Below are 44,273 nucleotides of genomic sequence, written 5' to 3' on the forward strand. Positions count from 1 at the left end.
CTCTATTTTTTTTTTTGAAACTGAGACCGACGAGATTTTTTATTTCGTCTTTGATTCACTTTCTGAAGTTGAATCTGAGTTAGATTCTTATTGTGACGCTGACGTTGATTCACTTTCTGAAGTAGAAACTGAGTTTGACTCTGATTGTGATGCTGACTTTGATTCACTTTCTGAAGTAGAAACTGAGTTTGATTCTGATTGTGATGCTGATTTTGATTCACTTTCTGAAGTAGAAACTGAGTTTGACTCTGATTGTGATGCTGATGTTGATTCACTTTCTGAAGTAGAAACTGAGTTTGACTCGGATTGTGATGTGCTTACTGATTCACTTTCTGAAGTAGAAACTGAGTTTGACTCGGATTGTGATGTCGATGTTGATTCACTTTCTGAAGTAGAAACTGAGTTTGACTCGGATTGTGATGTCGATGTTGATTCACTCTCTGAAGTTGAAACTGAGTTTGATTCGGATTGTGAAGCTGAAATTGATTCACTTTCTGAAGTAGAAACTGAGTTTGACTCGGATTGTGATGTTGACGTTGATTCACTTTCTGAAGTTGAAACTGAGTTTGATTCGGATTGTGATGTCGATGTTGATTCACTTTCTGAAGTAGAAACTGAGTTCGATTCGGATTGTGACGCTGACGTTGATTCACTTTCTGAAGTAGAAACTGAGTTTGACTCGGATTGTGATGATGATGTCGATTCACTCTCTGAAGTTGAAACTGAGTTCGACTCGGATTGTGACGCTGACGTTGATTCACTTTCTGAAGTAGAAACTGAGTTCGATTCGGATTGTGACGCTGACGTTGACTCACTCTCTGAGGTTGAAACTGAATTTGATTCTGATTGTGACGCTGACGTTGATTCACTCACTAAAGTAGAAACTGAGTTTGATTCTGATTGTGAAGCTGATGTTGATTCACTCTCTGAGGCTGACTCTGAGTTTGAGACTGACTGCGATTCAGATACTGACTCACTCTCTGAAGCTGACTCGTAATTTGAGATTGATTGAGAAATCGATGTTGATGCACTTTCAGATGCTGAAGTTGAGTTCGATTCAGACTGTGATGTTGACGTTGACGCACTTTCTGAGGCTGAAGTTGAGTTCGATTCAGACTGTGATGTTGAAGTTGATGCACTTTCTGAGGCTGAAGTTGAGTTCGACTCAGACTGAGATGTTGAAGTTGATGCACTTTCTGAAGCTGAGACTGAATTTGACTCTAACTGTGATGCGCTCACTGATGCACTTGTTGAGGCACTTTCAAAAAGACTTTCTGAAACACTCTCTGAAAGGGATGCTGATGCTTCCTCTGATTGAGAAAGAGAAGATGAGACAACCTCTGACTCAGATGCTGAAACTGATGCAGATTCTACCTTACTTGTTGATACAGATTGAGACTCTACTGTTGAAGTACTTTCTACGATGCTTTGAGATGTACTTAAAGATGCACTCGTTGTATCAGCTTCAGATTCAGACTCGATAACCTGACTACCATTAAAGAAGTTAACGGCAATCGTATCTGTCTTACCTGCATAAGGTGAGAATGTGAAGGATGTATCATCACCAGTGATTTTAGCAGTCCAAGTTGTTGTCAGACCATAGCTTTGTTTAGCCTGGTAACCATTCATTTGGAAACCATTTGACCAAGTGAGACCATTTCCTTGAGTTGTTACTGGTGTTGTATTAGCCTTAGGATTTGCAATTTGGTTACCATTTTTATCTGTAATATAAGACGTTACAGTTGTTGGAGGAGTAAGTCCCTTACCTAAAGTAAACATCGTTTGTGTTGATGTTCCTGTATTATAGATAGAATATCCAGGACTCATCTTCGAAATATTCCCAAGGGTTGATGTTGCAGGATTAACATAGGAAACAGTGTAGACAAAATTCAGATTTGTTCCGTCATTTGTCACTTTCAATGTATAGTAAATTGGAACATTATAGTTTGAGTCTGTTCCAGTTCCTGTATACACCTTAGTTTCACCAGTCGCTAGGTTAAGGTTTGAAGTGATAGCTGGAGTGCCATTCACTGTAGAGTTGCCATTGAAACCAGCATTTGTCAGCTTGGTCATCATGTTATCGACGGCATTACCAAGACGCTCACGCTGTTCTGCGTAAGCTACGCTTGTTGCTGATGCCGCAATCAAGGTCGTTGACTTAGTGACTTCTTCTTGAACTGTTGTGATAGCAGTTTGGATCTCAGCCTTAGCAGCTGTGTCTGTCAATTTTGCTTGGTAGTTTTTAGCGATATTAACGAGCAATTCTGCTTCTGAAACGTTTTGATCCAAGACAGTTTTCTCATCATCTTGGCTTGCAGTTTCTGAAGCAACTGAGCTTGCTGAAGTTGCTGAATCAGAAGCTGATTCTGAGTTTGAACCACTTGTACTTTCAGTTTGTGATTGGCTATTAGAAGTTGAATTCTCTTTGCTGAGTGATGCAGATTCAGAGATAGCTTGTGACAATTCAGCAGAAATTGATTGAGACACAGATTCTGATACTGAAACTGATGCTTCTGTGCTTGCTTGAGCATCAACTGAAGAGCTTGTAGACTCTTGGCTTGTTGATGCTACTTCTGAAGTTTCAGAAGCTGGTGCTGCACTCAATACCACTGACTCAGAGTTGGCTGCCACATCTTGATTAGCAGTTACTTGGCTTTCCAAAGCCGGAGTTGTCGTCTCTTCCGCTTGAGCAGTGTAAGTCGCTACTGCTCCTCCAGCTACTGCACCTGCTGCTGCAATTCCTTTAAGGAGAGCTTGCCCTGAGAGAAGCGGTGTTTTTTCTTCAACACTTTGCGCTGAAACTGATGGTGCGTCTGTCCCACCTTTAACAACCTTGAAAAGTCCAAAGTTAGATGTCGCAGCACGAAGCCATTGCTTACCTGATTTAATCAACTTAAAACGAGTCACGCGATCAGTTTCGCGGTATTCCCCTTCATTTCTTCTAAAAAACATATCTACTCCATTCTGTTTTTATGAATTAAAACTCACTGACAAATTTTATCATAAAATTCTTGTAAGTTCTAATATAAACTATTATTTCCCTCAAAAATGATTGCAAACGCTTTATGCTGTATAAATACTGAAAATGCTTATTTTATAGTATTTTCATCCACCTTACATTTTGTAAAACAAAACTTAAAGTTGTCTTAAAATTCAAAGTCTACTTCTTCCACATCTAAGATTTTAGCTTACTAAACTAAGCCTTTACTCTCTAATACTAAGCCTAAATGAGACTTAGACTAACGTTTAAGACACCCTCTCTCATTTTCAAACACGACAAAAAGACACATCCCATATCGGAATGTGTCTTTTTAGAACGAAGCTAATCGGCTTATTCTTACTTAAGAGTAGTTAGTTTTTATTAGGACTAGTCACTCATAAGTTTTAGGGGTAAGTCGAAGGAATATTATTCCTCAGTTTTTTTGCGTTTTGCCGCAAGAGCCAATCCAGATGCAGTTGCAAGCAATCCAAGAGCTGCTGTAGCTGCTACGTTAGACTCTTCACCAGTGTTTGGCAATTGTGCCATTTCTTGTGCAGGTTTAACTGGAGTAGCTTTAGCTGGAGCTTTAGGAGCTGGATCAACTGGTTTACCTGGAGTTGGTTGTTCAGGTTTACCTGGAGTTGGTGTTACTGGTTTTTCTGGAGTTGTATCGACAAGTTTGTAAACGTAAGTTACGTTCTTATCACCTTCGATAACTTTACCAGTTACTGGGTCAGTTGTTGTCAAGTGACCATCTCCATCTACAGAACCTACTGGGTAGTTACCTTGTGGTACCAATTCGTAAACCTTACCATCAGCAGTAACAATTGTCTTAGGACGGTTATCAATTACTGTATCGTAATCTTTACCTACTGGTTGACCAAATTCATCTGTTACAGATTGTTTAATAGTGTTACCATTTTCATCTACATAGTGAACGTAAACATTACCCTTAGGTTGTGCTGGTTGTTCTTTGAGTTTGTAGATGTAAGTTACGTCTTTACGTCCTTCGATAACTTTACCTGTTGTAGCGTCAGATGACTCAAGGTGACCTTGTCCATCAACTTTACCTACAGTGTAGTTACCTGCTGGTACCAATTCGTAAACTTTACCATCAGTTGTTGTGATAGTCTTAGGACGATTGTCTACTACTGTATCGTAGTCTTTATCGACTGGTTGATCTTTTTCATCAACAACTGAAGTCTTGATTGTGTTACCTTCAGTATCTTTATAGTGAACGTAAACGTCACCTTTCACTTCTTTGTAGACGTAAGTGATGATTGAACGTGGTTTATCAACTTTACCTTTAATTGGGTCAGATGATTCAAGGTGTCCATCGCCATCAACTTTACCTACTGGGTAGTCACCTTTCGGTACGATCTTGTATGTCTTACCGTCTGGAGTCTTGATTGTATTAGGTTTTTCACCTTCCTCAGTTGTGTTATATGGAGTATCATATGGTGAGTTTGGTGTGTCTTGACGAGGTTTCTTGATTTCTTTACCTTTTTCGTCTACGTAAGTGATGATTACGTCACCTTCTTTAGGTTTCGTTGGATCTTCTTTAAGTTTGTAGACGTAAGTTACGTTCTTGTCGCCTTCGATAACTTTACCTGTTGTAGCGTCATCACCTGTCCAGTGACCTTGTTCGTCGACTTGACCTACTTTGTAGTTACCTGCTGGTACCAATTCGTATGTCTTACCTTGGAATTCGATTTCTTTTGGACGGTTATCTACAACTGTATCGTAGTCTTTACCTACTGGTTGATCTTTTTCATCTGTTACAGATGCTTTGATTGTATTACCATCAGTATCTACATAGTGAACGTAAACATTACCCTTAGGTTGTGCTGGTTGTTCTTTAAGTTTGTAGATGTAAGTAACATCTTTACGTCCTTCGATAACTTTACCTGTTGTAGCATCTGATGACTCAAGGTGACCTTGTTCGTCAACTTGACCTACTTTGTAGTTACCTGCTGGTACCAATTCATATGTCTTACCATTGTATTGGATTTCTTTTGGACGGTTGTCAATTACTGTATCGTAATCTTTATCAACTGGTTGATCTTTTTCGTCAGTGACATCATCTTTAATTGTGTTACCGTCAGTGTCTTTATAGTGAACGTAAACGTCACCCTTCACTTCTTTATAAACGTAAGTGATTGTTGATTTAGGTTTATCAACTTTACCTTTAATTGGATCAGATGATTCAAGGTGTCCGTCACCGTCAACTTTACCTACTGGGTAGTCACCTTTTGGTACGATCTTGTATGTCTTACCGTCTGGAGTCTTGATTGTGTTAGGTTTTTCACCTTCCTCAGTTGTGTTATATGGAGTGTCATATGGTGAGTTTGGTGTATCTTGACGTGGTTTTTGGATTTCTTTACCATCATTCTCACGGATGTAAGTGATGATTACTTCACCAACTTTAGGAGTTTCACTTTCAGACATTGATTCAGAAATTGAAGCTGAAGTTGATTCTGAGCTTGAAAGTGATTCTGAAACTGAAGTTGAAGTTGATGTAGATTCTGAAAGGCTAGCAGATGCTGAGTATGATTCAGAAGCTGATACTGATTCAGATACAGAAGTTGATTCTGAAGAGCTTGCTGATTCTGATGCAGATACTGAAGCTGATGCGCTTGCTGATTCTGATGCAGACGCTGACTCAGATGCGCTTGCTGATTCTGATGCAGATAATGAAGCTGATGTGCTTGCTGATTCTGATGCAGATGCTGACTCAGATGCACTTGCTGATTCTGACGCAGATGCTGATTCTGATGCACTTGCTGATTCTGAATCACTCAATGAAGCTGATTCTGATGCAGATGCTGACTCAGAAGAAGATGTTGATTCAGATTCTGAGTTATTTGTAACAATTGAAGTTGACTCAGAGAGTGAAAGTGAAACTGAGATAGATTCTGAAGTTGAAACTGACTCAGATGCACTTGCTGATTCTGATGCAGATGCTGACTCTGATGCGCTTGCTGATTCTGATGCAGATACTGAAGCTGATGTGCTTGCTGATTCTGATGCAGATGCTGACTCTGATGCGCTTGTTGATTCTGACGCCGATGCTGACTCAGATGCGCTTGCTGATTCTGATGCAGATACTGAAGCTGATGTGCTTGCTGATTCTGACGCAGATACTGACTCAGATGCACTTACTGATTCTGATGCAGATGCTGACTCAGACGCTGAAGCTGAAGCTGATTCTGATGCAGACGCTGATTCTGACGCAGACGTTGATGCTGACTCAGACGCTGATGATGAAGCTGACTCAGATGCACTTGCTGATTCTGATGCAGATGTTGATGCTGACTCTGATGCAGATTCAGACGCACTTGCTGATTCTGATGCAGATGTTGATGCTGATTCAGATGCTGACGCTGAAGCTGATTCTTGTGCAGATGTTGATGCTGACTCTGATGCAGACGCTGAAGCTGATTCCTGAGCTGATGTAGAAGCTGATTCTGATTGTGATTCAGATACACTTGCTGATGCAACTTCTGATTGGCTCAATGATGCAGATGCAGATTCAGAACGAGATTGCGATTCTGATGTAGTATCAGATGCTGATTGTGAAAGACTTGCAGAAGTCGATTGTGATACAGACTGTGATTTAGACACTACTTCTGATTCTGATTGTGACACTGATTGTGATTTAGAAACCACTTCTGATTCTGATACAGATTGTGACTTAGATGTTACTTCTGATTCTGATTGTGACACTGATTGTGATTTAGAAACCACTTCTGATTCTGATACAGATTGTGACTTAGACGCTACTTCTGATTCTGATGAAGATTGTGATTTAGACACTACTTCTGACTCGGATTGCGAGTTTGATACAGAGTTTGAGAATGATTGTGATTGAGAAGCTGATTCTGAATCACCCAATTTCTCGAAGTAATAGTTCACATCAGTTGATGGTTTAACTGCTGACGGAATTGAGTAGTTGTTTGAGAATGAAGTATAACCTTTTAGATTAGTGTAAGTAATGCTACCGTCTGGTTGCGTTACTTTAGAATCGGCAACGATATCAGCATTACGTCCGGCAATCAAGTTCCATTTATTATTTCCTTGACCAGCTGGTGTCAATGATGCGTCTGGTGCACCAGTAAACGGTTTATCAAAAGCTTCAGTCAGTTTTGTTTCATCGTGCGTAAGGTTAACTTTTTCTGTATTAGAAAACCAACCAGTAATAACGAGCGATTTGCTTCCAGCAGTTTCAGTGACATCAATATGGTAGTCACCGTTTTTACTGTTTACTCTTGTAACTTTAGACTCATCAGCCTTCCACTCTTCACCAGCTTTATTTACTTTACTTGTGTAAATAAGTGTGTATTTCGATACATCTTCTGTACCAACATCACTTGAAGTGAAGTTGCTTACTTGTGATGGGTCAAGAGCATAGAATTTTGTAACAGTTGAACCTTCCGTATCAACGATTTCAGAGATACGTTTTACATAGTAGTGGTTTGCTCCACCTTGTAGTTCGACCAATTTTTGACCAACAACACCCTTACCAAGGATACCAGATGTTTTTTGAGTTGAGTCAGTTGTTGCTGCTACATGTTTGTAACCAAGGATGTCACGGTTGCCAGAAGCTGTAAATTGTTGACCTGCAAGACCGGTTTGTGTATAGCTTGCTAAATCTGTTTCATTTCCAGTAGGTTTGTATAATTGACCTGGAGTAGAACTTCCTTGGATAAGCTTATAGTGAGTTGTTTGATCAACTGTTGCATAAGGAACAGAAGTTTGAACGTTTGGCTTGTCTTCACCTACGTTACCTGGGTAGTTGGTATCACGGATTTGAAGCGTTTCATACTCAAGGTTAGCATTTACCAATGAGAAGGTAACGTTACCTGGATCAGTTCCGTTAGCACCTTTGTAAGTCAAAGTGTTAGTTACATCAGAGTTGTTGTTAGTGATGTAACTTGGAAGTGAGATGTTGCTTTCTCCAGCTTTGATGGTACGAGTGTAAACCTCTGATCCATCAGATTTCTTCACAATACGCAAGTAAACATCTGGATTAGCTGAAAGGCTACCAGTGATGGCTGAACGATCTACTGAAAGAGTAGCATAATAATCAAAGTTTGTTTTAGCTCCAGTAGCGTGGTTAGTTTTAAGGAATTGCCATACACCGAAAGTGAAGCGATCAGTGTTTGGATCCAAAGCATATCCAGCTTCGTTGAATTCAGGATCTTCAATCGTTGCACCATTAGCGTTTGAGATAACTGGGTTAGTATCTACGCTACCAGCAGTGCTTGTTGAGATTGGAGCCAACTGTGCAGTCACTGCTGCAACACCGTTAACTACTGAGTTACCTGTGAAGCCGTTGTCAGTGATTTTAGTCATCATGTTGTCAACAGCATTTCCAAGCCGCTCACGTTGTTCTGCGTAAGCAGCGTTTGTTGCTGATGCAGCAAGCAAGGTTGTTGATTTAGCAACTTCTTCTTGAACTGTTGCGATAGCAGTTTGGATTTCAGCTTTAGCAGCTGTATCAGTCAACTTAGCTTGATAATCTTTAGCAATATTTACAAGCAATTCTGCTTCTGAAACGTTTTGATCCAAGATAGTTTTTTCATCTTCTTGAGTAGCTGTTTCTGATGCAGTTGCAGCTGTTGAAGTTGCTGATTCTGAAGCTGAAGATGATTCTGAGTGTGAACCACTGTTGCTTTCAGTGTGTGATTGGCTTTCAGATGTTGAGTTCACTTTGCTAAGTGAAACAGATTCTGAGATAGCTTGTGACAATTCTGCTGATACAGATTGTGATACTGAAACTGAAGCGTCTGTGCTTGCTTGAGCGTCAACTGAAGAGCTTGTAGACTCTTGACTAGCTGATGCTGGAGCTTCTGAAGCTACTGTTTCGGATACTGGAGCAGCGCTCAATACAGCCGCCTCAGAGTTTGCCAATACGTCATGGTTTGTAGTTGCTTGGCTTTCCAAAGCTGGTGCAGTTGTTTCTTCGGCTTGAGCAGTGTAAGTTGCTACTGCGCCACCGGCCACAGCACCTGCTGCTGCAATCCCTTTAAGAAGAGCTGTACCTGAAAGAAGAGAAGATTTTTCTTCTACATTTTGAACTGTTACTGACGGAGCATCTGCGCCACCTTTAACAACTTTGAAAAGTCCAAAGTTAGATGTTGCAGCACGAAGCCAGTTTTTACCCGATTTGATAAGTTTGAAGCGAGTCACGCGATCAGTTTCGCGGAATTCACCTTCGTTACGTCTAAAAAACATATTTACCTCCTAAAAAATATGAGTTATTTCCTAATCTGGAAATTACATTTTATAATATAACACAAGTTGACTAAAAATTGTTCTTTTTTATCTCATTTTCTTCAAAAAAATGTAAGGTTTTCGCAATTCTGAATTTTCTGATTACTATAAACAATTACCCTTATTTTTATGTGCAAACGGTTGAAAACCCCTATTTTATGCTATTAATTTCTATTATTCTCATTTTTAAGCTGACTATCGTTCGGTTTAAAATTATCCAACAATTCCATTTTTGATAAATTGTCACACAATTACAATCAATTGTTTTAGGCGAATTCTTTACATCTGTTTAACTATTATTGGCTATTTTTTAACATTAATCCTAATTAGAGACAGCTCTTCCTTAAATCCTTAAGTCTAAAGTGAAAACGATTTGAATAATTTATAAAAAGTCAATTTATATGCTTAAAAGTCTACAAAAAAAGAATTACCTTCCGATAATTCTTTTTAGACTATTAACCAAGGGCCATTATAGCATCAATAAAAAGCTTCTTGATGAAATAACCATTGCTAATGAGGTAGGCAGTGTATTGTGCGTTAGCAACCATCTGGGCATACTGCTCTTCTGTACATTCTTGTACACAACGGTCTGCTTCTTCCAGACTCGAAACGACAAAGCCTAGGCCATGTTCTCTGACATAGTCAGCATTTGAAAGATAGTCAGGCACCACAACTGGCAAGCCTGCAGCTAAATAGGTAGAGAGTTTATAGGAAATATTCAACTTATAGTAATCAAGCTCATCTTCAGATTTTTCTGAATTCCCCCAGACAAGACCAAAACCTCCTTTAGAAAGGTCAAACAAGAGCTCCTGTTTATTACGCCAGCCTTCAAGTTGAATTCTGGAATAATCCTTGTCTTCTTCTTTTTCCGCATAGACATGAAGAGGTGTCTCCTGCTGCCAGTTGAGAATGTGGGGGAAACGAGTTGGATTACCAGCAAAGATGAGCTTCTTTTGGAAGCTTGGTTTGTGCAAGTCAAGGTTATGAGGCAAATCCCAAAGTTCCTGGATAATAATCTTTTTGACCGTTAACCCTTCCTCAATGAGTCGATCACGCATTTGTTCTGATGGGACAACGACGACATCACAAAGATTGTACATCTCAATGTAGTTAGGCATGAGGAAATAATTACTAGGAAACATTATAGGTGGAACATCATGGATGAACATCACAAGTTTGGTTTGCACTGCCCTAAATTTATGAATGAGGCTAGTGTCCCAAGCGACACTATTCCACGACGGCGACTGGAAGAAGACAATATCGCCATAGCTCACTCCTGCCACAATACCATCAAGGCGGGAATTTAATTCACCACTTGACTCCTGGCTATTATCGTAGAAATAGATTGCTAATTCATTGGCACCAAGCTCCTTGGCAATCTTCATGGTATCATTTTGGGCAATCAAGGCCACACTACGTGGGGACTGCCCAAATAAATTCGTAAAATGTACACGCATACATACTTCTTTCTATTATATGGTAGGAAGTCCTCTACTTACTTATAAGAAACAATCATAAAAATAAGTAAGAGGATAAAGAGGGCTATGCTGATAGCCAAGGTCAACATTTTTCGAATCGGTTGGCTAGCCCAATAACTTGGTTTACCGATATTACTAGTGGCATCCGTTGAGAAAATCTGCGTTTGACGCGGTTGGATGGTCACTAGGACGATAAGGGCAACCGAAAGAATCACTGCTAGAACCATAAATACTAACATCATAAGACTACCTCAACAAACCAATAAGGGTGAAGATCAAACCGATGATAATAACAAGTCCGAGCATGATTGAAAAGCTCTTGTTGATCTTCTCTCCTCTGGTTTCTTTTTCTTTTGTGATAGGCTTTTGCTTGAGTTCTTCCATACGGCCTTCAACGTCACCGTAGAATAAATCTTTTTTAGACATGATTTCCTCCTAAAAGTGATTGTAAGCGGTCGGCCAACTCAGAAGCAGTCAGAGTATTGGCTTGAGCTTCTTGAGCTTGCATGGCCTCTTGCATGGCTTGATTGTCGCTTAGGACCTGCTTAATCTTGGCAACCATAGCTGGATAGTTCTGACTGGCATAGATATGCTCTGGTGCTGTATAGACAGGTCCATGAGCTGTTTCTGAAAAGGCCAAAATCAATAATTGGTGTTCAAAGGCAGTTCGCGTCGCCTTGTACAATTCATTATGATGGTTAATGTCCAAATAGAGGTCAGACTCTTGATAGAGCTTGTCCAACTGCTTGTGACTAGCATTTGGATGGAGCACAACGTTTGAATAACGCATCATCGAGAGCAATCTTGGGGACATCTCAGTGACTGCCGCAATCTGGAAGGTCACATCAGGGAGTGACTCAACCAAGGCTTCTAAACGCTCAATTTGGTCTGAATTGGTTGCAATAAAGGCATTACGAGGTTTGCCATGATTTTCCTTGAAGTCATAGGCATAGCCAAGTGACAAGACCTTATGTTTTTTATCCTCAGGCACCAGCGTCAAGGCTTTTTCATAAGTCACCTTATCAGGAATGATGATGACATTGGCTCTGGCTGAATTATCCTCTAAGATACCATTCATATTGCCTGGTAGGATATCACCCAGTGGCTCTTGCCAGATCAGAATATCAGTTGCCCCTGTATTTTCCATAGTCCATGAGACGATGAAAGGTGTCGCCAAGCTATTAAAGATAATGTGGTCGATATCACCAAAGACCTGAGCTAGAAAGGCTTTGATAAATTCGGTACGGTTGGCAAAACGACGAAGAGCTTGTCCTGGTAAGGTCAAGAGAATATCACCGGTGAGATGATTTTCCAAGATACGTTCGTCGCCTTCTTTGGTTTGGTAGCTGGTAAAGAGTGCCTGACCATTCTCATCATGAGTGGTCTTGGCAAAGCAGAAACCGTACTTGTTATAGTGGTCCACTTGGCGAATCTTACCTGACTTGTCCAACCATTCGACACTTTTGACGATACGAGCCTTGCTACCTTCAGGGTAGGTGATGCGAGCACGTTCTTCGGTGAGATTAGACACACGCGCCATCTGATTGTTCCCTGAAATTTCCCAAAAGGCTGGCACAGGAACTTGGTTGAAAAAGCATGGTTTGCCTGTTTCCTCGTCCGCTTCTACATAGTAGGTGAAAGGAGAGAGAGCTCCTTGAGGGAGGAATCCATCTGGATTGATGACAACTGTTGTGGCATCGTAGCCTGCTGCCTGAAGAGAGTAAGCCAAATCCTTACTGGCTTGATTGTAGTAATCACATAAGAATATCATGAGCGTACCTCCTCAAGTAACTGTTTCCAAGCTACCTTGACTTGACTAGTCAAGAATCCTTTGGCAAGGTCATAAGATTTTTGACGCATGGCCTCGATATTGCCTTCTTCATAGAGACGGACAATGGCATCCTTATAGGACTTGGTGATAACATCCACAACATGATTTTCAGCGACAGGGAGGAGATAACCGTTGGCCCCATCTTGAATAAAGGTTTGATTCCCGTAAGGAACGTCAAATCCAATCATCGGAAGACCTGAGCCAACCGCCTCCATGAGGGTGAGTCCAAAACCTTCACTGGTTGAAGCTGTCAGGTATACCTCGTACTGGCTATAAATGTCAGTCAAGTCAGCATGGCCCATGAGTCGGATATAGTCGCCAGCTTGTGCTTCGACAATAATCTCACGTAATTTGGCATCCATGCTACCACTACCGTAGATATCAAAAGTGATATCAGGCAGGGTCTTATGAACCTCAATAACCGCACGAACCAACCAGTCAATGTGTTTTTCCTGAGCCAAACGTGAGGCCGTAATCATTGAGAATGGTTTACGTGGCTTGTCCTGTCCAACCAATTCAGGAAGACTTCCCACTGGAATGGTGTAAATCTTTGGATCATGTTTGGTGTAGCGACGGAATTGTTCCTGTAAGATTTCCTTCTGACGATCAGTCGCCACGATAAAGAAATCAACCTTGTCCGCATTGGTAAATTGGTACTCGTAATAGTTATTCCAGAGAATGTAGTTGTCATCAGTTTGATTGACACTAAAATGCTCAGCGTGAACAACGACGCCTAGGCGTGCAGCCTGTGCTTCTTCAAAGACCAACTGACCAATACCTGTTTCACGGTCCAAAATGACCACATCATCCTTGGTTAGGGCAAGACGTTTGAAGAAATAGCGAAGAAATTCTTGCTTACCATAGAGAACCTGATCAGGGAAACGATAGATATCCTGATTATTGTCTCCTACAATCATGTCATAGGCTGTAGACCCATCTTCGTTATAAAAACGACGTTGGTAAACCTTGGCTTGATTGTCCTTAGGCGCAGAATACTCACTGCAATAACGGGTGTAAGAGTAAAAGTCCTTGCGCAAGAGCTTGTCATTGACAAAGTAGCTCACTGTTTCCACAGCATCTTCGTCCATCGCACGAAGGTTACATGCCACCACCATATCATCTTGTGGATAATGGTAACGAATGAGGCGGCCAGCAACTTCCTTGCGCTCAGGATTGGCAGGTAAGATAGCCTCAATTTCTGCTAGGCTAATAGTCGATGGTGCAATCTTAACATCTGTAAAATAGCTATGGAGCCAGATGATTTCGTCGTCTGCAAAACCAATCTTGCTAGTCATATGCTCGATATTATCTCCAAGGATGAGATCCATAAAGACAAATTTTGCCTCTTGTCCCATTTCCCTGAAAATCTTGGCACGATAGGCCTGGGCATATTCGACACCACTGCTGGCCCAACCTATGCCTAAATTAATGTTATATACTGTCATAATTTCCTTATTTTATGGGAAATGGCTGATGATATCTCCTTTTTTAGTGACTTGCACCTGACTAAGGAGAAGATTACGAACCATATCCTTTCTGATTTGACGTTTCATGGCTTCAAAGCCCTTGTAAGCCTCTTGGTAATATTCAACAATCGGGTTCTTTTGACTAAGTTGTTGGCTACCAATAGCCATTTGAAGTTGTTGCAGATAGTCTACCTGCTCCACCCAGTTGTCATCCACAGCCTTAAGCATAGATAGGCGTTGGAAATACTCGTTTAGTTCCTTGGTTTTCAACTCCTGCTTCTTAGCATCAAGTTCACGATAGGCAAACTGGTAGATGAGTTCCAAGACTTCCTCACGATTGTCGAGGTCCAAATCCTTAGGAATTTCATTGATGCGGAAGCTGATATTACGCAAGATAAAATGGTAAAGATTTTCCGCTTTTGAGAAATCTTCTTCAGCCATAGCCTGGTCGATGAAGTCATCAAGAACCTCGTCGATAACAGTGTCCAAACCTTGATTGTGATAGATGAGGCGGTCACGTTGTGCATAAATCATCTCACGTTGGATGTTCATACTTTCTGCAAATTCAAGGGTCTGACGACGTGAGGTACGACCAGAACTTTCACTGGCTTCTTGGGCTTTTTCAACCAATTTACGGTACTTACGGCCTGTCAATTCCTTAGGCTCGATGTGATCACTAATGGCGTATTCTTTGTAAGTACGATGGACCCAAGATGGACCGTATTTTTTAATCACATCATCTTCAAGTGAGACGAAGAATTTAGACATACCAGGGTCACCCTGACGTCCAGAACGGCCACGGATTTGCAGGTCAATACGCTGACTTTCCATACGTTCGGTACCGATAACGACCAAACCACCGAGTTCAGCCACACCCTTTCCGAGCTTGATATCTGTTCCACGTCCAGCCATTGACGTCGCAACCGTCACGGCACCCATTTGTCCAGACTCAGCAATCATCTCAGCCTCACGTGGCGCATTGTTGGCATTTAGGAGGTTATGAGCAATTCCTTCACGCAAAAGCAAAGAAGAATAAAGCTCTGACATTTCCACCGAACCAACGAAAATCAAGATTGGATTGCCTTTTTCATGATAATGCTTAACATACTCTAAAGAAGCAAAGACCTTCTCTGGTAGGGTCGCATAAATCTTATCTGGGTAGTCGATACGTTGTTTCTTACGGTTGGTTGGGATTTGAATAACCTTCATGCCATAGGTATCGAGAAATTCTTTTTCCGCAACCTTACCAGTACCAGTCATCCCTGAAATTTTCTTGAATTTTTTAAAGAGACTTTGGTAGGTGATTGAAGCCATGGCTCTGGTTTCTTGTGACAAGGCTACTAATTCCTTGGCTTCGATGGCTTGGTGGAGGCCACCTTGGAGCTTGGTCAATTCCAAGAGACGACCTGTCGATTTATCAAGAAGGACCACTTCAGGCCCCTTCTTACCATCGCGAATGATGTAGTCCTTGTCCTTTTTATAGAGCAAGTGGGCACGAAGTGAAAAAAGCAAATGACGGGCAAAGGTACTATTTTCCTCATCATAAAGGTTGCCAATACCGAGGTAGTTTTCAGCAGCTTTGGCACCCTTAGTGGTCAACCAAACTTCACCTTTTTCCTCTTTGAAGATGTAGTCTTCACCCTCGACCAAGGTGGTCATAAGCGTATCCATCATTCCATAGTAGTTGGACTGAACACGGGGCGCACCAGAAATAATCAAGGGCGTCTGGGCACTATCAAGAAGGACAGAGTCTACCTCATCGACGATAGCATAGTTAAAAGGACGCATGTATTTCCCGTCTTGGTTAGAAGCAAGGTTATCAATCAAATAGTCAAAACCTAGACTGGCATTGGTCGTGTAAACGATATCTGATTGATAGATGGCACGCTTTTCAGTTGGTTCCATCTCATTACTGCCTTCCACACAAGGCACACCAATCGTCAAACCTAGGAACTCATAGACCTGACCCATTTCTTCGGCGTCACGGATAGCCAAGTATTCATTGGTCGTAACGAGGATAGCCCCTTCACCTGACAAGGCATTAAGGTAGACTGGCATGGTTGCCGTCAAAGTCTTACCCTCACCGGTATTCATCTCAGCGATATGGCCCTGGTGCATGACAATGCCCCCCATGACCTGAACGTCATAAGGAAACATACCTAGCACGCGCTTATCTGCTTCACGAACAACCGCAAAAGCTTCTGGCAGGAGGTCGTACAAGCTTTCTCCTTGGGCTAAACGCTCCTTAAATTCCTGCGTTTTATTTTTCAACTCAAGGTTGCTCAGACCAGCCATTTCATCGGCTAGGCCGTTGATTTCCTTGAGTATCTCCTTAACAGGGAGAATAGGATTCAGTTGTTTAAACATGTTCTTCTCCTGTTTCTTCCAGTTTTAAGCTGTAGAAATCCAGCTCTTTGACCCCAGCACTCAAGAGAGAAATACGATAGGTATAAGCCTCATGAGGGTAAATAAAGGTCATGTGGGTACTTTTTTCAATAAGCTGTTTGATTTCATTGCCATAACGGTCCAAAAAGCTGACTTTCAAAAAGACTGAGCCAGTTGGGACGGCTTCGAGATTGGCCGTCAAGTCGTAGCTATGCCCCTTTTTCAAAAGTGGGAGGGCAGGCTGGGTACGAGCAGCTTGATAGTTTTGGATGGCCACCCAAGACTGGATTTCCGTTCCAGATGGCACCAAAGGATTGTAAAATTGCACAGAACCATCTTGGCGTTTAACAATTTTTGAACCATACATGTAGGCTTTGTGGTTTAAGCCCCACAAGATTTCTGATTTCTTGTTTCTGAACATTCTTACTCCTTCCTTCCAAAATCATTTTCTAAAATCATACGGTAAAAATTGACAAACCAAGTTGTCGCCGTATATGAATCATCGTTGTGTCGACCTGACGTTCCCTTACTGAGAATCTTAGCCCCTGAATAATAGAGGGACTTGGTAATATCCTCATAGGCCGTCGGATCCATATCCTCGTCTTTCATGTAAGAAAGACCAAAGGTCGTGTTTGAAAAATCTGCTTTTTCAAACTTATTCCAGAACTTCTGATTAAGGGCCTCAACACCCTCATTATCCAAGCGTCCTGTCTGCAAATGCAAGACATCAATTCCTGTCGGGAAAACCTCTGGTGCCAAAAGTCTGGCACGATTACCGATAGTTCCAACATTGGCTAGGGGTTTAGACATGATGATGGCATGAGGTTCAAAGTCCGCACCATAGTACATAGATGGGAAGGTTCCCATGGACATTCCAGAGAGAATGAGTTGACTATTGTCAAAACCTAGATAGTCCAAGTAATGTTGGATGGTGTCCTTAATACTATTTTCAAGCTCTTCAGTTCCCATGTAGAAGGCCCCCCCTTGGAGACGAGGGTCTGAAAAGAGCAAGAATGGGGTTCCCATCCCTTTCATCATTCCGAAACCTTCGAAACCTTCGGCAGGACGGAAACCTGAGAAGTAAACAGACAAAGGTGGCTTGAAATCCCCAGGATAAAAGAAATAGTTGATTTCCTGACGCTTGCTGTCGTGGAGAATACCACCACCAAGTACAAATTTACCGAATTGGAAACGGGTCAAACGTTGGTGGAGACCACCAATTGTAATCTGACCTTTGCCCTTCATTTCAAGACTAGCAGCCAAGAGGAAGGTCATGTCCTCATCAAGGACAATGGCCCCCTTGCGCATTTCTTCTTCTGAAACGATATAGGTCTTAAAAATACCTGCGACCGAACCTTCTGGCAAAAGATTGAGAATCAAACGACACTCGCAAGTCTCCTCTTTTTCAAATTCCAACCAAAGCTCGATAGGATTTTCCTTGCTGGCTCTGACATTATAGGTCCAATCCAAAACAGGACTAAAATCTTGACCATAATCACCTTTTAAAATGACATTTTCATGACCGTGGTAGGTCACGTCACCAGTAAAATTTGGGTTAACCTGGGTAGTAAAAGGAGACATCTTATCCCCGTATTGGCCTGAAAAGAGTGCTTTTGAAAGGGTAAAGAGCAACTGTCCTTGATTTGAAAAATCAGTCGGCACAGCACAAACTTCCTTCAGAAACTGAAGGAGGCTCTCATCTGGCACTTCAATCGTTTGATCAAAGAAAATAGTGTGAGGAATCAAATACTCTTTAATAGCCATCAATTCCTCAAGACCTTCAAGACTGTCCACTATAACAGCTGTGAAAGTCTTGATTTCGTCTTCTTCGATGGTTTCTTGTAAGGTCTCAAGCTGACCAAGATTGCAATAATACCATTTCATATTTTCAGGAATTTCCTGATTTTCTGACCAGTTGGATGATCCAACTTGTAGTATCTTCAGACGATTATCCTTGGTCATTCTGCTCCTCCTTCAACCAATCTTCCCATTTTTGCACCAAACGGTCTCCTGTATTTTCCTTAATTTTCTCAATAGAGTAGATAAGGGAACGGTTCCAGTTGTTCAACTGTCCCAAATAGTAGTAAGCCCCTTTTTCAAAATCGGACAAGTGCTTCAAGATATAACCATTCTCTTGGTGGGTCACATACTCAGACGCCACACGGTTAATTTGTGGAATACCGGCACTAATTCCAGCAATCTGTGTATAACGATTAGGTTCCTTGCTCAAGTCGACAATGAGACGTGTAAACTGAAGGGCCTTGATAAGGGCAGTCTCGTCACGCAGGTCTTGGAAAGAAAATCGGCTGACGATTTCATTATTTTCTTCCAATTTATTTTCTGCACCACTACTTTCGACAACCTCTTCAAAGGCATCTGGACTCAATCGTTCTTCAATCATTTTTTCCACTTGATTTTGCAGACTACCAAGTTGCTCTGGATTGGCATTAAATGCCCCAAACTCAACCTGTGTCTTTGGATACTTAGCCACAAAAGCCAAAACCTGATAAATAGCCTCTAAATCCAACTGATCGAAGTCAACCTGATAAAAGATTTTAGACTCTTTGACACGTTGACTGGTTCCCAAAGCCAAACGGGTGTCGAAGGAAGCCATGTGTTTGAGTTTCTTAGCCTCTTCTGGATAGGCAACCTGAAGCTGCTCCAAGTAATCGTAACGGTCAGCAATCAACAAGTCCACTTTCGGCAGAAAGACTTCATAGGTGTCAATACTATCGTCCTGATTACGTTCTGCGAACCAAGTCAAAATCTTAGTGTTGTCTGCTGGCAAATGTTCAAAGAGGTGCTTGTTATGGCGTAAATCTGAGGCAATAACAAAACGGTCCTCTGCTTCTACCTTTTCGTCCAAGAATTTAGTCAAAAATTCCCAGATAACTTCTGAAAGTTCACCGTAGTAACTCTTATTAAAACGACCTTCCGTACGAGGGTTGGCTACAATTCCACGGCCATCAAAGAAATGACAGAGTTGCCAAACTCCCTTGGCATTGAGGTAGTTTCGATAGCTTGGTTGTCCATCTTCATAATAAAGACTACTTGAAATAAAGCCGCGGTCATCATAGATGTCTTCACGAATGATTTGCTCATCTTTATAATAGCGAATCATGCCAATAAAGCCTTCTGAACCGAACTCAATCTCGGCATAACGCTTGTGTTGGCATTGCACCACAATAGCAAATGGTGTGTGAACAAAGGTAGATCCTTCTGGCCATTCCAAATCTGTCACTTGAAGGTTTTTCATATCTTCATCAGTGATACCCTGAATCAAGTCAAAAATAGCCGTATAGCCAACTTCCAAGACATCATGACGATGCAGGAAATAACGCAAATGCGGTTGATAGGCCAAAAGCAAAAGCTGAGGTGCTAAATCCTCATCCTGAAAAATACGAACTTGGTGCAAGCTATCATCAAATTCGATTTTTTGGCGGATACGGTACCAAGGATCAATGGCCGTCTTCCAAAATTCATCCGTCTGTCCATACCAAGCTGGAATAAAATAATACATGAGTTCTCCTTCATTGTCTTTTCATCACAATACTTGAGATTGAGGGGCAGACCGATCACGCATCACCAGCCTGCCTCTCAACCCCACGAGGGGTGAGATATTATACATTTTCAAAAAGTGGGGTGTAGGAAGTGTTAAGCTTCAAGGCTTTCATTTCCTCGTTAACGTTGTAAATCATACCGCTAAAAATCAAGAAGGTACCAGGAATCATACTAAGCTGCAGGTAATCTGGATTGACCAAGATAATGAGCATCGGAGCACCTGCCATAAAGAGCATATAAAGGGCACCGATGAAACCAAGTCTAAGGACCAAATGGTTGATATAGGCACTGGTTTCTTGTCCTGGATAAACGCCGTAGATGTACTCACCTGACTTGCGCATACGCTCAGAGATTTGCTCACCAGAGACATTAACAAAGGCAAAGGCTAACCCTAGAACGAAGAGCATGACCAGATAAACAACCAACCAAAGAGGTTGACCGACTGTCAAAGCCTTGATGGCACCACTAGTCCACTTGCTTTCAGGATGGATAAATTGAATCAGCATAAAAACATACTGCGGAATACTAACCAGCGACATAGCATACATGAAAGGCATCCCTCCGGCTGGATTCAACATAATATCCAAGTAAGAATACTGTTTAAAGCGGTTATGAATATTGATTTTATTAATTGAGATACGGTATCTCGCCCTCTGCACAACCCCTGAAATATAGAGGAAGACCAAACTGAATAGAATCAGAGGAAGCAAGACATCCCAACCGATACCTAACTTTTCAATACTATCCATGATTTGATAGGGCAGATTGGCCATCATACTTGCCATCAAGATAACAATGGAGCCTCCAATCCCAAAGAGAGAGTTGAGGTCTGATAGCCAAACCAAGAAGAAGGTCCCGGCAATTAATAAAATGGTATTCATGAAAATAGCGAGACTAGCATTAACCCCTGAAACGATAGGTAAATTCAAGGATACTGCCAAAGATTGAACAATGGCAATCCCTAGGGCCAAATACATGCGTCTACGGTCCTGAATTTCAATGGGGAGATTTTTCAAGCCCATTTTCTTAGAGAAAGAAAACATCTGCCAGAGAATCATGGCCGACATCCAGGGCGACAAACCCACTGAAAATAGAGACATGGACCTGAGGTTTCCACCCATCATGGCACTAGAGAAAGCCAAGGAACCTATGGCTCCCCCAAAGATATTTGCATTTTTCAAATCCACAAACGGTAGAACCAATTGATTTCCCAAACAATAAATAAAGAGGAAAAAGAGGGTCCATAAGACACGTTTGGTGATTATCGATTGACTAATTTTTTTCACTATTACTCCTATTTCCTGCCCATAGACAGGCTGATGTTATTTCGATTGAAACGAGACAGAGACGCCATTTCAGCCTACTTATCCAAGCAAAGGATTACAGGCTCTTCTTACGCATTTGGCGAATGGTCTCAGCCATCTCTTTCCAACGATCTCTTGAGTAGGTTTGTTGGTTATGCTTGGTTGACTTAAGGTCCTCGAACCCTAAAATCGGTTTGTTTTCAAACCTAAAGGCATCAAGAATTTCCACTACTTTTCTTCCTGGATTGATATCTAGAAGCAAGTCACTGGTACGCAACAATTCCAAATCTAGCCCATTTAAGCCCGCAATGGCTGAGTAAACCGTCACATTTGGATAGGTAATCAATTGGGCTAGTTTATCTGTCACATGCTGTCGAGAGGCAATTTTAAACTGTACCTTAGGAAGAGCCGAGATAAGGTCCGTCAAATGAGGAATTTCTGAAATGTTGGTGTAAACCAAACAAGTAAATGGACGGCCCTTAGGATAAATCATGTCCTCTGAAAGTGGCAATAAAGCGGTATTTTCAGCAACCTCTGACCAATCCATTTGAGCATAGAACCACCAGACCTCGCGATAAGCTTGGCAAGCCAATGGTAACCAAGGCTTACGGTGTGAGGCATAATGCACAACCTTAGGATAGTCTTGACCATTTGGCAGATGGAAACCAGCTAAACTAGACTTGGTAACCGCATAGTTGTTGTCAAAAGACAAGGGCAACCAGTTGTTACGGAAGACCATGTTTAGAATGGACTGCTCTGCAAATGGTACCTTATCATGCCATTCACTAGTCATGTCAATAAAGTGACGCCTCATGTTGTACTGCTTCCAATAAGCCGTATCAATCACCATGAATCCTACATCAAACATCGCCTGACTATCCTGAACTTGAACGGCATAGTCACGTACGGCAGCCAAAGGTCGACCTTGCAAATCAAGGGTAAAGAGGTCCTCTAGAGAACCTGTAACCACCATGTCACTATCCAAATAAAGGGCCCGTTCCTCAGACACAAAGTCCGCCACAAAATAGCGAAGATAGCTTGCATAGTTGCTATTAGTCTTGTATTGCTTGATATGACTACTATCCACACGACAGTTAATCACTTCACTACCAAAGGCAGCCAGATGACGGTTTAGTCCTCTAAACCACTCTTGAGAGAAATCATCGTTAATCAAGTAAAAACGAATGTTGCGATGATGGAAAACGATGGATTTGATGGTCGTAAGCACTTGGTCAACATAAGTATAGTTAGCTGCAAGAACAATAGCACGCTTTTTAGTCTCATAACGTTGAGGAGCTAAACTCAAGACCTGGAATTTCTCCTGAATGGAGCGGTAGGCATCAGAATCCGTGAGACCTTGCTCCTCCACATTTTTCAAGCAAGCCTCTAGCATCTGACGGTAGGTGACCATGTATTTTTCCAGAGGGAAACCATGACTAGCAACAATAGCCAAGCGTTCTTCCATGGCATAAACCAAGGTCATCATCCAGTCTTGCATCCAAGTCGCTGATGGCATCTCTGGATTCTCACGATATACATAAAGTCCCTTGTTGAGATAAACCGTACGCTCACTCATGAGATAGGCTTTAAGGTTGAAAAAGCCATCCTCCCCTGCATGCTCTTTTGGAAAAAGCAAGTCATTAAACAAAGAACGTTTGTAGAGTTTGCCTGTCGCAGAAATCAGAGCGATGTTAATGTTATTGGTTTCTTCAAAGAGGCCATCAATAATCTGAGCCGGTGAATAAACCTGCTCATAATAATCTTCATCCTTGATATAAAAATAAAAGAGATCTTCCGATTCCTTATAGACACTGTAATTAGCCACTGCGATATCCGCCTTGTGGGCCTGAAGAGTCTTATAAAGTTCCTCCAGATAAGTAGACTCTACCCAATCCTCAGCATCCACGTAGGTGACGTAAGCTCCCTTAGCCTGACGAATACCAATATGGCGAGCATCTGAAAGCCCTCCATTATCCTTTTTAAAATAGAGGATGCGAGAATCCCTAGCAGCATAACTACGGCAAATGGCATCACTATTATCTATTGAGCCATAATTGATGAGAATAATTTCAAGATTTTGATAGGTCTGCCCCAGGACGCTGTCTAGACAGGTCTGGAGTTGATTTTCTACATTGTAAACGGGAATAATTACGGAAATTTTTTCTGTCATTTTTTATTTCTTATTTTTCTAGCTAATACATTTTTTTATTTTCCTGTCTCAAACTTTCATAAGATAGCAAGGAACAGTCTAAGAATCTGACAAGCATTTTACGGCCACAAGATATAAAGATCGTAAGCACATTCTATACACTTTTTCCTTGATTTTATCGAGACTTAACCATATTAAATTATAACATAATACCACTTAATTTTCTAATAGATTAACTTTTTTATGAGGGATTTTTTTCAAATAAATTTCCTTTTATTTTCAGAAAAAACTGATAGTTAGGAAGATTGAAATAAGTGGATAGAAAAAGAGATAGCTCCGATGAGAAACTATCTCTTAGAATAATTAAAACGTTTTGACGAGAGTTCTTAACCCCTTGACTTCTCTTACCCTTTATCCACAATTTTAATACGGCTACTGCCATCATGCGACTTGATGATAGCTAATTGTTGGGCGATGCCTTCTTTCATGTCGTCCACGTGACTGATGACACCGACCATACGGTTTTCACCGATTTGTTCCAGAACAGCGATGGCTTTGGTCAGGGCTTCCTTATCCAGTGAACCGAAACCTTCGTCGATGAAGAGGGCTTCAACAACAGCACCCTTGCTGGTATTTTGGACGACTTCTGAGAGGGATAGAGCAATAGCTAGTGCGGCGATAAAGGTTTCTCCTCCAGACAAGGATTTGACGGAACGCTCGCTACCTGTCAGCTGGTCATAGACGTTGATGTCTAAGCCGAAGTGATCACGCGCCCGACGCCCTTCTTCACTCAGAACAAAGGAATAGCGGTTATCCGTTAAGAGACCGATGTAGTTAGCATTGGCATAGTCCAAGATTTGTTGGAAATACTGACGGATAACATAGACTTCAAGATTGAGTCGCCCAGTGAGAGCCGTATTTTCTCCCTTAACCACCTTGACCAAATCACTGAGTTCTTGGTGAGCTTTAAAGGCCTCTTGATTACTGTCTTGAAGGGTTTTGGCCGCTTTGTAGGTAGCCGTCGCATCCTTAAGCCCCTGCTCCATGACAGAAACCTGAGCCAGTTGCTTATCATAGCTTTCCTGACAATCCTCTACTGCTTGTGTTAGATTGCCAAGGTCCGGCTTTTCTTGGTCTTTGATAAGCTCTTGACCCTTGACAATCTGCGCCTTCAACTCTTGTTTAAGAGTTTGGTAGCTTGTCAATTGAGCCTGGAGCTTAGGAATCGCTTGCTTGTTCACCTCAAGAAGCCAAAGCTGGATTTGCTCTAGGTCATTGGTGAGGGCCCCTTCAGCCATAAGACTTTGGTCTAGTTCAGCCGATAAACGCTTAGTTTCTTGGCTAGCATTTTCTTTAGACTTGGTTAAGCTCTCAAGTTGCCCCCTGATTCCTTGAATGTCGGCATGAAGTTGGTTGTAGGCTTCACTATTTTCCTTGACTTGCTTATTGTAGAGGTCCAACTCCTGCTTTGCTAGGGAAATACGTTCTTGATAAACCTCAACAGATTCAAGCTCTTGATGAGCTTCTTGTAACTCCTTAAGACGTTCCTTAGCTTGGTCAAGCGCCGCCTTAGCCTCTTGATAGGCTTTAGCCAAATCTATCGATTTTTCCTGAGCCTTGGCTAACTCATCTTTATAATGGAGACGATCTGCCTCTTCCTTATCAAAGCGTTTGTGTAGCTCTTGATAATACTGTTCAACCTTTCGGAGTAAGGTTTGTCCACAGTCTGCTTCATAGTCCTCAGCAAAATCAAAATCAAATTGTCCCTTAACTTGCTCTTGGAGTTCTAGATAGTGTTTTTCAAGAGTTAACTTGACTTTAGCCACTTGGTCAAGCAAATCTTGACGTTTAGATTCAACCTCGCTCAAGGTAGCCTGACGGTTTGACAAGGTAGCCACTTGCCTTTCTTTTTGAGCTTGAAGTTCCTCCACCTGATTCATGAGATCCTTCAAGGCCGCTTCATTCGCCTTTGTCCCATCGACCTTAGGATGGGCAATGGAACCACAAACCATACATGGCTGTCCATCCTCTAATTCTGCCTGCAACTGGGCAATCATGAGTTGACGACGTGAAGCTAAAGTGGTTGCTAACTGGTCTTCCAATTCCTTGAGACTTTCTTGAGCTTGGTCAATATCCAAAGATAACCCTTGTTGACGTTTTTCCGTCTTGGCCAACTCCTGCTTCAAGTCCTCTATTTCTTTCAGGTCCTGAGCCAGTTGATTATCCACACTGTAACCCACAGACTGGAGGAGTTTTTCGGCTTCATGCAAGCTATCTAAACTTAGGCGATTGGCCTCCAAATCTGACAAGGACTGGTTGAGGAGCTCAATCTTTTTCGACGCCTGTTGATAGGTTTCTTCCAACTGCTTGTAGTTAGTACGTGAACGTTTGATTTTCTCCTGCTCTAGGACAAGACTCTGAGCATAGATAATATCCTCTTTCCAAGTTTCAAGCTCCTCTTCTTTTTGAAGAGAGTCCTTAGATTGAGCTGCGAGTGCCTCTTTTTGTGCCTTAACTCCCTCAAAAGCCTGCTGCTTTTCACTCAATTCTTCCTGAGCGATTTCAAAATCCTGCTCTAATTGCAACAACTGTTTCTGATATTGATTGAGGCTACTAATAGTTTCTTGCAACCCTTGGGCAAACTGCAATTCCTCCAGATGCACTTTAGCCTCTGCCTGTTCTTGAGCACCTTCCTCAATTTCCAGACGGTAACGTTCCTTGGCTTGCTTCAATTCTTGGAAAATCATTGCCAAATCTTGGGCAGTTTGCAAGCTCTTCTGCAGCTTAGCCAAATCCTCATGGGCATCCTTCAAGATGCTTTTTTGCTCCGTAAGACTTTCTTGACGCTGAGACAAAAGCTCTTCAAGGCGTGCCAATTTTTCAGAGGCCGGTGTTTGCCCCAAGACTGCTAATTCCTCCTCAGACCAGACCTGACTAGCAAAATGGCCATCTAGCTGAGCTTGACGCTTATCCATATCCTTATTGCTCTGACGAAGACGCTCTTCCAAGCTCTTTTGAAAACGGTCAAAAATACCCGTTCCAAAGATTTTCTTTAAAATCTGAGTCTTGGTCTTGGAATCTTCTTTCAAGAAACGGCTGAAATCATTTTGCGGAAGGAGAATAATCTGTTTGAACTGCTCGGCATTGAGTCCCAAAATCTGCTCAATCTGGTCACTCACTTCCTTGATCTTATCCCCAAGCTTTTCAATTTCCTGACCACCAATCTTATCCACAATGACTAAAGAAGCCGTCGCCTTTTGCATGGTCGTGCCCCCACCTCGCTTGGCTCTCTCCTGCTGGAGCACTCGCTCAATGCGATAAAGATGCTTACCCTGTTGGAAGTAGAAAGTCACCTTAGTCAGATCGTCCTCTGGACCAGCGAAGGTTGACCGCATCTCCTCAACATTGCGATCGCCACTGGTTGTGGCAAACAAGGCAACCGTCATGGCATCAAAGAGTGTACTCTTACCAGCCCCCGTGTCCCCACCAATCAAAAAGAGGGGAGCGTGGTCAAACTGGGTGAAATTGATGACTTCCTTACGATAAGGTCCAAAATTGGTCAATTCTAACTGAACTGGTCTCATTGTCCACTCCTTCCAATCTCCTCAAAAATACTTTCCACAAGGGCAGTTTGTCTCTCCGACAAGACTTCGCCCCCAGTCACTGTCTGGTAAAAATCAGAGACAATTTCCTGAGGCGACTGCATTTCCAAATCTTTTAAGTGCTGATCTACAGTCAAGCTTTCTTCCCTGACATCACCCAAACGACTGAAAGTGATTTCTACAATGTCTGTCCCATAAATCTCTTCCAAACGGGCACGCACATTGATTCCCTCTAATTCCTTACGACTGAACAATTGAATATCAAAGGCAAACCAAGCCTTTTGACAAGGCTGCTCCTTATAAAATTCAGGTGACACCAAGGTTTCAAAAGACGCCTGCAAGGCCAAAATCGGTCGTTTGACCTCTAGAGGATGGAAGGTCTGAGACAAGTCTCCAGTTGCATCCAATTCAACAATATAGACACCCTTTTCTTCCTTACGCTTGGCTTCTTTGACATTAAAGGCGACCGGACTGCCTGAATATTGCACGCGCTGGTTCGGACTGGCAAAACGCGTATGGATATGCCCCAAGGCCACATAATCGAAAGCCTTGAAAAGGTCACTGGTCACATTAGAAAGACCACCTACCGTATTGCTGGTTTCAGACAACATCAATTCTCTTAGACTTTGACCATCGCTATCATCCTTCTTAGAAACCGCAAAATGCGTCACCAAAATATGGGCCTTGTCAGGATCAAAAGCTTTTTCCATATCCTCGAGAATGTAGGCCAAGGCATCACCAATTCCCTGAATTTCCTTATTCTCATCGTCTTTATAGTAAATACGAGCATCAATGGGGTCAATAAAGGGAAGCAGGAAAATCTGGCAAGCCTCCAACTCAATAGGCTCAAAAGCCTCCTCCAAACGTGTGCTCAAATGAAGGCCCTGAGGTTGAAAGAAGTCACGCCCAAAATGCAAACGTTCCGCACCATCGTGGTTGCCACTAATAGCATAGACAGGAATCTGCTCCTCCAAGACCAAGCGGGCCAAGGTCTTATTAAATAGCTTAATCGCATCCACAGGCGGCACCGCACGGTCATAGAGGTCTCCCGCAATGATAACCCCATCCACTTTTTCGCTAATAGCCAAATCCACAATCTGTTGAAAGGCCCACTCCTGCTCCTCCAACAAAGACCAGCCATTGAGGGTTCGCCCCACATGCCAATCTGACGTATGTAAAAACTTCATGACAGTCTCCTCATTCGTTTTGTCTTACTCTATTGTACCTTATCAAGCTAAATACTGCTTAAAAGATTCACAAACCTTGGGAGATTCCATAATTTTTATCCGCAGACCAAAAAATCTCTCCCGAGCAATCACGCTCGAGAGAGATTTTATTTTTGGATTTTATGAGAGATAAGGTGTGGAAATCTTAGTCTTGGTTTTTACGACGATTCATAGCTGCAAGTCCTGACATGAGTCCCATGACAACAACACCCATTGCTGCAAGGTTGTTATCTGACTCACCTGTTACTGGCAATTGTTCATCGCCTTCTTTAGCTTTATCAGAGCCATCTGCCTTCTTACCATCTTTGTTTCCAGATTTCTTCTTATCTGAACCTTTACCATCTGATGCTCCATCAGCAGCTGAACCAGATCCAGAACCTTTAGATCCTTTAGAACCGTTTGAAGTTGCTTTGACAGCCTTAGATGTTGAACTTCCAGATTGACCACCGTTACCGTTTGATGGTGTTGAGCCATCTTCGACTTTACGGTAGATGTAAGTTACGACTGTTTGACCTTCTGTCATCTTGTCTGTAGATTTACCTTCTTGACGGATCAATTCATATTTCACACCGTTACGGTAGATGTAACGGTCACCATGAACATTAACTTCTGAACCAACAGAGTTAGTGATCACAAGTGGCATCTTGATTTGGTTACCATACTCGTCACGGTAGATAACAACGATAGTACCAACTTCTTTGTTAACTGCCGGTTTAGCAGGTTCTGCATTAACCACCTTGTAAACAACCTTTGTATCTTCACCAGGGTTGCTTGGTGTCACACCAGTCTTATCAGCCTTGTAACCTTTCACTTCAGGAACAAGTGTCATAGCAGCCTTAGTTGGATCGTTAGGATCATTTGTGTAAGTAACTGCTTCAACACCTGGGATTGGATTCCCTTTTTCGTCAACGGCAATAATCTTACCAAATTTAGTGTAAGTTACAGTCTCAACCTTGCTGTCCATAGTGACATCTTGAGAAGCCACACGGCCTTTATCGGCGAAGTAACCGTTAACCATTGGTGTAATCACGAGATCAAACTTAGTCTTATCTGCCTTCCATTCACCAGTTGTAAGAATATCACCTGTTACAGAATCAAGCGTCAATGAACGTTTCCATTGTGCTTTCTGAACACTATCTGCTGGCAATTTAGCATTGCTATCTTTGCTTGCATAGTGAACAGTGTATGTCACATCTTTAAGGTAAGCATCCTTAGCTGGCCATTTTGGACCGTTTGGTTGGTTAGGATAGATTGGTGTTCCTGGTTCGTGAGCATTGTCTGGATTAAAGTCAAGTGCTACACGTTTGAAGCTTACTGTCCAAACTTGGTCAACTGTGCTATCCAAGTCAAAGCTTGCACCAGTTGGGTAACCATCTGTTACAAGGACATAGCCAAGGTCTTGATAGTGTTTGATACGTTCAGCTGTTGAATAGTTAACCGCTTCACCAGACTTACCAGCCAAAGCAACAGTTTCAAGGGTTGAACCACTTGTTTCATCACGGTAAACAACACTTGCTTTTTGATCGTTCTTAACGTAAACAACCTTAGTATCGCTAGACAAGTCACCTGGTGTTACAGGTACTACCTTAGCAGTGTAACCTGGGATAGTTGGCAAGTTCTTGTCAACTGCAATCATCTTAGTTGGATCGTTAGGATCATTGATGTAGGCAGTATCTGACACACCTGCAATTGGGTTCCCATTTTCATCGACAATGACAAATTTACCAAAGGCCTTATAAGTTACGGTATCAGTTGCTTCTGGAGCATCTGGAGTTACTGTCTTACCACCTGCTACCGCTTTATCGGCATAGTAACCATTAACAACAGGAACCTTAACTGTACCGTAAGTGTGGCTAGTTTCATTCCAAGTCACCTTGCCAGTCGCTTGGTTATCCTTACCTGCAAAGGTATAGTCAGATTTCACATCTGCAGCTGGAGTTTTATCGCCAGCACCTTGGAATGTAACTGTTTGTTTCGTCGCCTTAGTCACATCGTTAACGATTGCTACGTAAACGACACGAGTGTCTTCACCTGGATTTGATGGTGATGCAGGGACAACCTTAACAGTGTAACCAGGAATACTTGGAAGCGTCTTGTCGATGGCAATCATCTTAGTCGCATCATTAGGATCGTTAGTGTAGGCAGTTGTTGATACACCTGGAATTGGATTTCCATTTTCATCCACAGCGATAAATTTACCAAAGGCTTTGTATGTCACTGTGTCTGTCGCATTTGGTGCATCTGGAGTAACTGTCTTGCCACCTGCTACCGCTTTATCGGCGTAGTAACCAATAACAACTGGAGTCTTAACTGTTCCATAAGTGTGAGTCGTTTCAGTCCAAGTTGTTGTATTAGTTGTAGGATCTTCTTTACCGTTGAAGCTAAAGTCATTTTGAGTGTTGGCAGCTGGTGTCTTCGTATCAGCACCAGTGTATGTCACTGTTTGACTTGTTGCTTTAGTAACATCTTTAGTGTCTTTTTCCACGATAATGTGGTAACGGTAACCTGGAGCTAGGTATTGACCACCACCATTGGCATCAATTGAAGCGTCCAATCCTTGCGAACCGTTGGCAAATTGAACAAGGTCAACGACACGGCTTTGGTTACGGTCCCAAGTACGTTCTGAACGGATAGTTGCAATACCGTTGTTATAGTCGTATTGACGTTCTGACTTCAAGACATCTACGTAAGCATTAGCTTTAGATTTGTCAGCAGATGCATACTTGATGCGGTATCCTGCTGGTACTGGTGGAAGTTCTGTTACACCAGCATCGTAGATTTTATTGTAAGTCTTACCGTTTGCTGTGATTGTTTCAGTTGAGTTATTGATACGGTATGTTGAAGATCCAGGAATCTTGTTTCCTGCTTCATCGACATAGTCAATAATACCAAGGTTAGCGTAGTTAACAACAACCATGTAATTACCGTTTGTAACGTAGTCATAAGGTCTCATTACTCCTCGGTTATCACGACCGACTTTGAGGTGGTTGATGTAATCAATATTAACAAAGTATTGTTGACGCTCTGGCAAATAGGCAAGTTTGTAGCCAAGGTTTGTCAAGTCAGGGTTTGTTGAGCCTGCTCCAGCATTTGTCAAAACAGCAACCGCATCAGCTGTACGAAGGCTACGGTTTGATACCGCAAGTCCCATAGCATTGATGAGGTTTTCAGAGTTAAGGCTTGCTTCAGCAGCATTCAATTCACTGCTTGTCACAGCTAACTCGCTAGTCGCTACTTTAAGGACACTATTTACAGCGTTAGTTGTAGACTCTGCACTGGCAGTTTCTGCTGCAGTCGCAACTGAAGTAGCCGCACTTGTTTGTGCTGATACTTGACCAGCAACAGGAGTTTCTGCTACAGCTGTTGAGCTAAGAGCTTGAGCACTTGTAGCTACAGATGAAGCAGTCGCTGTTGCAGACTCAGAGCTCGCTTGCGATGCAGCCTGAGAAGCTACTTCTGAACTAGCTGCTGTTTGACTAGTTGTTGAAGCTGCTTGGCTTTGAGCTGCTGATTGTGGTTGTTCACTAGCCAAGGCCACAGTAGAGACTGAACTTGGTGCGTTTTCTGTTGTTGCTGGAGCTACTGATGTTGTTGGCGTTGATTGCTCCACGACGACATCTGGCTCAGCAGTTGTTTCCATACCTGCGGTAGTTGGTGCTACCGTTTCATCAGCTTGGGCACCCTGTGCATTTGAGAAGATTGAAACTCCCAAAAGTACAGAGGCTACACCAAAGCTGTATTTTCTTAATGAAAAACGTTGGCGTTTATTAAACATATCTCTCATAATAATAAATTTCCTCAATATCCAAATTACTTTATATACAATTTCCATTTTATACTATAATTATTAAATTGTCAAATATATACTAATAATTGTGTAAAAGTTTAACTTTTATTAGAAAACATTAATTTAAAACTTTTATCTAAGTCCTTTGAAACTTCAAAAACGTTCGTGCTTTTATTTAGCACAATTCCCTATTTTGTCAGTTTTATAATTTTTAAAATACTTTTATATCAAACCATCTTTTATTAAAAATCTTCGTTACTCTAACCGTATTTTTTAGTTTTGGTGATATTTATTAAAATACAAAATTCTCTCCCTTCAAAAAGAAAATGTTTTAATAGCTCACCCCACACCTCTCCCAATCCCTTGCCAATACTGACCTAGAGGCTCCTACTTCCCATATTCTCAACAGATTCAAAAATCCCTTTGGCATTTACCAAAAGGGATTCTTTCACCTATTATTTGAAAATAGAACTTGTGAAACTGTCTGTCTCTTGAAGAAGTTTCTTATAGACAGCTTCTTTGAGTTTTGTCGTATGGCTTGTTGACACAGATTTATTGCCATTATTATCTGTTTTAAGACTTGCAGCGTCTTTGGCTACTGCCGCTTTAAACAAGGCTAACAAATCATCGTAAGAGCTTACTGATGTACCGTCAACAGTAACTGTCGTCAAACCATGAGACGCTTTTTCTTTCACTTCTTTGAAGTAGGCCTTCTTGAAGTCTTCTAGGGAGTTGAACTGACCATCAGAAATCTTGTTAATGATAAAGTCATCACCAAGGGTGTTCTTACCAGCCGCTTTTGCTTCTTGTTTGTACTTGTTGGTCGCATAACCTAAGAAGCCTTTTTCATAGCCGTAGTAACCCCAGAGTCTAAAGGTATTGTGTTTGAAGGACATGGCACCTGGAGAGCCCTCACTGGTATTACCACCATAAATGGCAGACATCATTGGCACATTGACATAGGCAGAAGAGAAGTCCTCAGGTTTATAAACACCATTTCCAGGGCCACGATTGGTCATGAAGTTATTATCCACAAGGTCATCAATAGAGGTCAAGCTAATAGCCTTTTCGCTATCACTTAGAGCACGCACCTTGTCGTATTGGTTTTTACTATTGCCTCGTAGCTGTTTGTCTACCTTCTTGAACCATGCGTTATTGAGCTCTTGCTTGCCTTGACTGAGAACTGCTTCTCCTTCCAATGAATCAAGAAGCATAAGGGTATCGTTGTAGCCCTTCATGTAACGGTCAATGGCTTCACGCGAGTTCAACTTGTTCGGATTGGTGTTGTACCACTGGTTACCATCGTTTTCTCTTTCAAAGGCCATGTTGAGTCCTAGAGCACCGTATTCACCCTGGTGACCCTGAGTCGCTGGTGATTGCAACATTCCTTGGGCATAAGCTTCAACGTCTGTTCCTTCACGACGACCAAAACCTCCAAAGTAGGCAATACGGTCATTGATATGAGTTGTTTCATGGGTAAAAGCTGAAGCACCGTACTCGCTAATCATGTTAGACATGACATAAGTAACCTTGGCACGATTATCGTATGGGTTGTCGTAGATGGCAGCATAGGCACCTGCCATGGCTCCGTTATCACCGTAGTACTCACCAACTGGTCCATAGATTTCACGGATTGGCGCATAGACTTCCGTACTGTTCTTGAATTGGCCGTAGCGCTCTGGCCAACCTGGCCAACCATGACCCCAGACATAGAAACCTTCCCAGATTGGATTGACAATGTCTTTGAACAATTTGTTTTTGACATTATCTGCAGCCAATCTTTGCCAGAAATCAAGATAGTTGATTTGACGTTGGGCCGCTAGATCAATCTCTGGTTTCAACTTCTCTAGGGTTGTGTTGTACTTGTTAGCTGTTCCATAAGACATAGTATCATAGGTAGAAATCAAGAACATCTCTGTCTTATCAAGGTTCAACAAAGGCAAAATCATCTTGCGGTGGAGACCACGACTAAGGTTGTCATAAACACGATACTTATGCTCACCAACACCTTCATTTTGAGACGCCTTCTCTACAACGTAGACCTTATCCTTAGCAGCATCGATGAACCAATCATTCATATTGTCGATAGTCGTAAAGAGTTTTCGGTTGTAGTTGAGGAAGTCGGTGAGATCACTAGAAAGGGTACTTTTGGCGAGAACTTCACCGAAAGCATCGTAGGTTCTTGAACCACTGATATTATTTTCCTTAGAGCCAATCTCAATCAAACGGTCAAGGACATCCACATTTTTACCATAGAAATCTGGTTTGAAGAGCATGATTTCTTTGATGTTAACATCATCAAACTTCACACCGTAATAACGATTCAAGTAGGTCAACCCTAGCAAGAGGGCTGCTTTATTTTTCTCGACCTTGTCAAGAATCATTTGTTGAGCAGCTGGTGATTGGTTAAGCTGGTGATCTTCATTTTGAACCAGCTTAGTTACTAGGTTAGTCAAATTAGCCTTAACAGCGTCAAAGCTTTCTTCCAAGAAGAGGTTCTTGATAGCATTGACCTTATTTGGACCAGTACGGCCAAGTTTTTGGTAAATCGGATCAGACTGCAACTCAATCGGTTTCAGGATATCAACGATACCATTGATAAGACTTGAGTGGTCTTTTTGAACGATATTTGGAGTGTACTTGATACCCAAATCAGAAACAGTATATTCCTTAACGTTACTCAACCCTTCTGAACTCTCTGAAAGCTTGAAGTAGTCTTTGCTTCCATCAGCGTAGTGAACAATAATCTTGTTAGCATCGCTTAGGTCTGTGACAAAATTACTGTCTTTCATTGGTGTCACTGAGAGCACCTCTTTGGTATTCAAGTTGTGGTCCTTGGCCAGTTTGTTTGCTTGATAGACAATATAATCCTTGTTATAGAATGGCTGGAATTTCTCAATATTCTTGTAAGCCTGCTTGTATTCTGGCTTATAGTCTTGAATATTGGCAAAATCAGCTTGACTAGAAACATTGTTAAGCGTATTCAACGCGTAAGGCTCGCTAACAAATGTATCAGCTGTGATCTTGTAACCTTCAACACGCTTGTCAGCTTCTTCCTTGGTCAAATGTTTGAGCTTATTCGGACTCTTAGTATCTTTACCAGTACCATCTTCGGCCGAGCTATAGCCAACAACACCAAAGAGATCTTTGATGTATGGGCCACCGTCTTCATCATTGACATCGTTAGAAGCAAAGATTTCTTGGCCCTTGATAACCTTAGCATAGGTCACATTGTCTTGAACAGCGCCGTAAGGCCATGTCTTAGCGACAATACCACCGACATTCCTTGTGTTTTTAACATCAAGAACACCTTTAGCTACTGAATTGGTTACCTTAGCCTTCGTTCCTGATTTCCAACTGTTGAGCATGTAAGTGACAAATGGCACCAGCATACTTGCGTTAGCATTTTGAGCTGTAATAGTCGCATCCACATAGGCTCTGTTGACGAATCCCATGTAGTTTGAACCAGCAATCCCACCAACTGTTGAGTTATTACCAACAGAGTTGATTTTACCGAGAAAGGCAACATTTTCAATCTTGCCATCTTCATCAATCTTATTGACAATACCTGCAACGTCATTGTTACCAGTCACTGAACCAGCCACCTTAACATCTTCAATCAGACCTTTGTTTTTAAGGTTAAATCCAAGCGTCGCGATTTGATTTTGACCAGAGCGATTGATGTCTACATTTTCAAAGTTGATATTCTTGATCGTTCCGCCATTGATGACATTAAACAATGGATGTTCTAAATCATAGATGGCATAGCGTTTGTCACCATCACTGAGCAACTTACCAGTAAATTCGGTCGTAATGTATGATTTACCGTTTGGAACGACGTGACGAGCACTCATACTTTGTCCGAGCCTAAATTCACCTGAAGGATTCGCCTGAATGGCATTGACCAACTCAGCAAAATCGTAGTAAACATTGGCTTGGCTAGCCTGAGGTTTCTCAATGTAATAGCTATAGGTTTGAGCAAAATGGTTTTGGGTATCACGTTGCACCAAATTGTCCGCTGCTGCAGTTACCTTATAAACCGCCTTGCCATCAACCGTCGTTTCTTCGATGGCTTTTACAGCCAAGTAAGTGGTCTTCTGATCCGCAGAAGTCATCTTCAAATAGTAATTCGTGAGATCCTGAGGTACAGCTGCCAGACGAGTCTCATCCACTTCTGTTTGATTGTCATACTTAATCAAATCTGTACGTGCAAAATCTTTAAGCTCAACCTTCTTGAGATCCAGTTGGAGAGTTTGGTCTGCCAAAACCTGATTCTCCTCACCATTGCCACGATCATAGGTCATGGTTGTTGTGAGGGTATATGGCTTGTAATAGTCTAAGTTTGTTAGGTCAGCAGTCAAGGTCGTGCTAGGAATATCAAGCGTTTGGACAATCTGTCCGTTTTGCTTGAGGACCGCTTTAATAGTCGTGATAGCTGCTGAACCTGGGTTCGTCAAGGTGTAGCTAAGTTTAGCACTACGACCCAAATCATCCTTGTCAATCTTTGTTAGCGTAAGCACTGGTTTTTCAGACACCTTGGTCCCTTTGTGAACGATACGATCTTGAACAGGAACTAGCACGGTTTCAGTGACAGTTGGTGCCTCAGACGTCTTATTCCCTTTGTAGGTCTTATAGACTTTGGTGATTTTGTTTTGACCTTTTTGACCTTCTTGAACAACCTGTAAAGTACCCTTCTCAAGCGTGTCATCTTCTTGGACAATTTCTTTAAATGGAAGCTCTACAATAGACTCTTCGGTCGTTGTTCCATCTAGAGGTTTGCTGCCACGACGAAGTTTTCTAGGTTGTGGCACCTCAATAACCTTACCTGACACAATAGTTGGCTCACCAACCTTGACACCATCAATGGTTTGGTAAATTTTCTGGATTTCTTGGCTACCTTTTTGACCTTCTTGCTCGACAACCTCTTCATCCACATACTTGCTATCATCAGTGATAACTTCGATAGGATAATCGATGGCTTGCGTTTCAGTCTCTGTGACACTTCCAACAACTGGAGTGTGGACAGGATTCTCGGGTTGGACAGCCGCCTCACCTTCATGACCGGATTCTTGTGTACCCTTGGCTTCCAGTTTGCCTGTATAGTCTGGATTAGCAGGTTGAACAGCTGCTTCGCCTTCATGGCCAACTTCTTGGGTACCATTGGCACTGATTGGACCAGTGTACTCTGGGTTAGCTGGTTGAACCACTGCCTCGCCTTCGTGACCAACTTCCTGGGTACCATTGGCACTGATTGGACCGGTGTACTCTGGGTTAGCTGGTTGAACAACTGCCTCGCCTTCATGACCAACTTCTTGGGTACCGTTCGCACTGATTGGTCCAGTGTACTCTGGATTAGCCGGTTGGACCCATGCTTCACCCTCGTGACCAACTTCCTGCGTTCCATTAGCACTTGTAGTATCGCTACTGATTGAACCTGTGTACTCTGGAGCGACAGGTTGAACAGCTGCTTCGCCTTCGTGACCAACTTCTTGGGTACCATTGGCACTAATCGGTCCAGTGTACTCTGGGTTAGCAGGTTGAACTAGAGATTCGCCTTCGTAACCTGATTCTTGCGTACCTTTAGCACTGATTGGACCAGTGTAATCTGGATTTGCAGGTTGAACAGCTGCCTCGCCTTCATGACCTGATTCTTGCGTACCTTTAGCGCTAATTGGCTCAGTGTACTCTGGATTAGCAGGCTGAACAGCTGCCTCGCCTTCATGACCTGGCTCCTGTGTTCCTTTTTTCCAACTGATTCCCTTACTATCCCTATCAGCTGTCCCCTGACTAACTGTATTATCTTCTTTTATTGAAGACTCAAGCCCTTGCAAAGTATTCTCCAAAGGTTGTTCAAGCTCCGGCTTAGCAGAGTAACGCAGATAACCCACATACTCATAACCATCAATGGCAATAACACCCTTAGCCAAATCTTCTTTATTTGAAACCGCAAGAGTTTGATTATAGGCCTGCAACTCCTTGTTTTGCAAGGCAAGAACCTCTATCGGCACAAGGAGACTTTGCCCTGCGGCCCCAATCAAGACCAAGCCAATAATTTTTTTACGATGTTTTTTTGAAAATAGCAACACAGCCATAGTCGCTGTTGCCAATCCTAAACCTGTCGCTGCCCAGTCAGAGCTTCCTGTCTGAGGAAGAGTAGCTTGACTGTCTCCCTTACGTTTATAAACCAGATAAAAAGTGTCCTCATTTTGATATTCCTTAGGAATAGCATGTACCACTTGCTTCTGCTCTTCAGCTGTTAATTCATTTTCTGTGACATAGGCCATGTGTACCGATGCATCTGAAGTAACCTGGTCTGCCGAAACTGGTTTAGACACGAAAAGACCACCTGCTAACAAGAATGTCCCGATAGCAACTGGCCCTACACCTACTGACAATTTACGAATGGCGTATTTTGTCACTTTTTCAAAAACATGATTTGCTTGTTTCATTCAAAATCTTCCTATATGTTAATCCTTGTACCCCAAGGCACGTCAAAAAAACGAAGACGTTATTGAAAAAACACGCACTCTATACATTTATTAACCTTCTTCCGAAGTCTATCATATCCTTTTTTTAATCTTTAGGCAAGTATTTTCTCTAATTTTTAATCAATATAAAAAACGGATTATGATTAGTAACTAGCTCCTCGTGAAAATAATCAAACCTTTTCATATAAGCATTTTCATGCATATCACTATTTATGGGAATTTCCCCTATAATCTAAGTTACTAATATTTGTTGAATAAACCTCTTCACCTTTTGAGTTTTTATCTAATTTTTTAATATAAACAAAAACTGTCTTGTAATAGACACAAAAGAGACCCACCCCTTATGGGATGAGTCTCTTTTTTCGAAAACCGAAATAGCCTAACTAACTATGTTGAGGGATCTAACCTATGAACTATCTTAGTCTTCTTTTTTGCGTTTTCCTGCCAAACCAAGTCCAGCTGCCGCAAGGATTCCTCCGAGAGCCATAGCTGCCATAGACGCATCATCACCTGTTTCAGGGAGTGCTGGTCCTTTAGGAGCTTCTGGTGTAGTTGGTGGTGTCACTGGTGGAACCACTGGAGTTGGAGGAGTCGGTGGTGTTGGAGGAGTTGGTGGTGTTGGTGGAGTCGGTGGTGTTGGTGGTGTTGGAGGAGTCGGTGGTGTCACAATATTGTTGAACTCAGTATCTTCTGGCAATTGAGAAGTTACTGTCAAGACTTTACCGTCTTTAGTTACAGAAACAACGACTGTAGCAACCATCTTATCGTAGGTAACAGTTGCATCGTTACCTTGTACTTCTTCTACTGTGTAGACGTGAGTACCTTCTTCACCACGTTTGTACTCAAGAGCTGAGAACTTGATCTTACCGTTAGCATCATTGCTTACAGTTTCGATCACATTACCCTTGCTGTCTTTAAGTACGAAGCTAAACTCACCAGCTTTAAGTTCACGACCTTCAAGTTTCTTAGTGAATTCAAACTCAACCTTAGTTGGGATATTGACTACACGTTTTTCTGTTGGTTTTTCTGGTTTTTCAACAGATTTCTTAGTTGGGTCGTATTGGTGAACGATTTGTGACGCAGTATTTTCGATGTCTACACCATCTTTAGCAGTGCCTTTGATAGTTGCAGGAATATCGAACTTGTAGTAGCGTCCGAATGCCAATTTGGCAGTATCGATCACTTGTGTGTTTTCTGCATCGCCAAGTGACTTAGTAAGGTCAGCTTTAGATGTTGCAGTAATCACACCGTCAACGATTTGGATATCGAACTTAGCTGTCACATCTTCTCCTGTTACAGAGTCGTATGCTTTAATATCAGCAACATTGATGTTCAAGTTTTCGCTGTCATATTTATCTGTAACACCTACAGATTGGATATTGTGAGCGTCAGTGAAGTTAGTTGTGTCGAGCCATACTTGGTAGACAAACTTATCACCTTTCTTGAGTGTCTTAGTATTGATATTTTCAGCTTCGTTGTTAGCTGTGCTGTCAGCGTAAGGATCCTTGTTAGTATCGCCTACTTTATCTTTCAACTCAGCATCATCGTCAACAAGTTTCATACCAGTGATATCGAATTTCTCTTTAGAAACAACGTATTTCTCTGGTTGGAACTTAGGTTTTTCTGGTGGACGAACAGTATTGTTGAATTCTTTATCTGCTGGGTCGTTCACTTTAGTGATAAGTGCTTTCGCTTTACCATCGTGTGAGACTTCAACAGTAACAAGAGCTTTCATTGAATCGTAAGAAACAGTTCCATCAGTACCCTTAACTTCTTCTACAGTGTAGTTGTGAGTACCTTCTTGGCCTTTCTTGAATTCAAGAGCAGCAAATTTAACGTTACCTGCAGCGTCGTTCTTAACTGTTTGAAGGATGTTTCCATCTTTATCTTTAAGAACGAAGCTGAATTCATCCGCCTTAAGTTCACGGCCTTCAAGTTTCTTAGTGAAGTTAAATTCAACTTCAACTGGGATGTTTACGACACGTTTTTCTGTTGGTTTTTCAGGTTTCTTAACAGTCTTACTTTGTGGATCGTATTGGTGAACGATTTGTGAGGCTGTATTTTCGATGTCAACACCGCCCTTAGCAGATTGTTTAATTTCTGCTGGGATTTCAAACTTGTAGTAACGTCCGAAGGCGAACTTAGTTGTGTCGATAACTTGTGTATTTTCTGCATCGCCAAGTGACTTAGTAAGGTCAGCTTTAGATGTTGCAGTGATTACACCATCAACAAGAGTGATATCGAACTTAGCTGTCACATCTTCTCCTGTTACAGAGTCGTATGCTTTAATATCTTTAACGTTAACAGTCAAGTTTTCGCTGTCATATTTATCTGTAACACCTACAGATTGGATATTGTGAGCGTCAGTGAATTTAGTTGTATCCAACCATACTTGGTAGTATACTTTATCACCTTTCTTGAGTGTCTTAGTATTGATATTTTGAGCTTCGTTGTTATCAGTCTTATCAGCGTAAGGATTTGCGTTAGTATCTGCAACCTTATCTTTCAATTCGCTATCATCGTCGAGAAGTTTAACTCCTGTAAGATCGAATTTAGATTCGTTAAGGATGTATTTCTCTGGGTTGAAGTCTGGAGTATCTGGAGGAGTTACTTTGTTGTTGAACTCTTTATCAGCTGCATCTGTCACGTTAGTGATAAGTGCTTTAGCTGTTCCATCATGTTTAACTTCAACTGTAACAACAGCTTTCATACCGTCGTATTGAACTGTGCCATCAGTACCTTTAACTTCTTCTACTGTGTACTTGTAAGTACCTTCTTGGCCTTTCTTGTACTCAATAGCTTTGAACTTAACGTTACCTGAAGCATCGTTCTTAACAGTTTCGATGACATTTCCTGCTTCATCCTTCAATTGGAAGCTGAATTCGTTTGCTTTAAGCTCACGGCCTTCAAGTTTCTTAGTGAAGTTGAATTCAACTGAGATTGGAACGCTGTTTACACGTTTTTCAGTTGGTTTAGTAGGGATTTCTGTCTTCTTAGTTTGTGGGTTGTAGAAGTGAACTACTTGTCCAGCTGTATTTTCAATATCTACACCACCAGGAACAGAGTCTTTAACAGTGGTTGGGATATCGAATTTATAGTAACGGCCAAAGGCAAACTTAGTTGTGTCGATGATTTGAGTATTTGCATCGTCTCCAAGTGACTTAGTGAAGCCATCTTTAAGGTTAGCAGTAATCATACCATTTTCAACTTTGATGTCGAATTTAGCTGTTACATCTTCGCCTGTTACTGAATCGTAAGCTTTAATAGCTGAAGCATCAAGATCCAATTTAGTTTCATCGTAGTCATCAGAAATACCAACTGTTTGGATGTAATCCTTGTTGTTAGCATCGAATTGAGTTGTATCGAGCCATACTTGGTAAACAAGTTTATCACCACGTTTAACAGACTTAGTATTTAAGTTTTGTTTTTCGTTGTTTGATGCATCGTCCGCATATGGGTTCGCATTTGTGTCTGCGTACTTGTCTGCCAACTCTTTATCATCATCAACGAGTTTGTCACCAGTGATATCGAATTTCTCTTCAGAAACAACGTATTTCTCTGGTTGGAACTTAGGTGTTTCTGGTGGGCGAACTTTGTTGTTGAACTCTTTATCGTTAGCACTTGAAGCGAATCCGCCTGTTGAAGCATGGTTAACGACAGTTGTGAGAACTTTGCCTTCCTTAGTAACTTCCACTGTCACAGTAGCTTTCATAGCATCGTAAGTGATTGAAGCATCTTTACCAGCTACTTCTTCAACTGTGTAAGTAAATGTCTTACCAAGATCATCTTTGTTGAACAAGAGTTTTTCAAACTTGATGTGACCATCTTTATCGTTGGTTACTGTTTGAAGAATCTTGTTATCTTTGTCTTTCAATACGAAGCTGAACTCACCTGCAGTCAACTCACGTCCTTCAAGTCGTTTAGTATAGTTGAACTCGAGTGGAACTGGAACGTTGTTTTCACGTGTTTGAGTTGGTTTTTCAGGAGTTGTAACTTTCTTATTGAATGGGTTGTATTGGTGAATTGTTTGGTTGGCTGTATTTTCAATATCTACACCGTCGTTAGCATCGATGTCTTTAACAACAGCTGGGATATCAAATTTATAGTAACGACCAAACTCGAATTTAGTTGTATCGATGACTGGAGTAGCATCTGTTGCACTAATAGCTTTAGTCAAGCTTGCTTTAGATGTACCATAGAGAACACCATTTTCAACTTTAATATCGAACTTGTCTGTAACATCCTTACCAGTGATACCATCGTAAACCTTGATTTCAGAAGCGTCGATATCGAGCTTAGCTTCTTCGTAGTTGTCTGTGATACCAACTGTTTGAAGGTTGCTTTCTGCAGTGAAGTCACGAGTATCAAGCCATACTTGATAGTAGATCTTTTGACCACGTTTGAGGGTCTTACCATTCAAGTTTTGGATTTCAACTTTATCAGCTGAATCGTCGTCATCAGCAAGTTTGTTACCAATGATGTCGAAGCTTGGTTCTGAAACAACATATTTCTCTGGTTTGAAGTTAGGAGTAACCTCGTTATCGAAGACACGATCGTCACCACCATAAGCATCTCCACCTACTGTAGCGTAAGAGATAACTGTTGACAATTGATCTCCTACTGAAGGTTGGATAACTTGAACAGTAACATTGACTTTCATGTTATCGTAAGTAACAGTTGTATCAGTTCCTTTAACTTCTTCTACTGTGTAGTTGAATGTCTTACCGAGATCTGCTTTAGCATAGTTGATAGTAGAGAATTTAACTTTACCTTCGGCATCATTCTTAACTGTTTCAAGAACATTACCTTTTTCATCTTTCAATTCGAAAGTAAATTCTTTATCTTGCAACTTACGTCCGTTAAGTGTCTTACCGAAGATCAACTCGATAGCAGTTGGAACGTTGTTAACACGTTTTTCAGTTGGTTTGTTTGGTTTTTCAACAGTCTTAGTAGTTGGGTTGTAGTAGTTTACTACTTGAGCTGCTGTATTTTCAATTTCAGCACCATCGTAAGCACCGTCAGTAACCTTAGCTGGGATGACAAACTTGTAGTAACGTCCAAATTCGAACTTAGTAGTATCGATAATTTGAGTGTTTTCCGCATCGCCAAGTGACTTAGTGAAGCCAGCTTTAAGGTTAGCAGTAATCACGCCGTTAGCGATAGAGATGTCGAACTTGTCAGTAACATCAGCACCAGTCTTACCATCGTAAGCCTTAATGTCTGAGGCTTTAACTTCCAATTTAGCTTCATCATAATCATCAGTGATACCAACAGTTTGGATGTTATCCTTGTTGTTTGCATCAAATTGATTTGTATCAAGCCATACTTGGTAGTTGATAGTTTCGCCACGTTTAACAGCTTTAGTATTGATGTTTTCTGCTTCGTTTTTACCTACGATTTCACCATTTGAAAGTTTCTTACCATCTGAAGAATCCGCATATGGGTTCGCATTTGTTTCTGCGTACTTGTCTGCCAACTCTTTATCGTCATCAAGAAGTTTAGTACCAGTGATATCGAACTTACCGTTACCATCGCTAAGAACGTATTTCTCTGGTTGGAACTTAGGCTCTTCTGGAGGAGTCACACGGTTGTTAAATTCTTTGTCCGCAATGTCGCCTACAGTCGCGATAAGAACTTTAGCAGTACCATCGTGTTTAACTGTGACTGTTACATTCGCTTTCATTGTGTCGTATGTAACGGTTGCGTCTGAGCCTTTAACTTCTTCTACTGTGTAGTTGTG

Annotated in this window: 18 protein-coding genes; all 18 read right to left on the reverse strand. The window is 41.7% G+C overall.

Features of this window, described 5'->3' with window-relative positions; genetic code table 11:
- Positions 1-87 precede the first annotated feature (87 nt).
- Positions 88-2,952 carry an accessory Sec-dependent serine-rich glycoprotein adhesin gene (locus H7U02_RS09400; RefSeq protein WP_201043242.1) on the reverse strand — a complete coding sequence of 955 codons (2,865 nt, stop codon included), beginning with the start codon at positions 2,950-2,952 and terminating at the stop codon, positions 88-90.
- 454 nt (positions 2,953-3,406) lie between these two features.
- Positions 3,407-9,217, reverse strand: coding sequence for an accessory Sec-dependent serine-rich glycoprotein adhesin (locus H7U02_RS11635; RefSeq protein WP_201043244.1), 5,811 nt, complete (start codon positions 9,215-9,217; stop codon positions 3,407-3,409).
- Positions 9,218-9,711: 494 nt separating this feature from the next.
- The gene (locus H7U02_RS09410; RefSeq protein ID WP_002883536.1) at positions 9,712-10,713 is read right to left on the reverse strand and encodes a sugar transferase; all 1,002 of its coding nucleotides are present in this window, start codon (positions 10,711-10,713) and stop codon (positions 9,712-9,714) included.
- 38 nt (positions 10,714-10,751) lie between these two features.
- Positions 10,752-10,976, reverse strand: a complete 225-nt coding sequence (gene asp5 / locus H7U02_RS09415) for an accessory Sec system protein Asp5 (RefSeq protein ID WP_002883546.1) — start codon at positions 10,974-10,976, stop codon at positions 10,752-10,754.
- 4 nt (positions 10,977-10,980) lie between these two features.
- Positions 10,981-11,160 carry an accessory Sec system protein Asp4 gene (gene asp4, locus H7U02_RS09420; protein WP_002883547.1) on the reverse strand — a complete coding sequence of 60 codons (180 nt, stop codon included), beginning with the start codon at positions 11,158-11,160 and terminating at the stop codon, positions 10,981-10,983.
- Positions 11,153-12,505 carry an accessory Sec system glycosylation chaperone GtfB gene (gene gtfB, locus H7U02_RS09425; protein ID WP_201043246.1) on the reverse strand — a complete coding sequence of 451 codons (1,353 nt, stop codon included), beginning with the start codon at positions 12,503-12,505 and terminating at the stop codon, positions 11,153-11,155. Before gtfB ends, asp4 begins: the two co-directional genes overlap by 8 nt.
- Positions 12,502-14,010: an accessory Sec system glycosyltransferase GtfA gene (gene gtfA / locus H7U02_RS09430; protein WP_201043248.1), complete on the reverse strand. Its 1,509-nt coding sequence runs from the start codon at positions 14,008-14,010 to the stop codon at positions 12,502-12,504. Before gtfA ends, gtfB begins: the two co-directional genes overlap by 4 nt.
- Before the next feature lie 12 nt (positions 14,011-14,022).
- Complete coding sequence (gene secA2, locus H7U02_RS09435; RefSeq protein WP_201043250.1) at positions 14,023-16,398, reverse strand: accessory Sec system translocase SecA2; 2,376 nt, start codon at positions 16,396-16,398, stop codon at positions 14,023-14,025.
- Complete coding sequence (asp3, locus tag H7U02_RS09440) at positions 16,391-16,837, reverse strand: accessory Sec system protein Asp3 (protein WP_201043252.1); 447 nt, start codon at positions 16,835-16,837, stop codon at positions 16,391-16,393. The genes secA2 and asp3 overlap by 8 nt, the downstream gene beginning before the upstream one ends.
- A 2-nt stretch (positions 16,838-16,839) precedes the next feature.
- Positions 16,840-18,378: an accessory Sec system protein Asp2 gene (gene asp2 / locus H7U02_RS09445; RefSeq protein WP_201043254.1), complete on the reverse strand. Its 1,539-nt coding sequence runs from the start codon at positions 18,376-18,378 to the stop codon at positions 16,840-16,842.
- On the reverse strand, positions 18,365-19,936 hold the full coding sequence (gene asp1 / locus H7U02_RS09450; protein ID WP_110981094.1) for an accessory Sec system protein Asp1: 1,572 nt from the start codon (positions 19,934-19,936) through the stop codon (positions 18,365-18,367). The genes asp2 and asp1 overlap by 14 nt, the downstream gene beginning before the upstream one ends.
- A gap of 100 nt (positions 19,937-20,036) precedes the next feature.
- Complete coding sequence (gene secY2, locus H7U02_RS09455; protein ID WP_073685251.1) at positions 20,037-21,263, reverse strand: accessory Sec system protein translocase subunit SecY2; 1,227 nt, start codon at positions 21,261-21,263, stop codon at positions 20,037-20,039.
- 94 nt (positions 21,264-21,357) lie between these two features.
- On the reverse strand, positions 21,358-23,451 hold the full coding sequence (locus tag H7U02_RS09460) for a glycosyltransferase (protein ID WP_110981095.1): 2,094 nt from the start codon (positions 23,449-23,451) through the stop codon (positions 21,358-21,360).
- A 383-nt stretch (positions 23,452-23,834) separates the two neighbouring features.
- The gene (locus H7U02_RS09465; RefSeq protein ID WP_201043256.1) at positions 23,835-27,014 is read right to left on the reverse strand and encodes an AAA family ATPase; all 3,180 of its coding nucleotides are present in this window, start codon (positions 27,012-27,014) and stop codon (positions 23,835-23,837) included.
- Positions 27,011-28,219, reverse strand: a complete 1,209-nt coding sequence (locus H7U02_RS09470; RefSeq protein ID WP_110981097.1) for an exonuclease SbcCD subunit D — start codon at positions 28,217-28,219, stop codon at positions 27,011-27,013. The genes H7U02_RS09465 and H7U02_RS09470 overlap by 4 nt, the downstream gene beginning before the upstream one ends.
- Before the next feature lie 184 nt (positions 28,220-28,403).
- The gene (locus H7U02_RS09475; protein ID WP_201043258.1) at positions 28,404-32,042 is read right to left on the reverse strand and encodes a mucin-binding protein; all 3,639 of its coding nucleotides are present in this window, start codon (positions 32,040-32,042) and stop codon (positions 28,404-28,406) included.
- Positions 32,043-32,500: 458 nt separating this feature from the next.
- Positions 32,501-38,494, reverse strand: coding sequence for a ZmpA/ZmpB/ZmpC family metallo-endopeptidase (locus H7U02_RS09480; RefSeq protein ID WP_201043260.1), 5,994 nt, complete (start codon positions 38,492-38,494; stop codon positions 32,501-32,503).
- A gap of 457 nt (positions 38,495-38,951) precedes the next feature.
- Positions 38,952-44,273, reverse strand: a 5,322-nt coding sequence (locus tag H7U02_RS09485) for an SspB-related isopeptide-forming adhesin (RefSeq protein WP_201043262.1), incomplete at its 5' end; no start/stop codon positions are given.

Origin of the sequence: Streptococcus sp. 3.1 (assembly GCF_016648915.1) — a bacterium.
Lineage (GTDB): Bacteria > Bacillota > Bacilli > Lactobacillales > Streptococcaceae > Streptococcus > Streptococcus salivarius_E.

Bases quoted from the DNA above. Each gene is read 5' to 3' on its own strand.
- H7U02_RS09475 (WP_201043258.1), bottom strand. From the start codon at position 32,042: ATGAGAGATATGTTTAATAAACGCCAACGTTTTTCATTAAGAAAATAC.
- asp2 (WP_201043254.1), bottom strand. From the start codon at position 18,378: ATGACCAAGGATAATCGTCTGAAGATACTACAAGTTGGATCATCCAAC.
- gtfA (WP_201043248.1), bottom strand. From the start codon at position 14,010: ATGACAGTATATAACATTAATTTAGGCATAGGTTGGGCCAGCAGTGGT.
- asp5 (WP_002883546.1), bottom strand. From the start codon at position 10,976: ATGATGTTAGTATTTATGGTTCTAGCAGTGATTCTTTCGGTTGCCCTT.
- H7U02_RS11635 (WP_201043244.1), bottom strand. From the start codon at position 9,217: ATGTTTTTTAGACGTAACGAAGGTGAATTCCGCGAAACTGATCGCGTG.
- H7U02_RS09470 (WP_110981097.1), bottom strand. From the start codon at position 28,219: ATGAAGTTTTTACATACGTCAGATTGGCATGTGGGGCGAACCCTCAAT.
- H7U02_RS09465 (WP_201043256.1), bottom strand. From the start codon at position 27,014: ATGAGACCAGTTCAGTTAGAATTGACCAATTTTGGACCTTATCGTAAG.
- H7U02_RS09460 (WP_110981095.1), bottom strand. From the start codon at position 23,451: ATGACAGAAAAAATTTCCGTAATTATTCCCGTTTACAATGTAGAAAAT.
- H7U02_RS09400 (WP_201043242.1), bottom strand. From the start codon at position 2,952: ATGTTTTTTAGAAGAAATGAAGGGGAATACCGCGAAACTGATCGCGTG.
- gtfB (WP_201043246.1), bottom strand. From the start codon at position 12,505: ATGATATTCTTATGTGATTACTACAATCAAGCCAGTAAGGATTTGGCT.
- secA2 (WP_201043250.1), bottom strand. From the start codon at position 16,398: ATGTTTAAACAACTGAATCCTATTCTCCCTGTTAAGGAGATACTCAAG.
- asp1 (WP_110981094.1), bottom strand. From the start codon at position 19,936: ATGTATTATTTTATTCCAGCTTGGTATGGACAGACGGATGAATTTTGG.
- asp4 (WP_002883547.1), bottom strand. From the start codon at position 11,160: ATGTCTAAAAAAGATTTATTCTACGGTGACGTTGAAGGCCGTATGGAA.
- H7U02_RS09410 (WP_002883536.1), bottom strand. From the start codon at position 10,713: ATGCGTGTACATTTTACGAATTTATTTGGGCAGTCCCCACGTAGTGTG.
- asp3 (WP_201043252.1), bottom strand. From the start codon at position 16,837: ATGTTCAGAAACAAGAAATCAGAAATCTTGTGGGGCTTAAACCACAAA.
- H7U02_RS09480 (WP_201043260.1), bottom strand. From the start codon at position 38,494: ATGAAACAAGCAAATCATGTTTTTGAAAAAGTGACAAAATACGCCATT.